The 57,671-nt window shown below is 52.3% G+C and carries 57 protein-coding genes (2 of these 57 cut by a window edge); 29 read left to right on the top strand and 28 right to left on the bottom strand.

Translation table 11 applies throughout. The features are described from left to right. The 8 genes from PCI15_RS06070 to PCI15_RS06035 all read right to left on the bottom strand — a co-directional run. Window positions 1-20, bottom strand: the beginning of a protein-coding gene (locus PCI15_RS06070) for a hypothetical protein (protein ID WP_271273452.1). The gene continues 544 nt to the left of window position 1, outside the view; 20 of the gene's 564 nt are visible here — the first part of the coding sequence; it begins with the start codon at window positions 18-20; its stop codon lies off the left edge, out of view. After that, window positions 13-219, bottom strand: a complete 207-nt coding sequence (locus PCI15_RS06065; RefSeq protein ID WP_271273451.1) for a hypothetical protein — start codon at window positions 217-219, stop codon at window positions 13-15. The genes PCI15_RS06070 and PCI15_RS06065 overlap by 8 nt, the downstream gene beginning before the upstream one ends. Window positions 220-249: 30 nt before the next feature. Next, window positions 250-813 (bottom strand): hypothetical protein, encoded by a 564-nt coding sequence (locus PCI15_RS06060; protein ID WP_271273450.1) that lies wholly within the window; start codon window positions 811-813, stop codon window positions 250-252. Window positions 814-816: 3 nt separating this feature from the next. Continuing rightward, a complete protein-coding gene (locus tag PCI15_RS06055) occupies window positions 817-1,131 on the bottom strand; it encodes a hypothetical protein (protein WP_271273449.1) in 315 nt (104 codons plus the stop codon). A 1,307-nt stretch (window positions 1,132-2,438) separates the two neighbouring features. Beyond that, the gene (locus PCI15_RS06050) at window positions 2,439-2,639 is read right to left on the bottom strand and encodes a hypothetical protein (RefSeq protein ID WP_271273448.1); all 201 of its coding nucleotides are present in this window, start codon (window positions 2,637-2,639) and stop codon (window positions 2,439-2,441) included. Between the two features lie 82 nt (window positions 2,640-2,721). Continuing rightward, entirely contained in the window at window positions 2,722-4,371 is a 1,650-nt protein-coding gene (gene groL, locus PCI15_RS06045; protein ID WP_271273447.1) for a chaperonin GroEL, read from the bottom strand. 60 nt (window positions 4,372-4,431) lie between these two features. Beyond that, window positions 4,432-4,725: a co-chaperone GroES gene (locus tag PCI15_RS06040; RefSeq protein WP_271273446.1), complete on the bottom strand. Its 294-nt coding sequence runs from the start codon at window positions 4,723-4,725 to the stop codon at window positions 4,432-4,434. A 240-nt stretch (window positions 4,726-4,965) separates the two neighbouring features. Then, a complete protein-coding gene (locus tag PCI15_RS06035; protein ID WP_271273445.1) occupies window positions 4,966-5,451 on the bottom strand; it encodes an FxsA family protein in 486 nt (161 codons plus the stop codon). Between the two features lie 396 nt (window positions 5,452-5,847). Between PCI15_RS06035 and PCI15_RS06030 the strand changes: the two genes are divergently transcribed. Then, window positions 5,848-6,609 (top strand): SDR family oxidoreductase, encoded by a 762-nt coding sequence (locus PCI15_RS06030; protein ID WP_271273444.1) that lies wholly within the window; start codon window positions 5,848-5,850, stop codon window positions 6,607-6,609. 63 nt (window positions 6,610-6,672) lie between these two features. On the opposite strand, the gene PCI15_RS06025 is transcribed toward PCI15_RS06030, so the two are convergent. The 10 genes from PCI15_RS06025 to mlaF form a co-directional block, all read right to left on the bottom strand. Beyond that, window positions 6,673-7,602, bottom strand: coding sequence for a 2-hydroxyacid dehydrogenase (locus PCI15_RS06025; RefSeq protein ID WP_271273443.1), 930 nt, complete (start codon window positions 7,600-7,602; stop codon window positions 6,673-6,675). Window positions 7,603-7,696: 94 nt separating this feature from the next. Beyond that, on the bottom strand, window positions 7,697-9,004 hold the full coding sequence (hisD, locus tag PCI15_RS06020) for a histidinol dehydrogenase (protein ID WP_271273442.1): 1,308 nt from the start codon (window positions 9,002-9,004) through the stop codon (window positions 7,697-7,699). Then, entirely contained in the window at window positions 9,004-9,654 is a 651-nt protein-coding gene (gene hisG, locus PCI15_RS06015; RefSeq protein WP_271273441.1) for an ATP phosphoribosyltransferase, read from the bottom strand. The genes hisD and hisG overlap by 1 nt, the downstream gene beginning before the upstream one ends. Before the next feature lie 81 nt (window positions 9,655-9,735). Further along, on the bottom strand, window positions 9,736-10,998 hold the full coding sequence (gene murA, locus PCI15_RS06010; RefSeq protein WP_271273440.1) for a UDP-N-acetylglucosamine 1-carboxyvinyltransferase: 1,263 nt from the start codon (window positions 10,996-10,998) through the stop codon (window positions 9,736-9,738). 20 nt (window positions 10,999-11,018) lie between these two features. After that, a complete protein-coding gene (locus PCI15_RS06005; protein ID WP_205659698.1) occupies window positions 11,019-11,261 on the bottom strand; it encodes a BolA family protein in 243 nt (80 codons plus the stop codon). A gap of 124 nt (window positions 11,262-11,385) precedes the next feature. After that, window positions 11,386-11,688: an STAS domain-containing protein gene (locus tag PCI15_RS06000; RefSeq protein ID WP_271273439.1), complete on the bottom strand. Its 303-nt coding sequence runs from the start codon at window positions 11,686-11,688 to the stop codon at window positions 11,386-11,388. Next, complete coding sequence (locus tag PCI15_RS05995) at window positions 11,689-12,312, bottom strand: MlaC/ttg2D family ABC transporter substrate-binding protein (RefSeq protein WP_271273438.1); 624 nt, start codon at window positions 12,310-12,312, stop codon at window positions 11,689-11,691. A gap of 11 nt (window positions 12,313-12,323) precedes the next feature. Then, a complete protein-coding gene (mlaD, locus tag PCI15_RS05990; protein ID WP_271273437.1) occupies window positions 12,324-12,782 on the bottom strand; it encodes an outer membrane lipid asymmetry maintenance protein MlaD in 459 nt (152 codons plus the stop codon). Between the two features lies 1 nt (window position 12,783). Then, entirely contained in the window at window positions 12,784-13,563 is a 780-nt protein-coding gene (mlaE, locus tag PCI15_RS05985; RefSeq protein ID WP_271273436.1) for a lipid asymmetry maintenance ABC transporter permease subunit MlaE, read from the bottom strand. Between the two features lie 5 nt (window positions 13,564-13,568). After that, entirely contained in the window at window positions 13,569-14,375 is an 807-nt protein-coding gene (mlaF, locus tag PCI15_RS05980) for a phospholipid ABC transporter ATP-binding protein MlaF (protein WP_271273435.1), read from the bottom strand. Between the two features lie 422 nt (window positions 14,376-14,797). Between mlaF and PCI15_RS05975 the strand changes: the two genes are divergently transcribed. The 13 genes from PCI15_RS05975 to yjgA all read left to right on the top strand — a co-directional run bounded on the left by PCI15_RS05975 (window position 14,798) and on the right by yjgA (window position 24,717). Continuing rightward, a complete protein-coding gene (locus tag PCI15_RS05975) occupies window positions 14,798-15,772 on the top strand; it encodes a calcium/sodium antiporter (protein ID WP_336296731.1) in 975 nt (324 codons plus the stop codon). A gap of 3 nt (window positions 15,773-15,775) precedes the next feature. Next, window positions 15,776-16,750 (top strand): KpsF/GutQ family sugar-phosphate isomerase, encoded by a 975-nt coding sequence (locus PCI15_RS05970; protein WP_271273434.1) that lies wholly within the window; start codon window positions 15,776-15,778, stop codon window positions 16,748-16,750. Then, window positions 16,750-17,286 carry a KdsC family phosphatase gene (locus tag PCI15_RS05965; RefSeq protein ID WP_271273433.1) on the top strand — a complete coding sequence of 179 codons (537 nt, stop codon included), beginning with the start codon at window positions 16,750-16,752 and terminating at the stop codon, window positions 17,284-17,286. The genes PCI15_RS05970 and PCI15_RS05965 overlap by 1 nt, the downstream gene beginning before the upstream one ends. Continuing rightward, complete coding sequence (gene lptC, locus PCI15_RS05960) at window positions 17,283-17,852, top strand: LPS export ABC transporter periplasmic protein LptC (RefSeq protein ID WP_271273432.1); 570 nt, start codon at window positions 17,283-17,285, stop codon at window positions 17,850-17,852. Before PCI15_RS05965 ends, lptC begins: the two co-directional genes overlap by 4 nt. Beyond that, complete coding sequence (gene lptA / locus PCI15_RS05955; RefSeq protein ID WP_271273431.1) at window positions 17,842-18,372, top strand: lipopolysaccharide transport periplasmic protein LptA; 531 nt, start codon at window positions 17,842-17,844, stop codon at window positions 18,370-18,372. Before lptC ends, lptA begins: the two co-directional genes overlap by 11 nt. Beyond that, a complete protein-coding gene (gene lptB, locus PCI15_RS05950; protein ID WP_205659707.1) occupies window positions 18,372-19,097 on the top strand; it encodes an LPS export ABC transporter ATP-binding protein in 726 nt (241 codons plus the stop codon). Before lptA ends, lptB begins: the two co-directional genes overlap by 1 nt. A gap of 40 nt (window positions 19,098-19,137) precedes the next feature. Next, window positions 19,138-20,643: an RNA polymerase factor sigma-54 gene (locus PCI15_RS05945; protein WP_271273430.1), complete on the top strand. Its 1,506-nt coding sequence runs from the start codon at window positions 19,138-19,140 to the stop codon at window positions 20,641-20,643. Between the two features lie 45 nt (window positions 20,644-20,688). Next, window positions 20,689-20,979 carry a ribosome hibernation-promoting factor, HPF/YfiA family gene (gene hpf / locus PCI15_RS05940; RefSeq protein WP_205659709.1) on the top strand — a complete coding sequence of 97 codons (291 nt, stop codon included), beginning with the start codon at window positions 20,689-20,691 and terminating at the stop codon, window positions 20,977-20,979. Window positions 20,980-20,997: 18 nt separating this feature from the next. Further along, window positions 20,998-21,459: a PTS IIA-like nitrogen regulatory protein PtsN gene (ptsN, locus tag PCI15_RS05935; RefSeq protein ID WP_271273429.1), complete on the top strand. Its 462-nt coding sequence runs from the start codon at window positions 20,998-21,000 to the stop codon at window positions 21,457-21,459. A 1-nt stretch (window position 21,460) separates the two neighbouring features. Next, on the top strand, window positions 21,461-22,327 hold the full coding sequence (gene rapZ, locus PCI15_RS05930; RefSeq protein WP_271273428.1) for an RNase adapter RapZ: 867 nt from the start codon (window positions 21,461-21,463) through the stop codon (window positions 22,325-22,327). A 60-nt stretch (window positions 22,328-22,387) separates the two neighbouring features. Further along, window positions 22,388-22,657 carry an HPr family phosphocarrier protein gene (locus tag PCI15_RS05925; RefSeq protein ID WP_205659712.1) on the top strand — a complete coding sequence of 90 codons (270 nt, stop codon included), beginning with the start codon at window positions 22,388-22,390 and terminating at the stop codon, window positions 22,655-22,657. Window positions 22,658-22,786: 129 nt separating this feature from the next. Then, on the top strand, window positions 22,787-24,136 hold the full coding sequence (mgtE, locus tag PCI15_RS05920) for a magnesium transporter (protein ID WP_271273427.1): 1,350 nt from the start codon (window positions 22,787-22,789) through the stop codon (window positions 24,134-24,136). Window positions 24,137-24,174: 38 nt separating this feature from the next. Beyond that, entirely contained in the window at window positions 24,175-24,717 is a 543-nt protein-coding gene (gene yjgA / locus PCI15_RS05915) for a ribosome biogenesis factor YjgA (RefSeq protein WP_271273426.1), read from the top strand. A gap of 23 nt (window positions 24,718-24,740) precedes the next feature. Here the strand turns inward: yjgA and PCI15_RS05910 are convergent, their stop codons facing one another. The 6 genes from PCI15_RS05910 to PCI15_RS05885 form a co-directional block, all read right to left on the bottom strand. Then, the gene (locus tag PCI15_RS05910; RefSeq protein WP_271273425.1) at window positions 24,741-28,661 is read right to left on the bottom strand and encodes a YhdP family protein; all 3,921 of its coding nucleotides are present in this window, start codon (window positions 28,659-28,661) and stop codon (window positions 24,741-24,743) included. 5 nt (window positions 28,662-28,666) lie between these two features. Beyond that, window positions 28,667-30,148 (bottom strand): ribonuclease G, encoded by a 1,482-nt coding sequence (rng, locus tag PCI15_RS05905; RefSeq protein ID WP_271273424.1) that lies wholly within the window; start codon window positions 30,146-30,148, stop codon window positions 28,667-28,669. Between the two features lie 67 nt (window positions 30,149-30,215). After that, window positions 30,216-30,803, bottom strand: a complete 588-nt coding sequence (locus PCI15_RS05900) for a Maf family protein (RefSeq protein ID WP_271273423.1) — start codon at window positions 30,801-30,803, stop codon at window positions 30,216-30,218. 17 nt (window positions 30,804-30,820) lie between these two features. Further along, window positions 30,821-31,309, bottom strand: a complete 489-nt coding sequence (mreD, locus tag PCI15_RS05895) for a rod shape-determining protein MreD (RefSeq protein ID WP_271273422.1) — start codon at window positions 31,307-31,309, stop codon at window positions 30,821-30,823. A gap of 2 nt (window positions 31,310-31,311) precedes the next feature. Further along, complete coding sequence (gene mreC, locus PCI15_RS05890; RefSeq protein WP_271274586.1) at window positions 31,312-32,196, bottom strand: rod shape-determining protein MreC; 885 nt, start codon at window positions 32,194-32,196, stop codon at window positions 31,312-31,314. 76 nt (window positions 32,197-32,272) lie between these two features. After that, window positions 32,273-33,316, bottom strand: a complete 1,044-nt coding sequence (locus PCI15_RS05885; RefSeq protein ID WP_205659720.1) for a rod shape-determining protein — start codon at window positions 33,314-33,316, stop codon at window positions 32,273-32,275. 433 nt (window positions 33,317-33,749) lie between these two features. Between PCI15_RS05885 and gatC the strand changes: the two genes are divergently transcribed. The 4 genes from gatC (at window position 33,750) to msrA (ending at window position 37,881) form a co-directional block, all read left to right on the top strand. Next, entirely contained in the window at window positions 33,750-34,037 is a 288-nt protein-coding gene (gene gatC, locus PCI15_RS05880) for an Asp-tRNA(Asn)/Glu-tRNA(Gln) amidotransferase subunit GatC (protein ID WP_205659721.1), read from the top strand. 78 nt (window positions 34,038-34,115) lie between these two features. Further along, window positions 34,116-35,570 carry an Asp-tRNA(Asn)/Glu-tRNA(Gln) amidotransferase subunit GatA gene (gene gatA / locus PCI15_RS05875; protein WP_271273421.1) on the top strand — a complete coding sequence of 485 codons (1,455 nt, stop codon included), beginning with the start codon at window positions 34,116-34,118 and terminating at the stop codon, window positions 35,568-35,570. A 96-nt stretch (window positions 35,571-35,666) separates the two neighbouring features. Then, window positions 35,667-37,118 (top strand): Asp-tRNA(Asn)/Glu-tRNA(Gln) amidotransferase subunit GatB, encoded by a 1,452-nt coding sequence (gatB, locus tag PCI15_RS05870; protein WP_271273420.1) that lies wholly within the window; start codon window positions 35,667-35,669, stop codon window positions 37,116-37,118. Between the two features lie 292 nt (window positions 37,119-37,410). After that, entirely contained in the window at window positions 37,411-37,881 is a 471-nt protein-coding gene (gene msrA / locus PCI15_RS05865; RefSeq protein ID WP_271273419.1) for a peptide-methionine (S)-S-oxide reductase MsrA, read from the top strand. A 71-nt stretch (window positions 37,882-37,952) separates the two neighbouring features. On the opposite strand, the gene PCI15_RS05860 is transcribed toward msrA, so the two are convergent. The 3 genes from PCI15_RS05860 to PCI15_RS05850 form a co-directional block, all read right to left on the bottom strand. Further along, window positions 37,953-39,257, bottom strand: coding sequence for a uracil-xanthine permease family protein (locus PCI15_RS05860; RefSeq protein ID WP_271273418.1), 1,305 nt, complete (start codon window positions 39,255-39,257; stop codon window positions 37,953-37,955). Window positions 39,258-39,451: 194 nt separating this feature from the next. Then, window positions 39,452-40,078 carry a uracil phosphoribosyltransferase gene (gene upp, locus PCI15_RS05855; RefSeq protein ID WP_271273417.1) on the bottom strand — a complete coding sequence of 209 codons (627 nt, stop codon included), beginning with the start codon at window positions 40,076-40,078 and terminating at the stop codon, window positions 39,452-39,454. 304 nt (window positions 40,079-40,382) lie between these two features. Continuing rightward, a complete protein-coding gene (locus PCI15_RS05850; RefSeq protein ID WP_271273416.1) occupies window positions 40,383-41,414 on the bottom strand; it encodes a DUF2333 family protein in 1,032 nt (343 codons plus the stop codon). Window positions 41,415-41,806: 392 nt separating this feature from the next. On the opposite strand from PCI15_RS05850, the gene aroQ reads away from it, so the two are divergent. From aroQ to PCI15_RS05800, 10 genes are all read left to right on the top strand, one after another. After that, window positions 41,807-42,250 carry a type II 3-dehydroquinate dehydratase gene (aroQ, locus tag PCI15_RS05845; RefSeq protein WP_271273415.1) on the top strand — a complete coding sequence of 148 codons (444 nt, stop codon included), beginning with the start codon at window positions 41,807-41,809 and terminating at the stop codon, window positions 42,248-42,250. A 35-nt stretch (window positions 42,251-42,285) separates the two neighbouring features. Continuing rightward, the gene (gene accB / locus PCI15_RS05840; protein WP_271273414.1) at window positions 42,286-42,738 is read left to right on the top strand and encodes an acetyl-CoA carboxylase biotin carboxyl carrier protein; all 453 of its coding nucleotides are present in this window, start codon (window positions 42,286-42,288) and stop codon (window positions 42,736-42,738) included. Between the two features lie 23 nt (window positions 42,739-42,761). Further along, window positions 42,762-44,105: an acetyl-CoA carboxylase biotin carboxylase subunit gene (gene accC, locus PCI15_RS05835; protein ID WP_271273413.1), complete on the top strand. Its 1,344-nt coding sequence runs from the start codon at window positions 42,762-42,764 to the stop codon at window positions 44,103-44,105. Between the two features lie 188 nt (window positions 44,106-44,293). After that, the gene (gene prmA, locus PCI15_RS05830; protein ID WP_271273412.1) at window positions 44,294-45,187 is read left to right on the top strand and encodes a 50S ribosomal protein L11 methyltransferase; all 894 of its coding nucleotides are present in this window, start codon (window positions 44,294-44,296) and stop codon (window positions 45,185-45,187) included. A 3-nt stretch (window positions 45,188-45,190) separates the two neighbouring features. After that, entirely contained in the window at window positions 45,191-46,672 is a 1,482-nt protein-coding gene (locus tag PCI15_RS05825) for a DUF3426 domain-containing protein (RefSeq protein ID WP_271273411.1), read from the top strand. Window positions 46,673-46,839: 167 nt separating this feature from the next. Further along, complete coding sequence (gene dusB / locus PCI15_RS05820; RefSeq protein WP_271273410.1) at window positions 46,840-47,826, top strand: tRNA dihydrouridine synthase DusB; 987 nt, start codon at window positions 46,840-46,842, stop codon at window positions 47,824-47,826. Window positions 47,827-47,855: 29 nt separating this feature from the next. After that, the gene (gene fis, locus PCI15_RS05815) at window positions 47,856-48,140 is read left to right on the top strand and encodes a DNA-binding transcriptional regulator Fis (protein WP_205659734.1); all 285 of its coding nucleotides are present in this window, start codon (window positions 47,856-47,858) and stop codon (window positions 48,138-48,140) included. A 38-nt stretch (window positions 48,141-48,178) separates the two neighbouring features. Next, entirely contained in the window at window positions 48,179-49,762 is a 1,584-nt protein-coding gene (purH, locus tag PCI15_RS05810) for a bifunctional phosphoribosylaminoimidazolecarboxamide formyltransferase/IMP cyclohydrolase (protein WP_271273409.1), read from the top strand. 59 nt (window positions 49,763-49,821) lie between these two features. Further along, complete coding sequence (gene purD, locus PCI15_RS05805) at window positions 49,822-51,105, top strand: phosphoribosylamine--glycine ligase (protein ID WP_271273408.1); 1,284 nt, start codon at window positions 49,822-49,824, stop codon at window positions 51,103-51,105. A 213-nt stretch (window positions 51,106-51,318) separates the two neighbouring features. Further along, window positions 51,319-52,737, top strand: a complete 1,419-nt coding sequence (locus PCI15_RS05800) for a tetratricopeptide repeat protein (RefSeq protein ID WP_271273407.1) — start codon at window positions 51,319-51,321, stop codon at window positions 52,735-52,737. 184 nt (window positions 52,738-52,921) lie between these two features. Here PCI15_RS05800 and purL read toward each other — a convergent pair whose 3' ends face one another. Continuing rightward, on the bottom strand, window positions 52,922-56,824 hold the full coding sequence (gene purL / locus PCI15_RS05795; protein ID WP_271273406.1) for a phosphoribosylformylglycinamidine synthase: 3,903 nt from the start codon (window positions 56,822-56,824) through the stop codon (window positions 52,922-52,924). Window positions 56,825-56,939: 115 nt separating this feature from the next. Between purL and mltF the strand changes: the two genes are divergently transcribed. Continuing rightward, window positions 56,940-57,671, top strand: partial view of a membrane-bound lytic murein transglycosylase MltF gene (gene mltF / locus PCI15_RS05790; RefSeq protein ID WP_271273405.1) — the 5' end (the start) only. The gene runs 783 nt beyond the window's last position; only the first 732 of its 1,515 coding nucleotides appear in the window; the start codon lies at window positions 56,940-56,942; its stop codon lies beyond the right edge, outside the window.

Raw genomic sequence — 57,671 nt, 5'->3', positions numbered from 1 at the left:
AGTTTTACCTGCTTAGCCATGGTTTATGCCCTGTTGACGATTGATATGGGCAAACGCTTTCACCACATGTACCAACGCAGACACTGCTAACTTACACGTGTCACCTTCAACATATGCCTCATCCGCAGCATTTGCTGACGCGACAAAACCCGCCTGATCCACCGATTCGCTTAGCAATTCACGTGATTGCTTCCCTGCTTTAATAACCTGTGTAAACATAAATCAAAACTCCCTTTCGATTCATTTCAGTTACATCAGCCCGTGCCTTCGTTTAAAGGCACGGTGCATAAAATACCCCATCACAATCACCAGCACAGCAAAGCCGTACCAGCCAAGGGCCGGGTACTCTTCCTCTAAATACGCTTCTTTATACCGTTCTAAGGACGATTTATAACGCACTCCAGGATAATCCAAAGTACCGTCATCTTTATATACATCCATATGTAATACATATTTCTGGTCATTTAACCGGGCCAGAAGATTAGCTGAGCGTTGCCAGTAAACATCTACCTTTCGGCCTTCTTTGCTCTCAGGGATCCAGCTTGTAACAACCCGAAAACAACAGGTTTTTCCATGTTCTGAACGAACACCGATCTGGGTTCCTCTGAACCCTCTTGAGCCTCTGGAACGCTTGGTTACATATAAATAACCGGATGTTTTTTCCAACTGGCTGAACGGCAATATTTCATCGTTCAGTGACCAATAGCGACGCCCCATGTCCGAAATAAGAACAAATATCAAAGGGAAAAGAAAAAATGACATTCTCATACAGTCAGCATATAGACCACGCTTAAGTTTTACCTGCTTAGCCATGGTTTATGCCCTGTTTATGATTAATGCTTGCAAGTACTCTTCGTGACAAAAACCAGTTTCATCCCGAGCTTTATAACCGTTGCCACCAACAATACTTTCGCCTGATGCAATAGGAACTTTATTAGCAATCTGCCCCAATGTTCCTGCTGCAACTAATAAATTTGCAGCAACTTTATCTGGCCGACCCTCTGAGTAAGAATCAACACTCCCCTTAACTGAGCCAGTGAATCCAACAACATTTGCAGACGTGTGTGCCTGTGCAGACAATGCCATCAATAACAGGCCTGCTAAAAAAGCGTTACCATGCTTAGCTTTCATATACTCACTCCCTTGGGTATATGCATAATCTGACGGTCATTTCTACTGACCTTGCGAAACCACAGCTTCCTATGCCGAACAACGCAGACAAAACACCTGGCAACCTCCGGCATAAACACCCGGCAGGTACACCAGCGCAGATCAGAACCTGCCTTACATTTCCGGATAGCCCCCCGGAAACAATGGATTGTGATGCGCGAATGCCGGTTAATACTCTGTGACGCACCATCCTGTCTGTTCAAACACGCAACAGCACTCCACTCAGCTTCAATTGCGCATTGTTCAAAACATAAACAGATTGCTGAATGAAGATATAGGAATAAATCCTAATTTACGCTGGTAGGAATATAAAACGGGCCACATAAAAAAGCCCGTAAAGCTAAGCTTTACGGGCTTCCTGAAACACTGTGTGCTTCGGTAGAACGGGGGCTCGATGATGTTAAGTAAGGAGCAGCCATTACTCCCCCCCCGCTCCCAAGAACCGTACGTGCGTGTTTTCCCCGTATACGGCTTCAAGTCTTTATAAACTCTTTGAATTAAGAGTCGGCGGTGAAAAGTACAACTTCCTACTCGATTAAAAGCGGCGGGGGTATCCCCCCGCCTATGGTCGTTACTTATTTCGAGACCACCACACCTGAAGAAAGACACTGAGTGCCATTAACGTTGGTGCAACTTCAAAAACTACCGTAACAGTCAGATCAAAATTCATCGGCCAATGCCTCAATTTATCGATCTGGGCGCCCAGATTAATAGAAACCTGGATTTATATACCGCTTAAGCCAGAGCGGTCGCATCAGGGTATTACTAGTATCCCCCTCAACATCGGACAATATCCATACACAACCCACTCCGTCCGGCCAACGTTGCTGGCGGGCCGTTGCTGCTGTTGCAGAAGTAAGCTGTATCTTTCCAAAGTCCTTTAGCCCCTCTCCCGAGAGACAATTCAGGGCTGGATGGGCCCTGAAAACCGAGTTTAATTTATTTGAGTTTATATATTGGGCAAGCAACCCAATTTTCAACCCTTTCTAGTAAAAACACTTAAAACCCATACTTAATTGTGTAACATTCAATGACAGCTGGGATGCTACAATACAAAGTTACCCAGCTTGTCACTACTGCCCATCTTTCGAAGCTTTATATGGTGGATGTTCTACCCAGTCTCAAACGTGATGTACTGATTGCACATCGGGCAGCGTTTCTACTGACGTTTCCAAAGCGCGTAGGTTTTCCGTTTGCTCTGTTCTGAATTTCTCCACTTATATTCAAGACGTTACTCAAAGTAAGTTTCAAAGCTCGGGTCAAACAGATTAGCTTCCGCTTTGATCTTGGTATGCCGCTTTATCGGCATGTCCATTGCGTATAGCAATGTAGCGTGTTTGCCGCTGGGATAAACTGCAGATAAAGAGCACTTTCGTTTTCCAACGGCAGGGAAATATTTCTTTTTTACCCAGCACTTTCGAGAGGTTATCTTTTCCTCTTATATTACGGCCTTCTTTTAAGGTATCCATAAAAAATCCCCGGGGTCCTTACAGACGCCGGGGATTCTTCAGCGAACCGGCTGATTAACAGCCGGCAGATGCCGGGGGATGATTACATCATGCCGCCCATGCCACCCATGCCGCCCATGCCGCCCATGTCAGGCATAGCAGGTGCGCCGCCTTCAGCAGGTGCATCAGCGATCATCGCTTCAGTGGTGATCATCAGACCCGCAACAGACGCTGCCGCCTGCAGTGCAGAACGGGTAACTTTAGCCGGATCCAGGATACCCATTTCCAGCATGTCGCCGTATTCACCGGAAGCCGCGTTGTAACCGAAGTTACCTTCACCCTTCTCACGGATGTTAGAAACGATAACAGAACCTTCTGCACCGGCGTTTCCAACGATCTGACGCAGTGGCGCTTCCAGTGCACGGAAAGCCAGTTCCACACCGACGCTCTGATCGTGGTTGTCACCTTTCAGTTCACCAACCTTGTCCATTGCACGGATCAGGGCAACACCACCACCAGGGATAACGCCTTCTTCTACCGCAGCGCGGGTTGCATGCAGAGCATCTTCAACGCGGGCTTTCTTTTCTTTCATTTCTACTTCAGTCGCAGCACCAACCTTGATGACAGCAACACCGCCAGCCAGCTTAGCAACACGCTCCTGCAGCTTTTCACGGTCGTAGTCAGAAGAGGTTTCTTCCATCTGCGCACGGATCTGCTGAACACGGCTTTCAATCGCAGCAGCCTGGCCAACACCGTCAACGATGGTAGTGTTTTCTTTAGTGATAGAAACACGCTTCGCCTGGCCCAGCTGCTCCAGAGAAGCACCTTCCAGGTTCAGACCCACTTCTTCTGAAATCACAGTACCACCGGTCAGGATAGCGATGTCTTCCAGCATTGCCTTACGACGGTCACCGAAACCAGGCGCCTTAACAGCAGCAACCTTAACGATACCGCGCATGTTGTTAACAACCAGAGTTGCCAGCGCTTCGCCTTCAACGTCTTCAGCAATGATCAGCAGCGGACGGGAAGACTTGGCAACCTGTTCCAGGATTGGCAGCAGATCACGGATGTTAGAGATCTTTTTGTCAACGATCAGCATGAACGGGTTTTCCAGATCAACACTCATGCTGTCCTGGTTGTTGATGAAGTAAGGAGACAGGTAGCCGCGGTCGAACTGCATACCTTCTACTACGTCCAGTTCGTTTTCCAGACCGGTACCTTCTTCAACGGTGATAACACCTTCTTTACCGACACGCTCCATTGCTTCAGCAATGATGTCACCAACCTGAGAGTCAGCGTTCGCAGAGATAGTACCTACCTGAGCGATAGACTTAGTATCTGCACATGGCACAGCCATCGCCTGCAGCTGTTCAACAACCGCAGCAGCTGCTTTATCGATACCGCGCTTCAGATCCATAGGGTTCATGCCGGCAGCAACAGACTTCAGGCCTTCGTTAACAATCGCCTGCGCCAGAACAGTTGCAGTTGTAGTACCGTCACCGGCTACGTCGTTGGCCTGGGAAGCAACTTCCTTAACCATCTGAGCACCCATGTTTTCGAACTTGTCGCTCAGTTCGATTTCTTTAGCAACAGATACACCGTCTTTAGTGACAGTTGGCGCACCGAATGCTTTATCCAGTACAACGTTACGGCCTTTAGGGCCCAGTGTAGTTTTAACTGCGTCTGCCAGAATGTTTACACCAGCCAGCATGCGCTGACGCGCGTCATTACCAAATAATACGTCTTTAGCCATTTTGAAAATCCTGTATTCAATTCAAATAGATTGAAAAATTCTTACCGGGGCTGGCAGCAATTACGCTTCCAGAACACCAAAAATTTCGCTTTCGCTCATTACCAGCAGTTCTTCACCGTCAACTTTAACAACGTTAGAACCGGCGTACTGACCGAAAATAACCTGATCACCAACCTGAACGGTTAAAGCCTGAACTTCACCGGAGTTAGTTACACGGCCGTTACCAACAGCAACTACTTCACCCTGGTTAGGCTTTTCAGTTGCAGAACCTGGCAGAACAATACCGGAAGCAGTAGTTGCTTCTTCTTCTTTACGGCGAACAACAACACGGTCGTGTAGTGGACGAATTTTCATTGAATATCTCTCCTGATCCTTGTGATCAAAAAAAGTCGTTTATAGTTATTAAACCGCTCTTTTAGCTCTGAAGCCTTTGAAAAATAATAACTTCAGACCGAAGCAGAGCATGTTTTACATGTTTACAAAGTGATCTTCTGTATCACCTAATAAATGATGATGTTTAGCTAGATGGGGCCGGCAAAACGGTTTTCAACACTTATCATTAAAAAAAGTGTGATTTTTTCAGTAAACCCGGATTCAGTCTTCCCGGCGGTACTCGCCGTCGATCACATCGCCCTTATGCAGAGTAGACGAATCACGGGGATCGCGGGGATCTGCCTGGTGAAAGTCTCCCGGGCCGGCATGATGATGAAACCCCTGCGCCGGATTAATCAGGGTGACTTTACTTAATACCAGATCGGCAAAACGCTGGCGGGTAAACGGAATCAGACACAGGAAACCGATAACATCTGTCACAAATCCGGGGGTCAGTAGCAGTGCGCCGCCGACGGCCAGCACAATCCCTTCAACCATTTCACGACCCGGCATCTCACCGGTAGCCATTCTGCCCTGAGCGCGGCGCAGGGTTGAGAACCCCTGGTAGCGCAGCATGTTCACGCCAATAAACGCAGACAAGAGCACCAGACCAACTGTATTCCAGGCACCGATCGCCTGCCCGACATTGATCAGCAGGGTAATTTCAATAATCGGTACTATGATGAACAACAAAAATAAAAAGCGCATAACAAAAACCTGTCAGAAAACTCAATGTTGAGACTGCCTGTAGTTTACACCGGCAAACCCGGTTTAGTCCCGTGATTCAGGCTACTATGATTGTTCATATTTCGCGACCATTCCGTCCTGAACGGGTTACCCTGCCTGCACCTGAACAAAACCGACAAACCTGCAGCATAAAATATGCTGTCAGTACGTTATATTTTTTGCGCCGCGCAACAAACCCGACAAAAAGCACTATCAACAAACAACAACAATAATCATAACTAATTGATATAAAATAGATTTATAAATTTAATCAAGGAAGGCATGGACTTTTACGCATTTGCGGTATAACTTTTAGAAAACTTTGTTGCACTGCACATATAAAAACAAAAACACAACATCATTTAAGGTAGTCCGCAGATGGAATTAAAAGATAAAGTCATTGTTATCACCGGAGGCGGCCGAGGCCTTGGCCGCGCCATGGCACTTCAGGTTGCAGCAAAAGGTGCCAGACTTGCACTGGTTGACCTTGATCAGCAAGGTCTGGATGAAACCATCGGCCTGTGCATGGAACTGGGTACTGAAGCCCGGGGTTACATTGCTAATATCGCCGAAGAAGACGCCGTTACCGAACTGTTTGATGACATTGCGCAGGATTTTGGCGCCATTCACGGTCTGGTCAACAATGCCGGTATCACCCGCGACGGGCTGTTCATTAAAGTGAAAGACGGTAAAGTCGTCAGCAAAATGAGCCTGGATAACTGGAATCTGGTCATGGATGTCAACCTGACCGGTACCTTCCTGTGTGGCCGTGAAGCGGCTGTTAAGATGATCGAACTTGGCTGTGAAGGCTGCATCATCAACATTTCTTCCATTTCCCGCAATGGCAACATGGGCCAGACCAACTACACGGCGACGAAAGCCGGCGTACAGGCAATGGCGGTTACCTGGGCGAAAGAGCTTGCCCGCTACAACATCCGGGCAGCGTCAATTGCACCCGGTTATATCGGTACCGAGATGGTAATGAGCATGAAACCGGAAGCACTGGAAAAAATTGCTGCCGGCATTCCTGCCAAACGCCTGGGTAAGCCGGAAGAAATCGCCAGCACTGTCGCCTTTATTCTGGAAAACGATTACATCAACGGCCGCTGCATTGAGGTCGATGGCGCACTGCGCATCTGATCCGCTCTTCTGCTCAGACAAAAAAGCCAGCTATACGCTGGCTTTTTCTGTAAGAAATCCGGGTTAATACCCCAGCGTACGGTCAACGGCTTTCACCGGCAGCCCCAGCCCGATGGCATGGATATACTCTTTTGCCTGCTCAATCGCATCCCTGATGGATGTCGGCGCCGCGATGTGTGGCGTGATAATGACATTATCCATCGACCACAGTGGAGAATCCTGTGACAGAGGTTCGTACTCAAAGACATCCAGCATTGCCCCCCGCAGACGCTGCTTACGCAGCGAATCTATCAGGGCCGGGGAATCAACCACTTCTCCCCTGCCGACGTTAATCACAACCGCCTCCGGTAACAACTGTTCCAGCACCGGGCCGTTTACCAGCCCCTGAGTATGGGGGCTTGAAGGCAACAGGTTTACGAGTACCCGGGTGCCCCGTAAAAATGCAGACAAAGCATCCTGCCCGGTAAAACTTTCCACCCCGGCAACCACTTTTTCTGTGCGGCTCCAGCCCCGCACGATATAGCCATCATCGGACAGTCGCCGGGCAACCTGAGAACCAATCGCTCCCATGCCCAGAATGCCCACAGGCCAGTTACTGCGGGCATCAATTTTTTCCGGCTGCCAGACACTGCGGCGCTGCTGGCGCTGATAGGCATCAAAGTCCCGGCTGAAATGCAGTAAGCCGTACCGCACGTAATCGGTCATCCAGGTGGCCATACCGGCGTCCCGTAATTTCAGCACCGGCACACCTTCCGGCAGCCCCGGTAACGCCAGTAACTTATCCACACCGGCACCGAGATTAATGATGGCTTTAAGCTGGGTATGACGTTCAAACAGCGCCTGCGGTGGCTGCCAGACCAGCGCATAGTCTGCCTGCCAGTCCGGCATTTCTGTCTCCGACCATAACCGGCAGTCTGCACCGGGTAACAATTCTGTTACAGAGGGCAACCAGTCTGAAAAATCTTCACCACGGGCATAAAATACTACCTTCATAATGTCCTGCCGTCTGAGCCTTGTGAAAGGCCACTGTAAAACAAAAAAAAGCCCGGTAACAGTACCGGGCTTTTTTATAAACGATAGGGCGGGATCAGTCTTTGATCCGATACTCTGCCGACCGGGCGTGTGCCGTCAGGCTTTCACCACGGGCGAGCACAGATGCGACCTTACCCATTTCTGACGCCCCCTCTTCAGAGAACATAATCAGAGATGAACGTTTCTGGAAGTCATACACCCCCAGTGGCGATGAGAAGCGCGCGGTACCGGAGGTCGGCAACACGTGGTTGGGGCCTGCACAATAGTCACCCAGTGCTTCTGCAGTATAACGTCCCATGAAGATCGCACCGGCGTGCTTAATTTCAGGTAACAGGGCTTCAGGCTCAGCGATTGATAACTCCAGGTGCTCCGGCGCTACCCGGTTGCTGACAACGGCAGCAGCAGACAGATCAGGTACTTTAATCAGAGCAGCACGATCAGTCATAGATACACGGATAATGGCTTCACGCTCCATAGTCGGCAACAGCTTGTTAATGCTCGCTTCTACCTTGTCCAGGAACGCTGCATCCGGCGAAACCAGAATAGGCTGTGCATCTTCATCGTGTTCAGCCTGAGAGAACAGATCCATGGCAATCCAGTCAGGATCAGTCTGACCATCACAGATCACCAGAATCTCAGAAGGTCCGGCAATCATATCAATGCCCACCGCACCGAATACTGCCCGTTTCGCCGTGGCAACAAAAATGTTACCCGGGCCAACAATTTTATCGACCTTAGGCACCGTTTCGGTTCCGTACGCCAGTGCGGCTACCGCCTGCGCACCGCCTACGGAAAACGCCCGGTCTACACCGGATAACGCCGCTGCCGCCAGTACCAGTTGATTGACCTCACCGTCCGGCGTCGGCACAACCATGATCAGTTCTTCAACACCGGCAACCTTTGCAGGAATCGCGTTCATTAACACAGAAGACGGATAAGATGCCTTGCCACCCGGCACGTAAAGACCCACTTTATCCATTGGCGTGACTTTCTGGCCCAGCAAAGTGCCGTCAGCCTCACGGTACTGCCAGGATTCACCCAGCTGCTTCTCGTGATAGTCGCGAACCCGGTCAGCGGCAGTTTGCAACGCTTCTTTCTGATCCGCCGGCAAGGTAGCCAGCGCTTCCTGCAGCTGTTCTTTAGAGAACTCAAGCTCAGCCATTGAAGAAACATTAAGGCGGTCAAAACGGTTGCTGAACTCAACAACTGCTGCGTCTCCACGCTGTTTTACCTGCAGGAGAATATCATCAACAATGGCATTAACTTCTTTGTTAGAAACCGCTTCCCAGGCCAGCAGACTGTCCATCTGCGTGGCGAAATCTTCCTGCTGGCTGTCCAGCCGTAATACATTTAACTCAGCCATTACTTACCTTCACTCTTTCTTGCTTCTACTGCGGCGGCTAACTGCTCAATAATCGGTTGAATCTGACGATGCTTCATTTTCATCGCAGCCTTACCGACGACCAGCCGGGAACTGACATAAGCAATTTCTTCCAGCGGTACCAGACCGTTGGCACGCATGGTGTTACCGGTATCCACAATGTCCACGATCCGGTCAGCCAGCCCCATAATCGGCGCCAGCTCCATCGCACCGTACAGCTTGATGATGTCTACCTGATGCCCCTGACGGGCATAGTATTCTTTGGTGACATTGACAAACTTGGTGGCAACTTTAATCCGCCCGGATACCGGCGGCGCGTCCTTCAGAGATGCAGTCATCAGCTTACAGCGGGCAATGTCCAGATCCAGCGGTTCATAGACACCTTTGGCGCCGTACTCCATCAGCACGTCTTTACCTGCCACACCCATGTCTGCGCCACCATGTTCAACATACGTTGGCACGTCAGTGGCTCTGATCACAACCAGTTTAATGTTGTCATGGTTGGTATCAAAGATCAGTTTACGGCTGCTGAAGATATCTTCTGCAGGCAGGATATTCGCCGCTTCGAGCAACGGTAACGTGTCTTTCAGAATACGCCCTTTCGACAGGGCTATAGTCAATTGCTGTTTCATGTTCGCTGTTTGACAATCCGTAAAGAGGGCAGCGCCACAGCGCTGCTGAAAATAAATAAAAAGTCTGCTGGCAGAAAATGCTTAACCCGGCACCCGCTTAATCTTAGCGCCCAATAATTGCAGTTTTTCTTCAATGCACTCATAACCACGGTCAATGTGGTAAATCCGCTCAATGATGGTCTCACCTTCGGCAAGAATTGCAGCAATAACCAGACTTGCAGATGCCCGCAGGTCAGTCGCCATAACCGGCGCTGCTGTCAGCTTATCCACACCTTCCATGATTGCCGTATTACCTTCGATGGTGATCTTGGCACCCATGCGGGTCATTTCCTGCATATGCATGAAACGGTTTTCAAATACCGTTTCCTTAATGCGGCTGACACCTTCGGCCACAACATTCATGGCTGCAAACTGCGCCTGCATATCGGTTGGAAAAGCCGGATAAGGAGCCGTCACCAGGTTAACCGCCTTCGGCCGTTTACCGTGCATATCGAGTTCAATCCAGTCTTTGCCGGTTTTAATTTCGGCGCCGGCTTCTTCCAGCTTCTGGATAACCGCATCCAGAATATCAGGACGGGTATTCTTAACCCGGATAGAACCGCGGGTCGCTGCAGCGGCGACCAGATAGGTACCGGTTTCAATACGGTCAGCAACCACCGGGAAATGACAGGACTTCAGCGACGGTACACCGTTTACTGTAATTGTGTCCGTTCCGTGACCGGAAATATCAGCACCCATGGCAATCAGGAACTCAGCCAGATCCACCACTTCAGGTTCCCGTGCCGCGTTCTCGATAACACTCTGGCCTTCAGCCAGCGCTGCCGCCATCAGAATATTTTCGGTACCGGTTACTGTCACAGTATCGAAGAATACCCGGCCGCCTTTCAGACGTCCGTCACAGGTAGCACGGATAAAACCTTCTTCCAGTACAATGGTTGCACCCAGGGCTTCAAGGCCTTTAATGTGCAGGTCCACCGGACGGCTACCGATTGCACAGCCACCGGGCAGAGACACTTCCGCATGACCATAGTGAGCCAGCAGCGGTCCCAGTACCAGAATGGACGCCCGCATGGTTTTCACCAGCTCATATGGCGCAACAGTTGAATTGATGGTGCGGGTGTCAATTTCAACACTCAGCTTTTCGTCGACTGTCAGATCCACCCCCATCTGGCGTAACAGCTCCAGCATGGTCGTGATATCGTGCAGGTGAGGAAGGTTGCTGATAGTAACAGGTTCATCGGCCAGCAGACTTGCCGCCAGAATAGGCAACGCAGAGTTCTTTGCCCCGGAGATTTTTACATCGCCTTTCAGCCGGCTTCCACCGGTAATAATTAGTTTATCCATCGACGCTTTGCCTTATCAAATTAGTTCTGTAACTCAGCCCACTGTGCAGGCGTATAGGTTTTGATAGTCAGCGCATGAATACTGCCATTAGCGATTTCTTCAGCCAGACACTGGGAAACCATCTGCTGTTTTTTAACCGGACGTAAGCCTTCAAAAACCTCACCGACAACGGTTACCTGGAAATTACAGCCTTCACCTTCAGGATAGACAACACAACCTTCCAGTTTGCTCTCCAGTAACTGCTTAACTTGTTCGATTTGCATGCAAAATACCGCTTAAATTTGGGAGGAAAAATAACAGATGAAATGATAGCCGATTACGATATAAAAGGCGACGGAAGGATACACCGAAGCGGGGAATTCCTGAGACAAAGCAATCTCAGGAAGGTTATTTCCAGATCCGGCTGGACGACAGCCCGACCAGCTCCGCCATTTGCACCATTTCATCCGGGAAATGCAGAGCTTCGAGCGACAGATCATTTCGTTCAGCCAGACGCTGACAGCTTAGCCAGAATGCCAGCGCGGAGCTGTCGACACGGGAAATTTCAGAAAAATCCATCACGACCCGGCCAGTGCGTTCAGCCAGACGGGCTTCTGTCACCTGCCGGGCATGTTCGGCTGTCGCGAAAATCAGATCACCGCTTAACACCAGGGTATCCGGGGCGTGCGGTTTACAACTGAACGGTGCCATTTATTTGCTTACATCCGTTTCTACCTGGGCTTTCCAGTTGGCAATTACACCGCCAACATCACCGCGGTTTTTCTTCACCAGCGAAGCAAACTGATTCTTAAAGTTAAGACGCAGGTTAATACCGTCCAGATGAACGTTTACCAGCTTCCAGCCTTCGGGCTGTTCCAGCATGTAGTAATCCAGCTTGTATGTAGCACTGCCTCCGGAACGCACCTTAACACTGACGATCTGTTTGTTCGGCTTAGGGCTCGGACGGCCTTCAGGCAACAGTTCATAACCGGTAATTTCAAAGCCCACCAGCGCTTTGGCATAGGTTCTGATCAGGGTATTTTTGAAAACACCTGTAAACTCTGCCCGCTGTTCAGTGGTTGCCTTGCGGTAATATTTACCCATCACCCGCTTGGCGATGTAGTCAAAATCCACGACCGGCACCAGCAGCCGCTCAATTTCTGCCATCAGTGGCGTCACATCATCGCCGGCAGACAACCCTCCGTCACCCAGAACACTGATCATTTCAGCACTGGCTTTATCAACCGGCTCACTGGCAGCCTGCCATGACGCCAGGCTCACCGGGCTAAGAGCAACCAGTACCGCCAGACTAAAAACAGATAATAATTTACGCATAATTTTTCTCTTTATTCGGTCGCTTCATTAAACAGAAACTTACCAATCAGTTCTTCTAATACCAGCGCGGACTGAGTATCTTCAATAAAATCTCCGTCCTGTAGCATTTCTTCATCAGCACCGGTCGTAATCCCGATATATTTTTCACCCAGCAGGCCGGACGTCAGGATAGACGCAGAGCTGTCCAGACTCAGGTAATTTACATTCGAATCAATGGCCATCTCCACCCGGGCCATCAACTGATCCTCATCCAGAACAATTGCCGTTACCTGACCAATTTTAACCCCGGACATGGTTACCTTGGAGCGGGAGGTTAAACCGCCAATGTTTTCAAACAATGCATAGACTTTATAGCTGCGGTTACTCTCAGACAGAGTAAGTCCGCTTACGTTCAATGCCAGCACCAGCAGCGCCAGCGCACTGGCCAGCATAAAAAAGCCTACTGCTAATTCCAGTCCCCGGATTCGCATCTTATAAATCTCCAAACATCAAAGCAGTCAAAATAAAGTCCAGCCCAAGTACCGCCAGCGACGCATACACCACCGTGCGGGTCGTTGCCTGGCTGATACCTTCAGACGTCGGCACAGAGTCGTAGCCCTGATAAACCGCGATCCAGGTGACCGCCACACCGAAAACCAGTGCTTTGATCAACCCGTTTACAACGTCTTCAAAAAAGTCCACAGAGTTCTGCATATTAGACCAGAAAGAGCCTTCATAAATGCCCAGCCAGTCGACCCCCACCAGCATACCGCCCCAGATTCCAACAACGCTGAATATCATGGACAGCAGCGGCAGGCTGAGCATACCGGCCCAGAAGCGCGGCGCAATAATCCGGCGTAACGGATCAACCCCGATCATCTCGAGGCTGGACAGCTGCTCGGTGGCCTTCATCAGCCCTATTTCAGCGGTCAGTGCAGACCCGGCCCGTCCGGCAAACAACAGTGCGGTCACCACCGGCGACAATTCACGTACCAGGCTAAGGGCCACCATCTGCCCCACCGCCTGCTCAGAGCCGTAATCAACCAGAATGGTATACCCCTGCAGACTCAGCACCATGCCGATAAACAAGCCGGATACAATGATAATGATCAGCGACAGTACACCCACTGAATACAGTTGCTGAATGAATAACGGCCACGCCTGACGGCCCGGAATCGCAAAGACCGCCTGTGAAAGAATGATGCCGGAACGGCCAAATGCTTCCACCCTGTTCAGCCCGGCAGCCCCCAGCGCCTGAATTTTTGCAAACATTTTAGTTAACCCTGCATCAGCTGATCGAGATAATCATCAGCCGGAAAATGAAATGGGACCGGCCCGTCCGGCAGACCATCCAGAAACTGACGTACCTGGGGAGAATCGTTTTCGCGTAACTCAGCTGCCGTGCCATGCGCCAACACCTTAGCGTCGGCAATCAGGTAAATATAATCAGCAATGGCCAGTGTCTCGTTGATATCATGGGAAACAATGATACTGGTGTGCCCCAGCGCTTTGTTCAGGCGGGCAATCAGATTCACCAGCACCCCCATTGCAATCGGGTCCTGTCCGGTAAACGGCTCGTCATACATCACCAGATCCGGATCGAGCGCGATCGCCCGGGCCAGCGCAACCCGCCGCGCCATACCACCCGACAGTTCACTGGGCATCATATCCGCAGCGCCGCGCAATCCGACTGCATGAAGCTTCATCAGCACCACGTCACGGATCATCTGTTCGCTCAGGTCGGTATGTACACGGATTGGAAAAGCAACATTCTCGAACACTGTCATATCGGTAAAAAGTGCACCGCTCTGAAAAAGCATGCCCATTTTTTCCCGTACCCGGAACAGGTCTTTGCGGGAGAGCGCCGGGATATTGTCTTTCTCAAGAAGAATCTCGCCATTATCCGGTTTCAGCTGACCGCCGATCAGACGAAGCAAGGTCGTTTTACCCGTGCCGCTTGGCCCCATGACTGCAGTCACTTTCCCCCGGGGAATGCGAATATCAACGCCATCAAAGATTGCCCGGTCTCCCCGCGCAAAACTTAACTGTTTAATATCGATAATACTGTCGTCAAGATAACTCATCTTAAACTCTCGAACTCCCCACAGAGTTACTTCGGCAATATATTGAGAATGTGCAGCCTGACGCTAACGTCAGCCAGGTAAAAAAAGGGTTAATACACCGGCAAGCTGTGCAGTGGGTGTATTGACTGCAATTCCCCGTCAAAGTTTGGCTAACGGTTCAGTTATTTCGGTATATAGAAAGAACAGATACAGGATCTGGCGCCTGTCATAAGAAATACACGCAAACCGTCCGATATTCCCTGATCTCTGACTCAGTCAGCCAAAATCACATCAGCATAGCAACGAATAGCGCGCACTATACCAGAGCACCAACCCCGCCACCAAAAAAATCCCGCAGAAAAAGCCAATAAAATCAGCCTGCCGTTACACAGGCCTTGCACATCCGTCCGATTCTTCATTAAATATGCGGCTCATTCTTTTTCATGTTCGAGTCCCAAAAACTGATGCTTTACCCTATTCTTGCTTTGCTCACCGGTTTTGTTGTCCTGGTCTGGAGTGCTGACCGGTTTGTTGACGGTGCCGCCGCCACTGCCAAAAACTTTGGTATGTCGCCGATGCTGATTGGTTTAACCATTGTCTCATTCGGTACTTCAGCACCGGAAATTCTGGTATCAGCAATGGCTTCAACCAGTGGCGCCGGCGGTCTGGCAATCGGTAATGCCCTGGGCTCAAACATCGCCAATATCGGGCTCGTTCTGGGGGTTACAGCCCTGATTACCCAGCTGCCTGTAAAGTCCGGCGTACTCAAACGGGAAATCCCTCTGTTACTCGGTGTGACCCTGCTGGCAGGGCTGGTTCTTTTCGATCAGTATCTGGGGCTGACAGATGCCCTGATGCTTGCTGCTGCGCTGATTTTCAGCCTGTTCATGTTTGCCCGCTTCCAGAAGTCGGCCGAAAATGATGAGCTGGCCAGCGAAGAGGAAGAACTGCCGGATATGACAACGGCTAAAGCAGTGTTCTGGCTGATACTGGGCCTGGCGCTGCTGGCCGCGAGTTCACGGGCTCTGGTGTGGGGTGCCACCGAAATTGCGCTGGAACTGGGCGTCAGCGATCTGGTGATTGGCCTGACAATTGTTGCCATCGGCACCAGCCTGCCGGAACTGGCGGCCTCCGTTGCAAGCGCGCTTAAAGGCCACACGGATATCGCGATCGGTAACATTGTCGGCTCAAACATCTTTAATATTGCCGCGGTGATGGCAGTACCAGGTTTTCTGGCACCAATTGCGTTTGATGCGGTCGTAGTATGGCGTGACTATGGAGTTACCCTTGGCCTTACCGCGTTACTGCTGGTACTGGCACTGTGGCAAAAGCCACCCCGCATCAGCCGCCCGGAGGGCGCATTGCTGCTAATCGGCTATGCTGCGTATCTGGGTGTGCTATATAAGATGAGCGTTTAAGTAATGCAAGACACATTTAATTTTCTGGCTTCAGCGCGGCGCACTATCCAGATTGAACAGGCCGCAATTGCCGATCTGGAAGCACATTTAAACGGTGACTTCGATACCGCCTGCCAACTGGCACTCAACTGCAAAGGGCGGCTGATCGTCACCGGCATGGGAAAATCCGGTCATATCGGTAAGAAAATCGCTGCGACCCTGGCATCCACCGGCACGCCAGCATTCTTTGTCCACCCGGGGGAAGCCAGCCACGGCGACCTGGGCATGATGACACCGGAAGACCTGATCATTGCATTGTCTAACTCCGGTGAAACCAGTGAAGTAACCGCACTCCTGCCGTTAATCAAGCGCATGAATGCGCCTTTGATCAGTATTACAGGAAATCCGGATTCAACCCTGTCACGGTTTGCCAGTGCAAACCTGAATGTACAGGTCACAGAAGAAGCCTGCCCTCTCGGACTGGCACCCACATCAAGCACCACCGCTGCACTGGTAATCGGCGATGCTCTGGCCATTGCGTTACTGGAAGCCCGCGGATTCAGCGCTGAAGACTTTGCGTTTTCTCACCCCGGTGGCAGCCTGGGACGGCGGCTGTTGCTGAAAGTAGCTGACATCATGCACAGTGGCGATGAAATCCCGCTGGTCAGCCCTGATACGTCACTGGATAACGCCTTACTGGAAGTTACCCGTAAACGTCTGGGTATGACCGGTATTCAGGATGCAACCGGTAAACTCATCGGCATTTTCACCGACGGTGATTTGCGACGTACCCTTGACCAGAATGTCGACCTTAAACACACCCCGATCAGCCAGGTGATGACCCGCGAATGCACCACGGCCGAGGCAGAAATGCTCGCAGCTGAAGCCCTGCAAATCATGCAGAGCCATAAAATTAATGCCCTGATCGTACTGAACGAAGCAGGCACACCTGTCGGCGCACTGAACATGCATGACCTGCTACAGGCCGGAGTAATCTGATGCTGACCAATATCTCTGAAGCACTTATCCGGCAGATGCAAAACATACAGCTCGCGGTTTTCGATGTCGACGGTGTACTGACCGACGGCAAACTGAACTTTCTGCCCGACGGCAGCGAAATTAAAAACTTCAACACGCTGGATGGCCTTGGCATCAAAATGCTGCAAAAAGCAGGCATTCAAACGGCAATCATCACTGGCCGAAGCTCTCCTCAGGTTGAAAAAAGAGCAAAATCACTGGGCATTTCCTACCTGTATCAGGGACGGGAAGATAAGCTCACCGCACTTCAGGACCTGTGGGCAGATACCGGCTTTAACGCAGAAAATACCGCTTACATCGGCGATGACCTGCCAGATCTGGCTGCTATCCGGGCGGTTACTTTTGGTGCAACCGTCAACGGCGGCCATCAGTTTGTCCGCCAGCATGCCGACTGGTGCACCAGCCGTCAGGCCGGTCAGGGCGCCGGCAGAGAATTTTGTGAAACCATTCTGGCCGCGCAGAATAAACTTGATGCAATCTGGGCTGAATACCTGTGAGCATCCGTTCCCGCCTGCGTATATTCAGCGCCGTCATCATTGTCAGCATCAGCGTCTTCTATCTGGGCTGGCAGGACAGCACTAAGAAATCAGCGGAAAAATCCGATAAGCCGGCACACCCGCAGGCGGACTACTTCATCAAGCAAAGTCACGTCAAAGACTTTGCTACCGACGGGTTACAAACCCAGTCCCTGACCGCCGAATTCACCGAGCACTTGCCGACAAAGCAGCGCCTTGAACTGCAGAACCCTCATCTGCAATTTTACACAGACGGCAACATCACGCAGTCAGTCACCAGTAATCAGGCCGAAATGCCGGATAAAAACAAACACGTAGAGTTTATCGGCAATGTTATTGTCCGGGATCTTCAGCAACCTCAGCAGCAACAGACACTGAAGACGGAAACCCTGACGGTTTATACCGAGAAAAAGCTTGCGCAAACCGCCGCAAAAGTCACAATATCTGATCAGTCAGGCCGCACAACAGGTGTTGGCATGGAAGCTGATTTCAACGCCAACACTGTCGAATTGCAATCCCAAGTAAAAGGGCTTCACTATGTCAATTAGCCGTATTGCAACACCACTCATCCTGTTGTCAGCATTGTTTTCCGGGCTGGCAAACGCTCTGCCTGAAGACAAATCACAACCCATCCATATTGCCGCAGACAGCGCCAATATGAATGAGCTGACCGGGATTACGGTATACAAGGGTGCCGTCAATGTTCAGCAGGGCACCCTGAAGATCGAGGGCAGCACTGTCGAGTTACAACAAAAAAACGGCGGCGTCACGAACATCAAAGCATTGGGCAGCCCGGCTCACTATGAACAAAAGCCCAATAAGCAGGAACCGCTTACCCATGCGTATGGTAACAAGCTGGATTACGATACCAGCGCTGAAATACTGGTCATTACCGGGAAAGCTAAAGTCACGCAGGGCGGAGATGTCTTCACCGGTGACCGGATTGTGTACAACATGAAAAAAAGTACCATTGAAGCATTCAGCGACGACAAAGCTTCAAATGAACGGGTGATTATGGTTATTCAGCCAAAAGCAGCTCAAAGCAATGATAAGAGCGGCAACAATTAATGAGCAGTCTCAAAGCATTAAATCTGGCTAAAAGCTACAAAGGCAGATCCGTTGTAAAAGATGTCTCCATGCATATCGAGCGTGGACAGATTGTCGGCCTGCTGGGCCCTAACGGCGCAGGCAAAACCACCTGTTTTTATATGATTGTCGGACTGGTAGACGCTGATAAGGGCACGATCTTGCTCGATGATCAGGACCTCACCAAACAGGCCATGCATAACCGTGCCCGCAAAGGCATCGGCTACCTGCCACAGGAAGCGTCCATCTTCCGTAAGCTCAGCGTACGGAATAACATTATGGCGATCCTTGAAACCCGTCCGGAACTGAACAAACAGCAGCGCGAAGAAAAACTGGCCGAACTGCTGGAAGAATTTCATGTAACCCATCTGGCTGACAGTCTGGGGATGGCTTTATCCGGAGGCGAACGCCGCAGGGTTGAAATTGCCCGCGCCCTGGCAACAGAACCCAGCTTCATTCTTCTGGATGAACCCTTCGCAGGCGTGGACCCTATTTCGGTCACCGATATAAAAGCCACCATTAAACACCTGCAAAGCAAAAACATCGGCATCCTGATTACTGACCATAATGTGCGTGAAACATTAGATATTTGTGAACAGGCGTATATAGTCAGTGAAGGATATATTCTTGCCGCTGGCGCACCAGAAGATATACTGAGTAATCAGCAAGTGAAGCAGGCATATCTGGGCGAGCAGTTCCGCCTGTAGTTTTCTCCCTTTCCATTCTCTGACAGGTACAAGCAGTTATATGAAACAGGCGTTACAACTGAAGATTGGCCAGCACCTTACGATGACCCCGCAATTGCAGCAGGCGATTCGGCTGTTACAACTGTCAACGCTTGACCTGCAACAGGAAATCCAGGAAGCCCTCGACTCCAACCCTATGTTAGAAGTGGGTGAAGAAGAAGCAGCCGAAAACACTGAAGCGAAAGTCGAGCATGACGCCGACGCACCAGCCAGGCAGGAAACCACTGAAACAGTCAGTGCTGAACCGGAAGACACCCATGTAGCAGACAGTGACTGGAATGAAGACATTCCGGATGAGCTGTCAACGGACAGCCAGTGGGAAGATACCTTTCAGACGGCCACGCCGGCATCGACCAGCAATAATGACTTCAGCGACAGCAACTTTGAAGCCAATGATACGGCGGTAGAAACCCTGCAGGATCACCTGAACTGGCAGCTGAACCTGACGCCAATGAGCGAGCTGGATCAGTTAATTGCCACCAATATCATTGATGGAATTACCCCGGACGGCTACCTGAGCATTGAACTGGAAGCCATTCACGAGCACTTCACCAGCCAGGACGATTCACGCCTGCAGGAAACCGAACTCGACGAGATTGAAGCGGTGCTGCGCCGGGTGCAGCAATTTGACCCGCCGGGTGTTGCTGCCCGCGACCTGAGTGAATGCCTGTTACTGCAACTGGATCAGTTACCGGCTGACACCCCGTACCTCAAAGAAGCCCGTAAGATCGCCAGCCAGTACCTGCCGATTCTTGGCAGCCATGACTACAAACTGCTGATGCGTAAAACCCGGCTCAAAGAACCACAGTTACAGGCCGTGGTCGCCCTGATTCAGTCGCTGAATCCGAAGCCCGGTGCCACGATCACCACCAGCCATTCTGAATACGTCATACCTGACGTATTTGTCAGCCAGGACAAAGGTATCTGGCAGGTAAAACTCAGCCCTGAAGCCTCTCCCCGGTTACGCATCAATGACAGCTATGCAGACCTGATTAAACGGGCTGACAACAGCCCTGACAACACCTATCTCAAAAGCCATCTGCAGGAAGCGCGCTGGTTCATTAAAAGCATTCTCAGCCGTAATGAAACCCTCCTGAAGGTCACCCGTGAGATCGTCGCCCGCCAGCAGGACTTCCTGGAAGAAGGCGAAGAAGCCATGCGGCCAATGGTGCTGCATGATATTGCCGAAGCTGTCGACATGCATGAATCAACCATATCCCGGGTAACCACCCAAAAGTATATGCATACCCCGAGAGGTATCTTCGAACTTAAATATTTCTTCTCCAGCCACGTCAGCACGGACGGAGGCGGAACCTGTTCCTCCACCGCAATCCGTGCGCTGATAAAGAAACTGGTTGCTGCTGAAAACCCTGCCAAGCCGCTGAGTGATAATAAAATTACCCAGTTGCTGGATGAGCAGGGAATCAAAGTCGCCCGCCGAACCATCGCAAAATATCGTGAGTCTTTGAATATTCCACCTTCAAATGAACGAAAGCGTCTGGTTTAATGAAATTACGGATAACATCCGTAATGCACTAACAAGGAGATTGCCATGCAAATCAATATTTCTGGTCACCACGTCGAACTGACAGAATCACTGAGCAACTATGTGCACAGCAAATTCAGCAAACTGGAACGTCACTTCGACAACATCACCAACGCCCAGGTCACACTGAGCATTGAAAAAACCCGGCAAAAAGCCGAAGGTGATGTTCATGTAGCCGGTGGCCAACTGTTCGCCACACACGAACACGATGACATGTATGCCGCAATTGATGGCCTGATCGACAAGCTCGACCGCCAGGTTATCAAACATAAAGAAAAACTAAAGAATCACAAATAGCAACGTTTCTGAAACCTTATGTTAATCAAAGATCTACTTACCCCCTCAAGAGTGCTCCACGCTCTTGAGGGCGGCAGCAAAAAACGCACCCTGGAACTCATCAGTAAAACCATCGCCCAACAGTCAGACGACCTTGAAGAAGAAGACATCTTTTCAGGCCTGATCGGCCGGGAACGCCTGGGAAGTACCGGTATCGGAGAAGGCGTCGCTATTCCCCATTGCAGACTGGACCACTACAATCAGGTGGTTGGATGCCTCGTTCAGCTGGCCAATCCCATTGATTTTGACGCCATCGACGGCGCGCCTGTTGATCTGTTGTTTGTCTTGCTTGTACCCACTGACGCCTGTGATAAACACCTGCAAACGCTGGGCAACCTGGCAGAACTGTTCAGTCAGACCGAATTTCGTCAACAGCTGCGCAGTGCTTCCTCCGGCGAAGAATTACTGCAGGCAGCGACCCATTACAAGGTGAATAACTGACATGAAACTGGTAGTGATCAGCGGCCGTTCCGGCTCGGGTAAAAGTACCGCTCTGCAGGCGCTGGAAGACATTGGCTTCTACTGCATCGACAATCTGCCTGCCCACCTGTTACCCCAACTGATCACCCGCCCCCCGGAAAAAACCAGTAACGATGCACCGCAAACCCTGCTGGCGGTCAGTATTGACGCCCGTAACCCGCTCAGTAATCTGGAAGAGTTTCCGGCAATTCTGAAAAAACTGCGGGAAAAACAGAACATCAGCTGTGAGCTCTTATATCTGGACAGCAACGAAGAAGTGCTGCTTAAACGTTACAGTGCCACCCGGCGCAAGCACCCGCTTTCTAACGAACAGCGCAGCCTGAAAGACGCTATCGAGTATGAGCGCGAGCTGCTTGGCCCGTTGGCGGAACTGGCAGATCTGCGTCTGGACACCACCCGCCTGTCACTGTATCAGCTGCGCGACAGCATCAAACTGCGCATCATGCAGAAACAGGAACAGGGGCTGTCTATCCAGTTTGAATCTTTCGGTTTCAAATACGGTCTGCCGCTGGATCTGGACTTTACCTACGACGTCCGCTGCCTGCCGAACCCATACTGGCTGCCCCCCCTGCGCGAGTATACCGGCCTGCAACAACCGGTTATCGATTTCCTCAGCCAGGAAACAGAAGTCAGTGAAATGCTGGCGGACATCACCGGTTATCTGGAAAAATGGCTGCCGGTATTCGAAAAAAATAACCGCAGCTATGTCACAATCGGCATCGGCTGTACCGGCGGCCACCACCGCTCAGTGTTTATCGCCGAGCAGTTAGCTAGCCATTTCAGACGAACTATGGATAATGTTCATGTCAGGCACAGGGAACTTCCCTGAAGCGGCAAACAGCTTTGCCCCCACCCTGACACTGTAAACAACGGAGGCGTATCAGGACTTATGCAGGAACAACAGTTAACCATCATCAACAAACTCGGCCTGCACGCCCGGGCCGCCGCTAAGCTGATTAACCTCACCAGCAAGTTCAGCTGTGATATTCAGCTGGCAAAAGATGGCCGTCAGGTTGATGGCAAAAGCATTATGTCGGTCATGATGCTGGCAGCCAGCAAAGGCACCGAACTGACGATCAGTACCGACGGTGAAGATGAACAGGAAGCACTGAACGCAATCGTTGAGCTGATAAATAACCGTTTTGACGAAGCAGAATAAGCCTGCCACACCCGCTCCTGCCGCAATCATCCCTTATCCCTTGAAAAACAATCCGCTATAATAGCCTTTCACCGGTGATAAGCCGGTTATGCCTGCCCGTCACTTTTTCCGGAATTGCTGAGGCCCTGAATGATCGAAACCACTGAAAGAACAGATCTAGATAAACTCTCAGAAGCTGTGGAAAGTGGTGAGTTCAAACAGATTCGTTATACCCTCAACAATACCCTGCGCCCCTCTGAGGTCGCTCACCTGCTGGAAAAATCGCCACCGAAAGAACGGCGCCTGCTCTGGAGTCTGATTCACCAGGAACTGGAAGCCGATGTACTGCAGGATCTGGGGGATGATGTACGGACCGAAATCCTCAGCCAGATGGACGCGCAGGAAGTTCTGGCCATCACCGAAGCCCTTGAAACCGATGACATGGCCGACGTCATCCAGCAACTGCCGGAAACCCTGACCCGGGAAATTCTGCGCTCAATGGGCAGCCAGAACCGGGAACGTCTGGAAGCGGTATTGTCTTACCCGGAAGATACCGCCGGCGGCCTGATGAACACAGACACCATCACGGTGCGCCCGGATATCAGCGTGGAAACAGCGTTACGCTTCCTGCGCCGGCACGACGAGCTGCCGGATATGACCGACAGCCTGTTCGTGGTTAACCGGAAAGATGAATACATCGGCAACCTGCCGCTGACCCGGATGCTGGTCAGCGACCCGAGCATCACTGTCCGGGAAATCATGTCCACCGACGCGGAACCCATTGAAGCAGAAATGCCGGATGACAAGGTCGCACAACTGTTCGAACAGGAAGATCTGGTATCCGCACCTGTGGTAGACGAAAATAACAAGCTGCTGGGCCGTATCACCATCGATGACGTGGTCGACGTCATCCGTGAAGACGCCGACCACTCGCTGATGAGTATGGCGGGTCTGGACGACGACGAAGATACTTTCGCCCCGGTTATGAAAACCACCCGCCGCAGAGCGGTATGGCTGGGGGTTAACCTGATTACGGCCTTCATTGCCTCAGCGGTCATTGGCATATTTGAAGACACCATCGATAAGGTGGTTGCCCTGGCGGTACTGATGCCCATTGTCGCCAGTATGGGCGGCATTGCCGGCAGCCAGGCATTAACGCTGGTGATCCGGGGTCAGGCTCTGGGCCACGTTGAACGGTCTAACGCCGGCTGGTTGCTGAACCGTGAACTGGTGGTCGGCACTGCCAACGGTATCCTCTGGGCCATTGTGGTTGCAGTGATTGCGGTACTCTGGTTTCAGGACACCACCATCGGCCTTATTATCGGCTGTGCCATTGTCATCAACCTGATAGCTGCTGCGCTGGCCGGCACGCTGTTACCGATTATTCTTAAAGCCTGGGGAATCGACCCGGCACTGGCCGGCAGCGTATTACTGACAACCATCACCGATGTAGTAGGCTTCTTTGCCTTTCTCGGTCTGGCAACCTTCTTCTATAGTTAGTGGCATACCCGCTAACCCCCTTAAGTTAAGTGGACATTATGAGTAACCAATATTTCCCGGACGCCGACGAACAGTTTAACGATGATGAAGAATGGGTTTCAAAAACCCAGCGTAAGCGCGAAATGGAAGCCTTACAGGATCTGGGCGCCAAAATCACCGCGCTGAACAAAGAGCAGGCTGAACAGGTACCAATGAGTGAGGAGCTGCGTGCTGCCATCGTTGAAGCAGGCCGCCTTCAGCCCCGTTCAGAGGCGATTCGCCGCCACCTGCAATACATCGGCCGGTTGATGCGCAGCGAAGACACAGAAGCCATTGAAGCCGCCCTGGACCGCTTTGAAGCGGGCAAACAGGCACATGCACAGATGTTCCATAAACTGGAACGCTGGCGTGACCGCCTGATTGAGGGTGACAATGCTGACCTGCAGGCCTATCTGAATGAAGATGACGGTGCCGATATTCAGCACCTGCGCCAGTTGCTGCGCAATGCTAAAAAAGAGCTGTCTCAGAATAAACCGCCGGTTGCCGCCCGGAAGCTGTTTAAGTACCTCCGGGAACGGGCTGAGTCCCGCTTCCAGCTTTAAATCTTTCCGGCTAAGGACGCGGGTCAGTTTTCAACCACACCCTGCGTCCGGTCTTTTCCGGAAGTAATCAGTTCGAACTGCGGATCGCCCCAGTCGCCCTGCATCCGGTAGCGCACCGCGGCCACCTTTTCTTTAATTTCATCGCCGAACAGTTTATCGATGATAAACGCTGCGCCGGCAATCTGAGGCGCGCCTAACAGAGCAGCCGCAATCGGCAGGTTATCGGTCACCGGCAAGGTGACCTGCATTTCCGTATTGAGCGTTTCCGTCACCAGATCGATATCACCGGTGAGCTGAACATCGGCCGAAGGGCCATCCAGTGTCAGAGGCTCCACACTCGACGCGATACCGTTTTCAATCCGGTAGCGGCCTTTAAGTACATCGAAACTGACGCCCTTGGCAAACAGATCCTTGAAATCCAGCCGCAACCGCCGGCCAAGGGTATTCAGGTTCAGAATGCCAAAAATACGCAAAAAGTTACTGGAAGTTCCGCTTTCAATCAGTCGCCCTTCTTCCGCAACAAAGTCTGCGCCCCCTCTGACACGTCCCAGACTGAACTGCCAGGGCGCACCGGACCAGAACATTTTGGTATCCGCACGAAACTCTCTGGTTTCCAGCACCTTTTGATAGCCTGCAGTCATCAGACTTTGTCCGACATTATCGCCCCGTAAGCTCAGGCGCAGTTCTGACTGCGAAGGCGTACCGGAAGACCAGCGTATATCACCTTTAATATTCAACTGATCCATACGCCCGTACAGGTCACTGAATACGCTGTCGCCATCCTGGGTTCGCAGACTAAAGCCCCACTCTCCCCAGCGCTTACCGTGGTACACCAACTGACCAACTTTTACATTCGCAGCCGGCAACTGACCAGGCCTGATGGCTGAATCCACAAACGGCGCTTCTGCTGCATTATCACCGGCATCTTCAGGCAACAGGGCATCAAGGTCGATATAGGCCAGATCCAGCAAATATGGACGGTTATCACTAATCGTGAGCGACCCCTGCACTGCGGAACTGTGAAGGCTGATCCGGCGCTGCTCACCAAGGTCCTGCAATTCTAAGCGGACATCTTTAAGCCGGGTGGTTCCAAAAGACACTTCAGACAGCGTCATATCAATTTCTGCAATTGCCTCAAGCGCCGCCGGCGATGCCGATGCCGTACCGCCCGGGGCCGGCGAAGTCTCATTCACCAGACCGTTAGCCGATAAAAACTGCTGTAATTCGTCGATATTTAAACGGTCAAGGTAACCAGACAGACTGTACCCCGGTTGCGCAGGTAAAGAGGTTTTCTGCGTGCCAAAATCAAACTTAGCACGTTCAATGTCCTCCCCTCTCAACACCATCGCCGCCGCCAGCCGCTGACCTAAGTTAAACGTCAGCGTCGGCGTAGCCGCAAAATTCATAGAGAATCGCGAAGGCAATCTTTCACCTTTTGGCTTATTAAGCGGTGCAAAAAAACTCAGTTCAGTGTCCTTCAGATCACTCTCAATCTGCAACTTAGAACAACTGGCCGTTGCACAGATATCCAGCGTAGCGGTATACGCCTGCCTGCCCTGCATACCGCTGAGCACGGTTTCTCCGGTCCATTGCTGAATTTTCTTCAGCTCGACCCGGGAGTTTAACGTCGTCGAAGTAACGGTGCCCTGCCGGGTATTCCGGCTGAGAATGGTAGCGCTAAACGGCTCTCCGAATATCTGCCCTTTCAGTGACGGTGATGACAGGCCCTTGCGCTGATTATAATTCAAGCGCCCGACCAGCCCGGACAAACTTAACTGACGCGCGTCTGAGCTGAGCTGCCCTGCAGATAAATCCACAGCCACATCCACATCAGGTACCGCTTCAGGATCGTCCAGCGGTAAATTCAGGTTCACGGCAGTCTTTGCCTGCCCGGTTACCCGCCATTGCTGCAACTCTTCAACCGGTTCAGAAAAGATATTGCTGCCCAGCAGCACATCCTGAATATTACCAGCATCCCCCTGAGCCCATCCCAATACCCGTAATGTTTCGGTTCCCGGTGGTAAATATACCCACGCCTGCTCCAGAGCACTGCCCTTTAACTGACCGCCGGTGGCATAAATTTCCAGCCCTTCTTCACGCATCAGCATGGTGGCATCCGTGCCAGTAACGGCAGGCCAGTTCGGATCATAGTCAATGGTGCCGCCCTTCACATCCAGGAACAGCTGAACAACCTGCGGTTCATCACTGAAAGCCGAACGGGTATTGGTATGAAGCAACAGACTTCCTTCAGTCACCTGCCCCTGCTTCACGGCAGCAGTTACCCAGTTATTCAGTTCGTCAGAAAGTTCTTTATGGGGAATCAGGGTCGGCGCTAACCGGCCATCGGCATCTTTAATGCCAATCAGCAATGTCAGCTCGCTGCGAATCTCAGGATCAAGCGGCAGATAAAGGCTCCAGCGGCCACTGGCGTTTATCCCTTCTTTGCGGAGGCGCACAAGGTCACTGCTGAGCGTCAGCACCTGCTCCTTCAGGTGGAAAAAGGTTGTGCCGCGGGCATAGTCAAAACGCCAGCCAGCATTAAACTCTTCCGGAAAGAACAGACCAAGATCATCGCTGGCCAGATCAATCCGGCCATTCAGCTCATCATCCTGATACGCCAGCTCAAGACGGCCATCCACACCCTGCATCGCCGGTGCACCTTCATAGCCGTTAAATCCAACCCGGTCCAGATCGGCAACAGCGGCAAAATCCAGAGGGCTGAAAGCAGGTAATCCGACAGCGGCCAGATCAACGCCTCCCTCCGGGTCAGCGTCAGACAGAACAGGCCAGTCCACCTGAATATTCCGAACATTCCCCTGCAAAGCCAGCAAAGCGATTTCATCACGCACTGCCTGCGGAATAAAAGACTGCTGTAACAGCCAGGCCTCCAGACGACCAAGATTCTGCTCAGGCATGGTAAAACGCAGGCTGTCATGACGCTGCTGCAGCACCGCCTCGTTAATTCTTAACCGGGCCGAGTCCAGCACACCTTCCAGATGACTGGCCCGCAAACGCTTCAGGCCGGCCTCTTCAGAAAACACCAGATCCGCAGTAAAGTCTTCCAGATGAACAGGCTGAGGCTGTTCAAGTAGCAACGATCTGATATCCATCCGGGTACGCAAGCGGCTGATCGCGCCATTGCTCCAGCGCCCCCAAAGGCTGATACCGGCATCAAGCTGCTCAACATCCACCTCATTCAGCCCACCAACGCCCGGCAGCAACCGCCTGACGGTATCAAGCAGGCCAGTGGATAACGCATTGGCCTGCACATAAAAATCCACTGCCGGTGTCTGCTTAAGGCCATTGCTTTCCAGAACCAGCCGCAGGGTATTCGCAGGTTCACCGGCAACCGCCAGTTCCAGCCCCACTGACAGCTGATGCTGTTCTGAGGTATTTTCTAACTGCGCAGACTGCAGCTGTACAGCCACCGCGTCCCCCTGGGACGGCTGCAGTAAAATCTGGCTGTCTGATACATAAATACGCGGCTGATTCAGCAACAGAGTGAGCCATTGCGGCACTTCCGTTTGCAAACCGGAACCAGGAGCAACAGGCACCTCAGCACCAAGGTCTGCCGGCAGAATGACACGGGTCTGAACACCGCGCACATCTATACGCTGAAAAAGAGGTTCACCCCGTAACAGGCTGGCAACAAAATTGAAGCTCAGATCCAGACTTTGCACCTGAACATCCAGATTTTCATCCGGTAAACGGGCCTGCAGATCACTGACATACAGTCGCGGATAGCGTCCGTCCCAGTCAGCACTGATCTGCTGCATGCTGATCTCAGCATTCAGCTGCCGGCTCAGATAACTGCTGATATCTTCACGATAATCGCTCACCAGCGGCATCATCTGCCGGATTGCCAGCATCGCAATGACCAGCAACAGCAAAACAGCCAGCACCAGCCAGTTTAGCCAGCGAACGCCTGTTTTAAGCAACCACATGGTTTTTACCGCAGCACCACATCATAGTGCTCAGGGCTATACATTGCTTCCGCCTGAAAACGGATTGATTTACCAATGAAGGCCTCCAGTTCAGCAACATGATCCGAAGCATCATCCTGCAGCATATCCACCACAGACTCCGAGGCAAGCACCAGATAGCTATCGGTATCATAGGCCCGGTGCTGACGCAGAATTTCCCGAAAAATCTCGTAACACACGGTTTCCGGTGTTTTGATCGAGCCACGCCCCTGACAGTGATTACAGGGCTGACACAGCACATGCTCGAGACTTTCCCGGGTCCGTTTGCGGGTCATTTCCACCAGCCCCAGTTCAGATACACCGGTCAGTTTGCACTTTACATGATCCCTTTCCAATACCCGTTCCAGCGTCCGCAATACCTGACGCTGATGGTCTTCATCCACCATATCAATAAAGTCGATAATGATGATGCCGCCCAGATTTCTTAAACGCAGCTGTCGGCCTATCGCGGTAGCGGCTTCAAGATTGGTCTTAAATATCGTTTCTTCAAGGTTACGGTGGCCCACATAAGCACCGGTGTTAATATCCACCGTGGTCATCGCTTCGGTCTGATCAAAAATCAGATACCCACCGGATTTCAGTTCAACTTTACGGCCCAGGGCTTTCTGAATTTCTTCCTCAATATTATAAAGATCAAAGATCGGCCGTTCGCCGGGGTAATACTCCAGAATATCGCCAATCTGCGGCACCAGTGCCGCAGCAAAATCCACCGACTTCTGGAACGTCTCTTTAGAATCAATCCGGATACGCTCAACACCGGCATGAGCCATATCACGCAGGGCACGCATATTCAGTGGCAGATCTTCATAAATAATCGATGCCACCGGAGACTCTTTAATCTTACGTTCAACGGCACGCCATAAACGGCAAAGGAACTGAATATCCAGCGTCAGTTCCTGCTCGCAGGCACCTTCTGACACTGTTCGTAAGATAAAACCACCGATATTGGTATCGCCGTCCTGACCAAGATCAGCAACGGCTTTTTCAACCAGATTACGTAACCGGTCACGCTCATCGCTGTCTTCAATACGCTGGGAGATACCAATATGCTCATTACCCGGCATATACACCAGATAACGGGAAGGAATAGACAAATTAGTGGTCAGGCGGGCACCCTTGGTGCCCAGAGGATCTTTAGTCACCTGCACGACCAGTGGCTGGCCTTCGCGTAACAGGTGGTTAATGGCAATGTTGGCTTTGCCTGAATCATCAGCGGAATCAGGTCTCTGTAACTCATCAACGTGGATAAACGCCGCCCGCTCCAGACCGATATCAACAAACGCCGCCTGCATACCGGGCAACACCCGGACAACCTTACCTTTATAAATATTACCGACAATGCCGCGACGCTCTGCCCGTTCTATGTAAATCTCCTGCGGCATTCCGTTCTCAATGACTGCTACCCGGGTTTCCATCGGGGTAAAGTTAATCAGTATCTCTTCGCTCATCATCTATCCTTACGTGTTTGCCGCTATACAGAAACTATCAGCCGGAGTTATTACATTGTCATGACATTCATTCTGCTGCGCATTGCCAAAACGGCACCTTAAATACATTCAACAGATCTGCAGTTTCGGCCAGCGGCAAACCGACTACAGACGAATAACTTCCGCTCATACTGGCAACAAACACCGCACCCAGCCCCTGAATCCCGTAACCACCGGCTTTGTCTGCCGGCTCACCGGTTTCCCAGTACCTCAGGCATAACTCGTCAGACAGTTCTTTAAACTGCACACGGGTTGAGACTGCACGTACCTGTGTTTGTTCATTATTAACTATAGCCAAGGCCGTCATAACCTGGTGCTCACGCCCGGAAAGCGCCTGCAACATTGCAATGCCATGCTCACGGTTACGGGGCTTACCCATGACCTGATCATCCAGCACGACGACAGTATCCGACCCCAGTACGGGCAAATTCCGTCCGCTGCGCTCCCAACCCGCCGTGGCTTTCTCCACAGCCAGCCGTTTTACAAAATCATCGGCGCTTTCATCCGGCCGTTTTACTTCCGGGATATCTACAGGCTGTACATCAAAACGCACCCCTATCTGCTGCAATAATTCGCGGCGACGGGGTGAAGCAGATGCAAGAATAAGATCGGACATTGAAAAAACCTGTCTGGTTAACTGACCCTGAAAGTACGCCGCAGGCCACGCAGGATCACAAACATCCAGGGCCATAAAATGGCGCTGATCAGCGCCGGCAGCAAAAAGATCAGGCTGTCACTGCGGGTACCTATCAGACCATGGAACCAGTTAAACAGTAACTGATTAATGCCCACCAGAATCATGACCACGAAAGCTTGCTGCCATAAAGGGAACATCCGTAAACGCCGGTGCAGCATCAGTGTCAGATAGGCAACCACCAGCAGCGCGATCACATTCAGTCCCAGCGGGATACCTTTAATAATATCCAGCGCCAGCCCTAATAAAACAGCACTGCCCAGACCGACCCGCTCCGGTAATGCCATTACCCAGTAAATCAGAATAATGACAACCCATTCCGGGCGAAACCACTCAACCGATGTAGGTAAAGGCACCTGGCTGAGCATCAGCCCCAGCAGAAAGGTACCGAAAATAATCGCGCCGCCACCCGGCTCCTGCTGACTCACCTTCAGGACTCCGGCTGAGCAGCGGCGTCAGCCTCCTCAGCAACAAGTTCTCCGGCGAGCGGTAAAGGCTCAGGCTGCTGTTCGGACAAATCCACCAGCAGAATATGCCGGCTCTTATTCAGCCGTGCAGTGGGCTTAGCTTTAACCGTTGCAAAGGTTTGTCCCGGATCTCTTGTTACGCTGGTAATACGCGCCACCGGATAGCCCCGGGGGAAACGTCCACCCAGACCTGAAGACACCAGCAAATCCCCTTCCCGGACATCAGCGGTATCCGGCACATGCCCCAGCTCCAGCTCATCAACAGAACCGTTACCCAGGGCAATCGAACGAAAACCGTTACGGTTTACTTCCACAGGAATCGCATGCCGTGAATCGGTAATAAGCATTGCCCGGCTGGTATAATGAGACAATTCAATAATCTGCCCCATGATGCCACCTGCATCCAGCACTGCCTGCCCCACATAGACTTCATCTTCTGAACCTTTATTCAGAATAACCTGATGCTGGAACGGGTCCGGATTAATGCCAATCAGCTCGGTCAGCGTGACATCATTGGCCAGACGCTGACTGCCATTCAGCAGTTCACGAAGACGCACGTTTTCCGCCGTCAGCGCCGACACCTGAAGCACTTTACGCTTCAGCAACAAAGCCTCCTGACGTAACTGACGGTTCTCTTCGATCAGCTGCGTCCGGGTAATCAGCACGTCACTGAGTTCATCCGCCACCTGCGCTGGGGTATCCACCAGCCACTGTAAGGGTGTAATCGCCAGAGAAAGGTATGCGCGCGTCTGATTCATCTTGGCCCATTTCAGGTCAAGCACCACCAACGCAATTGCAAGGACTAATAAAATAATAAAGCGGGCCTTTAAGGACCCGCTTCTGAAGATACTGCTAATGCCACACCTCCTGAAAATCGTCAGTCAGGCAGGCACTGTTCCTGAAGCTCATTTTCAGCATAGCAATTTATTCGTATGTCAGTAACTCAAAGGCATGCTTGTCAAGCAACTCAAGAGCACGTCCGCCACCCCGGGCAACACAGGTCAGCGGATCCTCAGCTACGATCACCGGCAGGCCGGTTTCTTCACTGATCAGCTTATCCAGGTTACGCAACAATGCACCACCACCGGTCAGCACAATGCCGCGCTCAGCGATATCGGACGCCAGTTCCGGCGGACACTGTTCCAGCGCACTTTTCACCGACTGTACAATGGCAGACAGTGGCTCCTGTAACGCTTCCATGATTTCATTGCTGTTCAGCGTAAAGCTGCGGGGAATACCTTCCGCCAGGTTACGGCCACGGACATCAATTTCACGGGTTTCAGCAGCCGGATACGCGGTACCGATTTCCTGCTTGATCCGTTCAGCAGTTGCATCACCGATCAGGCTGCCGTAGTTACGGCGAATATAGGTCACGATGCCTTCATCAAAACGGTCACCACCCACACGGACAGATTCCGCATAGACAATACCGTTCAGGGAAATGATCGCGATTTCAGTGGTACCACCACCGATATCTACCACCATTGAACCGTTGGCTTCCTCAACCGGCAGACCGGCACCGATTGCTGCCGCCATCGGCTCTTCAATCAGGTACACCTCACGGGCGCCTGCGCCCATGGCCGATTCTTTAATTGCCCGCCGCTCAACCTGTGTTGACTGACAGGGCACACATACCAGAACCCGCGGGCTCGGTGTCAGGAAATTATTATCATGAACCTTGCTGATAAAGTGCTGCAGCATTTTCTCAGTCACATGGAAGTCGGCAATGACGCCGTCTTTCATCGGACGGATAGCGGTAATGTTACCCGGGGTACGTCCCAGCATGCGCTTGGCATCGGTACCGACGGCCGCAACAGCTTTTTGCGCACCGTTACCGCTCTGGCGAATCGCCACCACAGAAGGTTCATTGAGTACGATATCTTTATCGCGAACATAGATAAGGGTGTTTGCCGTCCCTAAATCGATAGATAGATCACTGGAAAAAATCCCGCGAATTTTTTTAAACATTGACTGTCCGCCTTACCTGAATATCTTACTCTAGCGGCGCAAAAAAAAGACTGCGCTATGACTATGAAACCTGCGAAATAGTTTGAAGATTTACTCTAATTATCAGAGGTGTTCCGGAGCTGTTCGCAGCTTCCTCTTAAAAATGTCCCACTGTAGCAATGGCGGGGATTTTGGGCAAGCAACAAATGTGTTAACGTAGCGCTTTATTTTCAATAAGCTATAGATAATCTGCCGAATACACACTGAGGCGCATCCAAGCCTCCGGCTTCGCTGCTATCAGCCATGCTGGAGACAGCAGATAATGCATTCAGTTCAGGTTATTTAAGCAAGACTGAAATCAACGCAAACGGCATATTTTGCCCATGGCTTTCACCGCGATGGTCAGGCAAAATTCCCGGGCTAATCTTTTAATCAGTTTTATGAGTATCCAACCATGGCACTAGATCGCTCAGACGTGGAAAAAATCGCCCACCTGGCGCGCCTGCAAATCAACGAGCAGGACATCCCGGAATACACCACGACCCTCTCCAGCATTCTGGACTTAGTTAATCAGATGCAGGCTGTGGATACCGCTGATGTGGCACCGATGTCACACCCGCTGGATGCCGTTCAGCGCCTGCGCACTGACGAAGTGAGTGAACCGAACAAGCGCGACCACCTGCAAACCGTTGCACCCGCTGTTGAAAACGGCCTGTTCCAGGTTCCGAAGGTTATCGAATAACCTCTGCTCAGACTCTCTGAAACGAGAAGCTCCACTGAGCCCGTTACCCGAATTTCGATTTAAGGATCACCCATTACCATGTTTGAAAAAACACTTGCCGAACTGGCACAGGGACTAGACAGCGGCGAATTCAGCAGCGTCGAACTCACCCAGGCCTACCTGCAGCGCATTAACGAACAGGACAGCCGGTATAACAGCTACATCAGCGTTACCGAAGAACAGGCCATCGCACAGGCCAAAGCCGCTGATGCTCAGCGCGCCAACGGTGAAGCCGGCGCATTTACCGGCTTGCCAATTGCCCATAAAGACCTGTTCTGCACCGAGGGCGTACGCACCAGCTGCGGCTCGAAAATGCTGGACAACTTCATTTCACCATACAACGCCACGGTTGTAGAAAAATTCAATCAGGCCGGCGCAGTGACACTGGGCAAGACCAACATGGACGAATTCGCCATGGGCTCGTCCAACGAATCCAGCTTCTACGGCCCGTCCCGTAACCCGTGGGATACCGAGCGGGTACCCGGCGGCTCTTCCGGCGGTTCTGCAGCGGCCGTTGCAGCCCGTCTGGCACCGGCAGCGACCGGCACCGATACCGGCGGTTCCATTCGCCAGCCTGCCGCACTGACCGGCATCACCGGCATTAAGCCGACCTATGGCCGGGTTTCACGGTTCGGCATGGTCGCGTTTGCCTCCTCTCTGGATCAGGGTGGTCCGATGACCCGCACCGCAGAAGATGCTGCGATGATGCTGAACGTAATGGCCGGTTTCGATCCGAAAGACTCCACCAGCCTGGATAAAGCGGTACCGGACTTTACTGCCGACCTGAATCAGCCATTAAAAGGCCTGAAAATCGGCCTGCCAAAAGAGTACTTCGGTGAAGGCATCGACGCAGGCATCGCAGAACAGGTTCAGGCAGCCATTAAAGAATACGAAGCCATGGGCGCTGAAGTTAAAGAAATCAGCCTGCCTAACACCCACCTGGCCATCCCGGCTTACTACATTGTGGCACCGGCAGAGGCCTCGTCTAACCTGTCCCGCTTCGACGGCGTTCGCTACGGCTACCGCTGCGAAGACCCGGCTGATCTGGAAGACCTGTACAAACGTAGCCGCGGTGAGGGCTTCGGCCCGGAAGTACAGCGTCGTATCATGGTCGGTACCTATGCGCTTTCAGAAGGTTTCTACGATGCTTATTACAAAAAAGCGCTGCAGATCCGCCGCCTGATCCAGCAGGACTTTGCCAACGCACTGGCTGAAGTTGATGTCATCATGGGGCCGACCACACCGCACCCGTCCTGGAAGCTGGGTGAAAAGAGCGCTGATCCGGTTGCCATGTACATGGAAGATATCTTCACGATCTCCCTGAACCTTGCCGGCCTGCCGGGCATGTCTGTGCCATGCGGCTTCAGCAACGGCTTACCGGTTGGCCTGCAGATTATCGGCAACTATCTGGCGGAAAGCCGCCTGCTGAATGTTGCCCACATGTTCCAGCAAGCAACTGACTGGCACAAAAAAGCACCGGAAGGCATCGCGTAACACTCGCGACAATGAATAATTTCCGCGCTGATGCGCACCCTGAATTCCCGTGTTTGAGATTACTCACCGGGCATTCAAACAAAGAGGTTTATAAAAATGGAATGGGAAGCAGTCATCGGGCTTGAGATTCACGCCCAACTGGCCACCAAGTCAAAAATCTTTTCCGGCGCCAGCACCGCTTTCGGTGCTGAGCCAAACACCCAGGCCTGTGCCGTAGATCTGGCACTGCCGGGCACGTTGCCGGTTTTCAATGCTGAAGCCCTGCGCATGGCGACCATGTTTGGTCTGGCTATCGACGCTGAAATCGGCCGCACCTCCGTGTTCGACCGTAAGAACTACTTTTACCCGGATCTGCCAAAGGGCTATCAGACAAGCCAGCTGTTCCACCCGATCGTTGGCGTTGGCCATGTGGACATTCAGCTGGATGACGGCACCATTAAGCGCGTTGGCGTCACCCGCGCTCACCTGGAAGAAGATGCGGGCAAGTCCCTGCACGAAGAATTCCCGGATATGACCGGCATCGACCTGAACCGTGCCGGCACCCCGCTGCTGGAGATCGTCTCTGAGCCGGATATGCGCAGCGCTGCAGAAGCTGTCGCATACGTACGTAAAATCCACGCCATTGTTACCAACCTGGGCATTTGTGACGGCAACATGGCTGAAGGCTCTTTCCGCTGTGACTGTAACGTATCCGTACGCATCAAGGGCGAAGAAAAACTCGGCAACCGCACCGAAACCAAGAACATCAACTCTTTCCGTTTCATCGAAAAAGCCATCTTAGGCGAAATTGAAAGACAGATTGATATCCTGGAAGACGGCGGCCGGATCACCCAGGAAACCCGTCTGTATGACGCCAACAAAGACGAAACGCGTTCTATGCGCAGCAAGGAAGAAGCCAACGATTACCGCTACTTCCCCTGCCCGGATCTGTTACCGATCGTCATCGATGAAGAATACATCGAGCAATTGCGCGCCACTCTGCCTGAACTGCCAGATGCCCGCCGCGAGCGTTTCGTCAGCGAATACAGCCTGAGCGACTACGACGCCATGGTCCTGTCTGCAGACCGCAAACTGAGCGAATACTTTGAAACTGCAGCCGCAGCCGCGAAAGACGCCAAACTGACGGCCAACTGGGTCATGGGTGAAGTATCCAAGCACCTGAACCAGACCGATACTGCGATTACCGATGCACCGGTAACCGCAGAGATGCTCGGCGGCCTGTTACTGCGGATCAGCGACAACACCATTTCCGGCAAGATTGCCAAGCAGGTATTTGAATCCATGTGGGCCGGTGAAGGTGATGCCGATCAGGTCATCGAAGCCAAAGGTCTGAAGCAGGTTACCGATACCGGCGCCATCGAAACCATGGTTGATGAAGTAATCGCCGCCAACCAGCCTCAGGTTGATCAGTACGTCAGCGCGGAACCTGAAAAACGCGGTAAAATGATTGGCTTCTTTATGGGCAAGGTCATGCAGGCCTCACAAGGCAAAGCAAACCCAGGACAAGTGCAGGGGCTGCTGAAACAAAAACTGGATCAGCTCGTGTAATCCGGTAAGCCATCAGAAAACCGCTGTCGGCCTGGCTGACCGCGGTTTTTTTTCGCTTCTCAAAAATTCCTCAACCACATCGCCCGTGGCCGGGCTAAAATACTAACTGCACATAAATACATACGCGCAGACAGTCAGGCCAACGAACTTTAGCCACGGCACCGGCTCAAAACGGTATATTAAGTTTTAACAATCGTGTATACCGCTAACTGGCACGAAGAAAACAGACGAGGCCGGGATACAGGCGACAACTGCCCGTCACCCGGCGCTCACATTACAGGAGTATCAATTTATGCCAACTGCCACTTTTGCTGCAGGCTGTTTCTGGGGCGTCGAGGCCCGCTTCAGCCAACATCCCGGAGTCACCGGCACAGCCGTTGGCTATATGGGCGGGCACACTGAAAACCCAACCTACGAAGAAATCTGCCGCAAAGGTACCGGCCACGCCGAAGTGATTCAGGTAGAGTTTGATGACCAGATAACGGACTATGACACCCTGCTTGACCTGTTCTGGCAGATGCATGATCCAACCACTCTGAACCGGCAGGGTCCTGATGTCGGTGACCAGTACCGTTCAGCGATTTTCTATCATGACGACACCCAGCGAATCATGGCCGAGCAAAGCCTTGCTGTACTGGATAAAAGCGGTATTTTCGGTAACCCTATAGTCACCTTAATCGAACCGGCGCAGCAGTTCTGGCGGGCCGAAGAATATCACCAGCAATATCTGGCGAAAAAAGGCATGAGCGGCTGTAGCATCTGACACCCCCTCCCGGGCAAAGAACATAAAAAAAGCGCGGCGGTTACCCGGCGCGCTTTTTTCTTTAGCGACAGTTACTTGGCGTGATCAACCAGATCATCAACCACGGCTTTTTCTTCGCTCAGATCATTAGCTACCTGACCCATTGGCAAAATCAAGTTCAGCACAATCGCTACCAGACCACACAGGCTTACACCCTGCATGCTGAATTCACCCTTGCCGACAACCATGCCGCCGATACCGAAAACCAGCGTCGTCGCCACAATCACCAGATTACGCTGTTGTGCCAGATCCACTTTAGCCTTGATCAGGGTATTCATACCCACCGCCGCAATAGAGCCGAACAGCAGAATCAGAATACCGCCCATGACCGGTGCCGGGATGGTCTGCAGCAGGATGCCAAACTTGGCAACAAACGCCAGCGCAATCGCAAAGATCGCCGCCCACACCATAATCATCGGGTTAAATGAACGGGTCAGCATCACCGCACCGGTCACTTCTGAATAGGTTGTATTTGGCGGTCCGCCAAACAGCGCAGCGGCAGACGTCGCAATACCGTCACCAAACAGTGTCCGGTGTAAACCCGGCTTTTTAATGTAATCTTTACCGGTCACATTACCAATCGCCAGTACATCCCCTACGTGCTCGATGGCCGGGGCAATCGCGACCGGAATCATGAACAGGATAGCCTGCCACTGAAACTCCGGCATCACAAAAGCCGGCACGGCGATGAACGGCGCTGCCGCAACGATGTCGTAATTAACCATGCCCATAAAGTGCGCCACGGTATAACCGACAACAACCCCTGACAGGATGGGTAACAGACGGAAGATCCCCTGACCCAGAGTGGCCACAAGCAAGGTAGTTACCAGCGCAGACATTGAAACAATCATCGCGTCAGCATACGGGAACAGCTCGATGCTGCCATCGCCCGCTTTACCCATCGCCATGTTCACCGCAATCGGTGCCAGCCCAAGGCCGATTACCATGATCACAGGCCCGACAACAACCGGCGGAAGCAGACGGTGCAGGAAACCTGCGCCACGCACCTTAACAATCAGTGCCAGCAGCATGTATACCAGACCCGCACAGAACAGAGCGCCCAGTGTGGCGGCCATACCCCAGGTTTTAGTGCTGTAAATTATCGGTGCGATAAATACGAAAGATGATGCCAGAAACACCGGCACCTGACGCTTAGTCACAAACTGAAACATCAGGGTTCCGAGACCCGCCGTAAACAGCGCAACGCTTGGGTCCATCCCCGTCAGCAACGGCATCAACACCAGTGCACCGAACGCAACAAACAACATCTGCGATCCGGCCAGCACTGTCCGCCAAAGCGGTTCAGGCGCCAGATTCACGGTATTAGAATCACTCATTCTTCAGACCTTACTCATCCTGTGGGGCAATACTGCCAAAGCACAGTTTGCCACGGTTATTATTCTCTGCCTCCGAAGATGCAGAACTTATAAAAACCCGGGATCAGCAGAACTGTCCCGGGTTCAGATGCAGCGGCCCGGAGCCCCGCACCAAATTCATTCAGCAAGCCGGCCACTGCCGGCTCACAGAAAACTTACTTTGTACCGAAAATCTTATCGCCGGCATCACCCAGACCAGGAATAATGTATCCCTGCTCGTTGAGATGGCTGTCCAGCGCTGCGGTGAAGATTTCCACATCAGGATGCTCCTCCTGAACAGCTTTCACCCCTTCAGGCGCAGCCACCAGCACCAGTGCACGGATACTGGTACAGCCTGATTTTTTCAGCATATCAATGGTGGCATTCATTGAGCCGCCCGTTGCCAGCATAGGATCAATGATCAGCGCCATACGTTCATCAATGTCATGGGCCAGCTTTTCAAAATACGCCACAGGCTGAAGAGTTTCTTCATCCCGGTACAGACCGACCACACTGATCTTTGCGCTTGGCACCAGATCAAGTACGCCGTCCAGCATACCAATGCCGGCACGCAGAATTGGCACAACAGTAATCTTCTTACCCTTGATACGCTCTGCAGTAATTTCGCCGCACCAGCCTTCCAGCTGATACGTTTCAGTAGCCAGATCTTTGGTCGCTTCATAGGTCAGCAAACAGCCTACCTCTGCCGCCAGCTGACGGAAGCTACGGGTGCTAACGCTTGCTGCCCGCATCAGGCCCAATTTGGGTTTTACCAGAGGATGGTTTATCTCATTAACACGCATGTTGTTCTCACCAGAAATCATAAAAATTAAACGACACAGCCGTTACCTGTTCCGCCCGGATACAAACAGGCAAGCGCACTGACACCCGAAAGCAGGGCAAAAACTGGCGCGCTTTATCAGTCAGCAAACAGGTAACATTAATTAGCCGGGCATGATACTGACAAATGCAGCAAATGTCTTACCAATTAGTCAGAATTTTACCGTCAGATCAAAACAAAAAAGCCGGCTGTTAAATAAGCCGGCTTTAAGGATAGTCGATTCTGCAGCACATCACCGTGACACAGAACAGAGTACAGAAGTTATGTTATCCCTGAGATAACAAATCACGTAAATCAATGATCGCCGCATTCGCCCGGGAAATATAAGACGCCATGACCAGTGAGTGATTCGACAGGAAACCGAACTCTGTACCGTTCAGGATAACCGGACTCCAGATTGTTGACTGGGTTGCCTCCAGTTCACGGATAATCTGGCGCAGACTGATCAGTGCATTTTTCTTTTCAAGCGCCGGCGCAAAGTCCTGCTCCACAGCTTTCAGCAAATGAATCAGCGCCCAGGACGTACCGCGGGCCTCATAAAAGACATCATCGATTTCCATCCACGGCGTTTTGATTTCCAGTTCGCCTGCTGCTGCAGTCGACTGACGTGCCTCATTATCTCCGGCCAGATCCGTGTTCACACGCTTCTGCCCGACACTGGCACTTAAACGCTGTGACAGGCTGCCCAGCCGGGTAGATACATCCGCAAGCCAGCCCCGCAGGTTATCCGCACGGGCATAGAACTGTGCAGCATCATCGTTACGTGCCAGACGCGCCTCGTACCCTAACAGTGCTTTTACGGCTTTACGGTATTCAGATTCCGTCGCAGGCAGCAACCAGCTGTTATTGTCAAAATGTAGCAGCGGCTCAGCTTCAATCAGATCAGGATCTTCTGTGGACTGGGACTGAGAACGGCTGAAATCCTTACGTAATGCCCGGGCCATATCCCGCGCCTGAACCAGCACACCGAACTCCCAGTTGGGAATGTTATCCAGCCAGAGTCCCGGCGGCATACGGTCGTTGTATAAGTATCCGCCCGGCTTATCGAGCAACACTTCGGTAATTCCCACCAGCGCATTCAGGGTAGCTGTGCCCACAACCGGTGCCTGACCATCTTCTGTCACTTCGGAGCGCACATCGAACGGGGCAGGCTCAAGGCTCCAGTACATTCCTACACCGGTCGCGACAACCAGATACACTACCAGAGCCGCTATAACGACCCCAACGCCTTTGATACCCAGTGTAACTGCGGTCATATTATCCCACAGACGTAACCACGTCCGCTGTAACCATTCCATCCTGAAGCCCTCTTAATAAGTCGCGTTATCGCGCGCAATATCTATGATATCCGACACCGGGTCAATGTTCCTTAACATTTATTAACGTTAACCGGCAGGCACCTCTAAACGCTGTCGGCAGCATAAATTGTCCACCCGGTCAGAAATTTACAGCATGAGGCTTAACTCTATCTGTATAAACAGGGCCTTAACTGCCCGCCGGAACCAGTCAACTAGTCAAATAATGTACAGAAAGCACTGACAACTTCTGCAAACTGGCAGACAAAACACAATAAATACAGGAACTGTTTACAGCCCCATTCTTTTCCGGCACACTAGCCAGTCTTAAGGGGTCCGGAACCCCAACCCTGAACGCTTTTGAAGTCTGAATAACGCGTCACTAAGGCAATTTAATGGCTAAAATCCTTGTTCTGAACGGTCCCAACCTTAACCTTCTCGGCACCCGGGAACCTGAGGTATACGGTACCACCACACTCCAGGACATCAACGTGCGTTTACAGTCACTTGCCCTGCAGAGCGGCCACCAGCTGGAATCTCTGCAAAGCAATGCTGAACACGTTCTGATTGACCAGATTCACCAGGCCCGCGACGAACAGACAGACTTCATTATTATTAACCCGGCGGCTTTCACCCACACCAGTGTGGCTTTACGTGATGCGCTGCTGGGGGTCGCAATTCCCTTCATCGAAATTCACATTTCGAATGTACACGCCAGAGAAACTTTTCGCAGCCACTCGTATCTATCTGATGTAGCTGTTGGCGTTATCTGCGGTCTGGGCACCCAGGGATACGAATTAGCACTGCAGTCGGCCATCAGCCGTCTGGAAAAACCCTAATCATCTGAATTTACTAAATAGAGCACTGCATTAGCATGGATATTCGCAAAGTAAAAAAACTGATCGAGTTGCTGGAAGAATCAAACATCAACGAAATTGAAATCAAAGAAGGTGAAGAATCCGTACGCATCAGCCGCGGTTCTAACCTGGTTGCTGCCCCGGTTGCTGCTGCACCTGTTGCTGTTGCACCTGCCGCACCTGTTGCTGCTGCACCTGCCGCCGCGCCTGCGCCGGTTGCTGCCGCACCAAGCAACGACAATGCACTTAAATCGCCAATGGTAGGTACTTTTTACCGCTCTCCGTCTCCAACGTCTCCTGCATTCGTTGAAGTAGGCTCTACCGTTAAGGCTGGCGACCCTGTCTGCATCGTAGAAGCAATGAAAATGATGAACCAGATCGAAGCAGACAAGTCCGGTGTTGTTGAAGCCATTCTGGTTGAAGACGGCCAGCCTGTTGAATTCGATCAGCCTCTGGTGACCATCGTATAAATCAGCCACAGGATCTTAACAATATGTTAGAAAAAGTAGTCATTGCCAACCGTGGCGAGATCGCTTTGCGTATCCTGCGGGCCTGCAAGGAACTGGGCATCAAAACTGTTGCTATCCATTCCACCGCAGACCGTGACCTGATGCATGTTCGCCTGGCGGACGAAGCCGTTTGTATCGGCCCTGCTCCGTCACCGCAAAGCTATCTGAATATTCCGGCTATCATTGCCGCTGCTGAAGTCACCGACTCTACCGGTATTCACCCGGGTTACGGCTTCCTGGCAGAAAACGCTGATTTCGCAGAACGTGCTGAACAGAGCGGTTTTGCATTCATCGGCCCCAAAGCTGAAACTATTCGCCTGATGGGTGACAAGGTATCAGCTATCGAAGCCATGCAGAAAGCCGGCGTACCGACTGTACCGGGTTCTGACGGCGAACTGCCGGAAGACAGCGAAGAAGTGCTGGCGATCGGACGCCGTATCGGTTATCCGGTAATCATCAAGGCTGCTGCCGGTGGTGGCGGTCGCGGTATGCGTGTTGTTCACAACGAAGCGCACCTGCTGAATGCTATTTACGTCACTAAAGCTGAAGCCAAAGCCGCCTTCGGTGATGATACGGTTTACATGGAGAAATTCCTTGAAAACCCACGTCACGTTGAAGTTCAGGTTCTGTCTGATGGCCAGGGCAATGCAATTCATCTGTACGATCGCGACTGCTCCTTGCAGCGCCGTCACCAGAAAGTAGTTGAAGAAGCACCTGCTCCGCACCTGGATCCGGAAGCCCGCGCTCAGGTACTGCAGAGCTGTGTCGACGCCTGTCTGGAAATCAACTACCGCGGCGCCGGTACGTTCGAATTCCTGTACGAGAACGGCGGTTTCTACTTCATTGAAATGAACACCCGTGTTCAGGTAGAACACCCGGTATCAGAGATGGTAACCGGTGTGGATATCGTAAAAGAACAGCTGCGCATTGCTTCTGGCCTGCCACTGACCATTAAGCAGGAAGATATCGAGCTGAAAGGTCACTCAGTGGAATGCCGTATCAACGCAGAAGATCCGGTCACCTTTATGCCAAGCCCTGGTAAGATCACCCACTTCCATGCCCCGGGCGGCATTGGTGTGCGCGTAGACTCTCACCTGTACAGCGGTTACAGCGTACCACCACATTACGACTCTCTGATCGCTAAACTGATCACCTATGGAGATTCCCGTGAAGTGGCCCTGCGCCGTATGGAAATCGCGCTGGATGAAATGCTGATCGACGGTATCAGGAGCAACATTCCGCTGCACCAGGATATTGTCCGCGATGCGAACTTCGCTGAAGGCGGGGTTAACATCCACTATCTGGAAAAGAAACTGGGACTCGACTGATCCCGGTATATGCAGGCAGCGGACACCCGCTGCCTGCAGTTTTACGCATTAACCCGGTTACCTCCCCAGGCGATATCCGCCGAATGACGGTCAGCGCACCGCATCACCCCAGGTAACTGAGCTGTAACGGTTAAAGCCCATACTATATGCTTACCGGTACCGCTTACCCGAATACAGGAAGACCCGTCATGCCATGGTTGCAGATCAAACTGGATGTTTCCCCTGAGAACGCCGAACCTTACGAAGATCTTTTACTGGCAGCCGGCTGCGCTGCGGTTACCTTTACTGATCAGGCCGACCAGCCAATCTTCGAACCTGATCTGGGCACTACACCCCTGTGGAGCAACACAGTACTGACCGGTTTGTTTTCAGCCGATCATGATCTGGACGCAACCCTGAACTTTCTGCAGCAGGCACATAAGGATCAGTTTCCTGACCGCGAATTTCCAACCTGCAAGACAGAAATTCTGGAAGACAAGGACTGGGAACGGGAATGGATGGACAACTACCAGCCAATGCAGTTTGGCAAACGCTTATGGGTCTGCCCGAGCTGGAAAGACGTGCCTGACCCACAGGCAGTCAACCTGATGCTCGATCCGGGCCTGGCATTTGGCACCGGTACCCACCCAACAACCGCGCTGTGCCTGGAATTCCTTGACGGCCTGGAACTGAATGACAAACAGGTCACCGATTACGGCTGCGGCTCCGGCATTCTGGGAATTGCAACTCTGCTGCTGGGTGCTACCCGTGTTACCGCTGTCGATATCGACGTACAGGCGCTTACAGCCAGCAAGGATAACCTGAACCGTAACGGCCTGACCGAAGACCGTATGCAGGTTTATTTACCGGAACAAACCCCGGAACACGAAGCAGACGTACTGGTTGCCAATATTCTGGCTGGTCCGCTGGTCGAACTCGCGCCAACACTCAGCAAACACACCCGCAGCGGCGGACAACTGGTTTTATCCGGCTTACTGGCCCATCAGGAAGAAGAAATCCGGGCAGCCTACGGCAACGACTTTATTCTGGACCCGGTCAGCGAACGCGAAGGCTGGATCCGCATTACCGGAATTAAGCGATAAACCGTGAAGCAGCAGCGCCTGATTACAGCATGTCCGGCCTGTAAAGCTCGCTTTCAGGTTACCGCCGGACAATTAAAAATAGCCCACGGCAAGGTACGGTGCGGTACCTGTCTGGAAGTATTTAATGCTGAACTGTGCAAAGTACCTGAGCCCAAACCGGCAAAAACACCGGAACCGGCCACCCAGTCCTCCGTTGTAGCACCGGCTCAGGAAAAACCGTCGTCGCGTCCGGCAATTCCCAAAGCCTTTATTCCGGCCCGCAAACCTGTACAGCCGGAAACACCACAGCCTCTAGACCTTGACCAGCCGGTGCAGGCACTGTTTAACAGCAGCCCCAAAAAAGTCACAACCGACTCATCCGGACAAAAGGAAGCCGCAACGCCAGAACAACCTTTGGCGACAGCAACAACGCCTGTTTCAGAACTGCCGGTCAGCCTGCATATAAGGCAAGCCAAATCCGTCCAGCCGCAGCCAGACACGCCGGCAAACAACGATCGGGCAAGCCCTGCCGAACAAAACCATTCTCAGCCCCCGGGCCCAGAGCGCAAACAACAATCTGCCAGTACACAACAAGAGGGCAAACAGCCTTCACAACCTGAGCCGTCCGGAAAAACAGCGACCGCCGGTGTTCAGGATAGCCCGCAGCAGACACACGCCGCGCCCTTAAAAGACACCCGTTCGGCAGATGAAAGCGCGCAGACCGAGAAAATCCGGCAGGCGCTGCACCGCCACCAAACCAGCTATCAGGCCAGAGACCAGGAACACGGCTACCTGAACCCGGCTGAAAAAAAACTGCAGGAGCTGTTACGCAATGCCAGCAACCCCCTGACGGCGACGGACCCGGCACCTGCACCACAGCCCGTTACCGCTTCAGCACCCGTTGAGCACAGCAGCATTCTGGCACTTCACCCCGACACCGAAGATAAAGACAGCGACTTCGTCCCTCAACAGACAGAACCGGTCATGATCCGGGCGACACATCAGCCACCGGGCAAAACCCTTTCACAGGCACTGATTATCTTCCTGGCACTGAGCTGCCTGCTGCTACAGTTCATGTGGTTCGAACGTAACGACCTGATTCGCCAGCCAGCGCTGACCAAACTCTACAAACCTGTCTGCGAACAGATCGACTGCCGGTTAGCCGTGCCGGAGAATGTACCGGACATCATAACCGAGCAGTTAATTGTGCAGGAGCACAAGGACTATCAGGGTGTGATAACAATCAGTATGTTGCTGAGAAATAAGGCGGCATTTGAACAGGCCTTCCCGGCCATCAGACTGGCATTTTCCGACCGTAACGGCAGCATCATCAACCGACGGACATTCCAGCCGGCTGAATACCTGAATTCAGTGTCTCTGGACGCCTCAGGAATGCCGCTCGAACACAGCATCCAGGTCCACCTGGATGTTCTCAATCCCGGACGTGCTGCAGTGGGCTATGAAGTCAGCCTGCACCCCTCCAGCCTGACAAACCGTCGGCTGTAAGCGTATTTTTTGCTGCTTTGCAACACCATAAACGGTTAAAAAAGCATCAAAAACTGCTTGGCCCGCCTGCCACATAAAGGTATTATTGTCCGCCTTCCAGACAGCACGAAACCCGCGACTGCACGCAGTCAGGGTAATGCTATTTCTTTCAGGTTCAGGGTTGGCAGATGTTTCAGATCGGAAACCATACCATTGACAGTCAGGTCATCCTGGCACCAATGGCAGGCGTCACTGACCTACCGTTCCGGCAACTGTGTAAACAGTTAGGAGCGGGGATGGCGGCTTCCGAAATGGTCACCTCCGATACCCGGCTGTGGAATACCCGCAAATCAAGCCTTCGTCTGCAGTACGATAAAAATGACCCCCTCCGGGTTGTACAGATTGCCGGCGGTGATCCGCAAATGATGGCAGATGCTGCCCGGCTTAATGTTGCCAACGGTGCTCATATCATTGACATCAATATGGGTTGCCCGGCAAAAAAGGTCTGTAACAAAGCTGCCGGATCAGCGCTGCTGAAAGACGAACAACTGGTGCGCGATATTCTTGAAACCACAGTCGCCGCCGTTGATGTGCCGGTGACACTTAAAATCCGCACCGGATGGTCGTCGGACAACCGCAACGGCACAACCATTGCACGGATTGCAGAGGACGCAGGCATTCAGGCACTGGCCGTACACGGCCGTACCCGCAGCTGCGGCTATAAAGGTGAGGTTGAATACAACACCATTGCAGCCATCCGTCAGAGCATTGATATTCCCCTGTTTGCCAACGGTGACATTACCACCCCGCAACGGGCCGGCGAAGTGCTTAACTTTACCGGTGCCGATGCCGTCATGGTTGGCCGTGCCGCACAGGGAAATCCGTGGATTTTTCGGGAAATAAATCACTACCTTGCGACTGGAAATGAATTACCCCCTCCGGAAGGGAATGAAGTCAGAGACACCCTGTTAGAGCACCTGAGTGCGCTTTACGCTTTCTATGAAGAATATCTGGGTATTCGCATAGCACGTAAACACGTAGGCTGGTACCTCAAAGACAAACCCGGTGGCGCTGACTTCCGTAAAGCTTTTAACTCACTAGAAACATGTTCGCAGCAGCGTGATGCGATTAAGGCCTACTTTGCTGAACTTGCCAGTGCAAGTGCAGCGGCCTGACCTGTTGCAGATTTGGATACCGACATACCGTGGAAAACAATACACATACTCAGCCGTTTACCTCAGAACTGCCCACTGAAAGTTCACACCGCACCCTGCGTGACAGTGTGGAAACATCTTTATCGGACTACTTCCATCAACTCGATGGTCAGCCGGTAACAGATGTCTATCAGATGGTTCTGTCGGAAATCGAAGCGCCACTGTTTGAAGCAGTGATGACTTACACCAAGGATAACCAGACCAAAGCATCAGAAGTACTCGGCCTCAACCGTGGTACCCTGCGTAAGAAGCTGAAACAATACGGTCTTCTGTAAATCCCCCGTCTAACCTTAACCATCGAAGATAAACAACCATGGCAGAGCAAAAAAATACCCCGGTTCGTCGCGCGCTGATCAGCGTATCTGACAAAACCGGTATCGTTGAATTCGCCCAGGCTTTGAGTCAGCGCGGCGTTGAAATCCTTTCTACCGGCGGCACCTACAAGCTACTGCAAGACAACCAGATCCCTGCGGTTGAAGTATCTGACTACACCGGTTTTCCTGAAATGATGGACGGTCGGGTAAAGACTCTGCACCCGAAAGTACACGGGGGCATCCTTGGCCGCCGCGGTACCGACGACGGTATTATGGAAGAGCACGGCATTAACCCGATCGACATGGTTGTTGTTAATCTGTATCCGTTCGAGCAAACCATCGCCCGTCCGGACTGTGATCTGCCACTGGCGATTGAAAATATCGACATTGGCGGCCCGACAATGGTTCGCTCTGCCGCTAAAAACCATAAAGATGTGGCAATTGTTGTCAGCGCGGATAACTACCAGCGCATCATTGCTGAACTGGATGAGAATCAGGGGCTGAGCCATGCAACCCGTTTCGATCTGGCAGTACAGGCATTTGAACATACCGCAGCTTACGACGGCATGATTGCTAACTACCTGGGCGCAATTACCGATGGTAGCGAAGACGCACCAGCGGCTTTCCCACGTACCTTTAACACCCAGTTTGTTAAGGCCCAGGAAATGCGTTACGGCGAGAACCCACACCAGCGCGCCGCCTTCTATGTTGAGCCAAACCCGACGGAAGCCAGCGTCGCCACTGCACGCCAGCTGCAGGGTAAAGAACTCTCCTTTAACAATGTGGCCGACACTGACGCGGCACTGGAATGCGTGAAGCCTTTCGCCGAAGCAGCCTGTGTTATCGTCAAGCATGCTAACCCTTGCGGTGTAGCAATCGGCGCTGACTTGCTGGAAGCTTACAACAAAGCCTACCTGACGGACCCGACCTCTGCATTTGGCGGCATCATCGCATTCAACCGCGAACTGGATGCAACCACCGCCAAGGCCATCATCGACCGTCAGTTCGTTGAAGTCATCATTGCACCGTCTGTGACTCAGGAAGCGTCTGACATCGTTGCCGGTAAACCAAACGTACGCCTGCTGGCCTGCGGCGAATGGACCACGGAACGTGCGCAGCGCTTTGATTACAAGCGTGTTAACGGCGGTCTGCTGGTTCAGGATCAGGATCTGGGCATGGTCAGCGCTGCTGATCTTAAAATCGTCACCCAGAAACAGCCGGACGAACAGCAAATGCGCGACCTTCTGTTCTGCTGGGAAGTGGCAAAATTTGTTAAATCCAACGCCATTGTCTACGCCAAAGACGGCCAGACAATCGGCATTGGCGCCGGCCAGATGAGCCGCGTATACAGTGCTAAGATCGCCGGCATTAAAGCGGCGGATGAAGGCCTGGTTGTACCGGGCTCAGTAATGGCCTCTGATGCCTTCTTTCCATTCCGCGACGGCATTGATGCCGCGGCTGCTGCAGGTATCTCTGCAATCATTCAGCCCGGCGGTTCAATGCGCGACCAGGAAATCATCGCCGCCGCCGATGAGCATGGCATCGCCATGGTCTTCACAGGCATGCGCCATTTCCGTCACTAATCAGTTATACCTTCAGCCGGCCTGCGCCGGCTGAACCGTTTTTATAGGCAGAAAAAATTATGCAAATCTTAGTCATTGGTTCCGGTGGTCGGGAACATGCTCTTGCCTGGCAGGCCGCTCAGGATGACAACGTCAGCAAAGTATTTGTTGCGCCGGGCAACGCTGGCTGCGCTCTGGAAGCCAAACTGGAAAACGTCGCAATTGACGTTATGGATCAGGATGCTCTGATCGACTTTGCCAAAAACAATCAGATTGCCCTGACCATTGTTGGCCCTGAAGCCCCGCTGGTTGAAGGCATCGTTGACCGGTTTGAAAGCGAAGGTCTGCGCTGCTTTGGCCCGAGCAAAGGCGCTGCCCAGCTGGAAGGCTCAAAAGCTTTCACCAAGGACTTTCTGGAACGCCATAAGATTCCTACCGGCGCTTACAAAAACTTCACTGAAATTGACCCGGCAATCACGTATGTGCGCGAACAGGGTGCACCGATCGTCATCAAGGCGGACGGCCTGGCTGCGGGTAAAGGCGTCATTGTCGCAATGACCCTGGAAGAAGCCGAAGCAGCCATCCGCGACATGCTGGCAGGTAATGCCTTCGGCGAAGCCGGCCACCGCGTTGTCATCGAAGAATTCCTGGAAGGCGAAGAAGCCAGCTTCATCGTCATGGTCGACGGCAAAAACGTTTTACCAATGGCCACCAGCCAGGACCATAAGCGCGCTGCCAACGGTGATACCGGCCCGAATACCGGCGGAATGGGTGCTTACTCCCCGGCACCGGTCGTCACCGCTGATATTCACAACCGGATTATGGATGAAGTCATCACGCCAACCGTTAACGGCATGGCTGAAGAAGGCAATACCTATGTTGGCTTCCTCTATGCAGGCCTGATGATTGCCGCCGACGGCACACCGAAGGTAATTGAATATAATTGCCGCTTCGGTGATCCTGAAACCCAGCCAATTATGATGCGCCTTAAATCCAGCATTGTTGAACTGGCTAACGCCGCGCTGGACGGCAAACTGGACAGCACAACCGCTGACTGGGACCCGCGCTGCGCAGTGGGTGTGGTACTGGCAGCCGACGGCTACCCTGGCAGCTATCCGAAAGGCGATGCCATCAGCCTGCCTGCAGAGGCTCCTGCTGACAGCAAAGTATTCCACGCCGGCACCAGCGAAAAGGACGGTGAGATCGTCACCAGCGGAGGCCGTGTACTGTGCGCAGCAGCACTGGGGAACAGCGTAACCGAAGCCCAGCAGTTAGCGTATACACTGACTAAAATGATCGACTGGAAAGGTGTTTACTACCGTGATGACATTGCCTACCGGGCAATTGCCAGAGAAAACGGCTAACCCAGCATGATCATTACAATGGCGCACATCCCCCGGGATCTGCGCCATTTTTTATGACCGCTCAGCGCAAAGAATATTTTTTACCCTTCTGATGACTTACAGGGCTTACCCTTGCAAAGATTCAAGCTATAATCGTCGGACCCGTTCGCCGGGTACCTGGAATTAATTTACAGCAGCTCTTCTGCTGTTCGGGCAATCTTCGGATCATAACTTATGGCAACACAGTCTGGCACGCTTCTGAAACCTCTGACACTGGCAATATCCCTTGGCATGGCATGCGCGACCTCTGCATTAGCAGCGCAGGAATCAGATGCATTCTGCTTGAATTCAGGCGCACAAAATGAATTTGACTGTTCCAAGCCCGGCCAGCAAAACACCAACAGCGCAGACATTAACGCTAAGCTGGATCAGCTTCAGCGCTGGCTGGACAACGAGTCCGCTGGCAAAACAGCCTCCGCAAACAACGCGGTGTCAGCCGCCAGCCAAAACGCTGAACTGCAAACCAAGCTGGAATACAATTCACAGCTACTGGCTACCGAGCTGCAGCGTGCCCGTGATTTGCAGGATGCCGGTAAAAATACCCAGGCATTTAACCAGATCAATGCTTATCTGAACGATAACCCTAAAGATGCTAACGCCTGGCTGCTCTATGGCACCGCACTGATCAAGCGCAACAAACTTCAGGCGGCTGAAGACGTTTTCAATAAGCTGATCGGCATTTATCCGGACGCCCCTGAAGCCTATAACAACCTGGCCACTATCTATGCCCTGCGCGGTAACAACGACAAAGCTGTTGCTACTCTGTTGCAGGCATTCAATACCCATCCAAGTTATGCCCAGGTACAGCAAAATCTGAAAGCCATTTATGCCAACCTGGCTAATCAGGCATATAACCGCGCCCTGGACCTGGACAGTAAAGAGAAAATCGCCCCGCCACAGCTGGCCACCCTTGATCAGGTATATCTGGCACGCCCTGTCGGTGGCAACATCTTCTCACCCACCAACAATGTTGACCCGACCCTGCTGGCATCGGTAAGCCCTGTCACCGCACAGGCAGAGCCGGCGCCTGCACCAGCACCGGCACCCGCAGCAGATAAACCGCTCGAGATAGAAGAACGGCTTCCTGAAGATGCCGCCCCGCGTCCGGTTATTGAAGCGCCTGTCACAGCCACTGCTTCACAGCAGACTGATACACTGACAGCGCCGGCAACCCCGCTGCCGGAACCGACAGCAGCCACGACCGTTGCGCTGGCCAAAAGTGCTGCGCAGAACAATACCGAGCTGAGCCCGGCTATCCAGCAGGAACTGAATCAGGCACTGAACGGCTGGGCCAGAGCCTGGTCTGATCAGAACGTTCAGGACTACCTGAGCCATTATGTGTCTGACTATCGGCCGAACAGCAAAACCAGCAACCGCACATGGCGTAATACCCGTAATATTCGCCTCAGCAAACCCACCTTCATTCGGGTCGGCGTTTCAGATGTCACCATGAGCGCCCTGCCCGACGGTCGTGTCCGGGTTGTGTTCCTGCAGGACTACACTTCCAACAGCTTCCAGGACAATATCTACAAGTCTCTGATCTTCTCCCGGGACAACCGCAGCTGGAAAATCAGCGCTGAGAAAACCCTCTGATCAGCCTTTTAGAAAAAGCCCTGTAGCCGCGAGGTTACAGGGCTTTTTTAATGCTGAAAAAAACACTTCCACCCCCTTTGTACTGACTCCTGAGAAAAAACTGACATCCCACCTCAAAAAGACATAAAAAAACCCCGTACCGGTTAAGGTACGGGGCTTTTAATATCAGCCGCTAAAATTTAGCTTAACCGACCCAGACACGGGCGTTACGGAACATCCGCATCCAGGCACCGTCTTCCTGCCACTCATCCGGCGCCCAGCTGTTGGTTACGCTACGGAAAACCCGTTCAGGGTGTGGCATCATAATGGTTACACGGCCATCCTTGCTGGTCACACCGCCGATACCGGCCGGAGAACCGTTCGGGTTTGCCGGGTATTGCTCAGTTACCTGACCATAGTTATCCACATACCGCAGCGCAACCGCCGCAGAACCGTTCAGATTGTCAAAGTGTGTCTGATCAGCAAACTCAGCACGGCCTTCACCGTGGGCAATTGCGATCGGCATCTGAGATCCTTCCATACCTTTCAGGAATACAGACGGCGTGTCCTGCACCTCAACCATGGCAACACGGGCTTCAAACTGCTCGGACATGTTACGTACAAAGTGTGGCCAGTGATCTGTACCCGGGATCAGCTCATGAAGATTAGACAGCATCTGGCAACCGTTACAGATACCCAGTGCAAATGTATCTTCACGTTCAAAGAAGGTCTTAAACTCCTCGCGGGCACGGGTGTTAAACAGGATTGACTTAGCCCAACCCTCACCGGCACCTAATACGTCACCGTATGAGAAGCCACCACAGGCAACCAGACCTTTAAAGTCTGCCAGCGTGACCCGGCCCTCCAGAATATCGCTCATGTGAACATCCACAGAAGCAAAGCCGGCACGGTCGAATGCCGCCGCCATTTCGATATGACCGTTAACGCCCTGTTCGCGGACAATCGCTACACGGGGGCTTTCACCGGATGCATTCACTTGCGCAGCAACATCTTCATTCTGATCAAAGCTGAGCTTGGCATTCAGGCCCGGGTTTTCAGCATCCAGCAGCACATCATATTCCTGCTGGGCACATTCTGAGTTATCCCGCAGGGACTGCATCTGGTAGGAGGTTTCAGCCCACCAGCGCTGTAGCTGAATACGGGAAGCAGAGTAAACCGCCTCATCATCAAAGCTGAACTGCAGCATGTTATCCGGATTCAGGGAACCGATAACCTTGGCACAGTCACCCAGACCGGCAGCATTCAGCTCAGTCAGAACGGTTTGCAGATCATCACGTTTAACCTGAATAACCGCACCCAGCTCTTCAGCATACAGGGCAGCAGCAAACTCAGAGCTGTCGGCAGCCAGCAGATCCAGATTGATATCCACACCGGTACGACCGGCAAATGCCATTTCAGCCACGGTGGTGAATAAACCGCCGTCGGCACGATCATGATAGGCCAGCAGCAGACCTTGCTTGTTCAGCTCTTGAACGGCGCTGAAGAAAGCAACCAACTGCTGAGCATCGTCTACATCCGGTACATCCTGACCCACTTCGTTATATACCTGCGCCAGTGCAGACAAGCCCAGACGGTTCTGACCGTTACCCAGATCCAGCAGGATCAGATCGGTTTCACCCTGATCAGTTTTCAGCTGTGGCGTCAGCGTCTTACGTACATCCGTTACCGGCGCAAAACCGGTAATGATCAGAGACGTAGGCGCTGTCATTGACTTGGCTTCACCCTCATCTTCCCAGACCGTGCGCATGGACATAGAGTCCTTACCCACTGGAATGGTAATGCCCAGTTCAGGACACAGCTCCATGCCCACCGCACGCACGGTGTCATAGAGTTTTTCATCTTCACCCGGGTGACCGGCAGCACACATCCAGTTTGCTGACAGCTTGATATCAATAATATCGCCGATCTGTGCAGCCGCCAGGTTAGTTACGGTTTCACCCACCGCCATACGGCCGGACGCCGGAGAATCAACCAGTGCCAGTGGAGTACGTTCACCCATCGCCATTGCTTCACCAGCATAGGTGTCGTAAGCAGACGTTGTAACCGCACAGTCAGCCACCGGTACCTGCCACGGGCCAACCATCTGATCACGGACAACCTGACCGGTAATCGAGCGGTCACCAATGGTGATCAGGAAAGACTTGGACGCTACCGCCGGCAGTTTCATTACCCGCTCAGCCGCATCTTCCAGATTAATCTCGGCGCTGTTGAATGCCGGAACACTGTACGCAACACGTTCTACGCTGCGGTGCATTTTTGGTGGCTTGCCGAACAGCACAGACATTGGCAGATCAACCGGCTTATTTTCGAAGTGGGTATCACCCAGGGTCAGGTGCTTTTCTTCGATTGCAGTACCGACCACCGCATACGGACAACGCTCACGGGCACAGATTGCTTCAAAACGTGCCATGTCCTGTGGCTCAACCGCCATGACATAACGTTCCTGCGCTTCGTTACACCAGATAGCCAGTGGCGACATACCCGGCTCATCATTATTGACGTTACGCAATTCAAAATCACCACCGCGGCCACCGTCTTTCACCAGTTCAGGGAAAGCGTTTGACAGACCACCGGCACCCACATCGTGGATAAAGGCTACCGGGTTAGCATCACCCAGCTGCCAGCACTGATCGATAACTTCCTGACAACGGCGCTCCAGTTCCGGGTTATCACGCTGTACCGATGCAAAATCCAGATCTTCTGAGGAACTGCCGGACGACATTGAAGAAGCCGCACCGCCACCCAGACCGATCTGCATGGCAGGCCCACCCAGACAAATCAGTTTTGCGCCAACAGGAATTTCACCCTTATCAACATGCTCACCACGAATGTTACCGTAACCGCCGGCAATCATAATTGGCTTGTGGTAACCGCGCATTTCTTCGCCGGCCGCACCGTTTACCTTCTGTTCGAAAGTACGGAAATAACCGTTCAGCGCCGGACGACCGAATTCATTGTTAAACGCAGCGCCACCGATCGGGCCTTCCAGCATAATATCCAGTGCGCTAACGATACGCTCCGGCTTGCCGTAATCCGATTCCCAAGGCTGCTCGAAGCCGGGAATTTTAAGATCAGAAACAGTGAACCCCGTCAGGCCCGCTTTTGGCTTGGAGCCCTTACCGGTCGCCCCTTCATCACGGATCTCACCACCGGAACCAGTTGCAGCCCCTGCGTGCGGCGCTATCGCCGTTGGGTGGTTATGGGTTTCCACCTTCATCAGGATGTGAATATCTTCCTGATTGGCCTGGTACTGTTTAGTCTCAGGATTCGGGAAGAAACGGCCCGCTTTACTGCCGACCATCACCGCCGCATTATCGGAGTAAGCAGACAGGATATTCTCGCCACCCAGCTCATTGGTATTGCGAATCATCGCAAACAGCGACTTATCCTGCGCTTCACCATCGATATCCCATGAGGCATTAAAGATCTTGTGGCGGCAGTGCTCAGAGTTCGCCTGGGCAAACATCATCAGCTCAACGTCGCTCGGGTTACGCTTCAGCTCAACAAAGCTGGCAACCAGATAATCAATCTCATCTTCAGCAAGTGCCAGACCCAACTGAGTATTCGCAACAACCAGTGCTTCGCGGCCACCGTCAATAATATCAACAACGGTCAGCGGGGCAGGTTCTTCACTGCGGAACAGTACATCCGCAGCAGAAACATCAGCCAGTACGGCTTCAACCATACGGTCGTGCAATGCAACTTCAACCGCTGCCAGTTGCTCTGCCGTTAAGGGAGCCTCAGACTGAACGTAGTAGGCAATGCCCCGTTCCAGACGCTTAATCGCCGCCAGGCCGCAGTTTTTAGCAATATCCGTCGCCTTACTGGACCACGGCGATATCGTGCCGGGCCGTGGCACAACCAAAACCAATTGACCTGAAGGCTCTTCCACTTTAGCTTTAGGGCCATAGCGCAGAATTCGCTCCAAAATTGTATGCTCTTGTGCAGACAAGTCTTGGTGCAGATCAGCAAAATGCATGAACTCACCGTAAATCGCCGTTACCTGGCTGATTTGGGATTGCAGGACGGACAGCAGCTTATCATGACGAAAAGCAGAAAGAGCAGGCGCTCCACGCAGTACTAGCATGTTAGTATCGAGCCTCTTGAGTATGCCTAACAGGTATGTATGAAGTAGGAGAAATCTAAGGCCGCATTTTACTGAAATCGCCACTCCGGCGCCATCAATAAGGGCCATTATTATTATGCGAACGCGAATTTTTTTCCTCAGAGAAGTGTTCTTTATTGCTGCCATACTGGCCGTCACCGGCTGGCTGTTCCTGGCAAACCTCACAACAGACAACCAGTTGGAAGCAATTCAGAAAACAGGTGTCCTGAAAATCGTCACCCGCAACACCCCAACTACCTATATTTCCGATAAAGATGGCAAACCCGCTGGCTTCGAATATGACCTGGCCAAAGCATTTGCTGATGAAATCGGCGTAGAAATTGAACTGGTCATTCCCGACAGCTTTGGCGACATTTTCCCGGTTATTAAGGATCATAAGGCCCATATTGCTGCCGCCGGCCTGACCATCACCGAATCCAGAGAAGCCGAATTCAGTTTTGCACAACCTTACGCCTACAGCACGCCCACACTCATTTACCGGGTTACCCAGGGACAGAAAAAGCCGATCTCCCTGAAAGACCTTGAAGGTAAATCCATTGAAGTACTGGCTGACAGCAGCCACTCGGAAATCATGCACAAACTAAAAACCGAATTTCCGGATATTACCTGGCAGGAAAACAGTACCGGCAGCATCACTGAATTACTGGATGGCGTGTATAACAAGAAATATCGCTACACGATTTCAGACGATATTGTATTTAATGCCCAGAAATCATTTTTTCCCGGGCTGAAAAAAGCCTTCTCCATGGGGAAATCCGAACCCATTGCCTGGATGGTTGCAAAACAGAATGATCAGAGCCTTCTCAGC

The organism is Aliamphritea hakodatensis (genome assembly GCF_024347195.1).
In the GTDB taxonomy this organism is placed as follows: Bacteria; Pseudomonadota; Gammaproteobacteria; order Pseudomonadales; family Balneatricaceae; genus Amphritea; species Amphritea hakodatensis.
The sequence above is the reverse complement of the archived record's forward strand: the minus strand, read 5'-3'. Positions and strand labels throughout refer to the sequence as shown.

What these genes read in the sequence shown, in the direction of transcription:
- PCI15_RS06065 (WP_271273451.1), bottom strand. Translation starts at nt 219, where the DNA reads ATGTTTACACAGGTTATTAAAGCAGGGAAGCAATCACGTGAATTGCTA.
- PCI15_RS06060 (WP_271273450.1), bottom strand. Translation starts at nt 813, where the DNA reads ATGGCTAAGCAGGTAAAACTTAAGCGTGGTCTATATGCTGACTGTATG.
- PCI15_RS06055 (WP_271273449.1), bottom strand. Translation starts at nt 1,131, where the DNA reads ATGAAAGCTAAGCATGGTAACGCTTTTTTAGCAGGCCTGTTATTGATG.
- PCI15_RS06050 (WP_271273448.1), bottom strand. Translation starts at nt 2,639, where the DNA reads ATGGATACCTTAAAAGAAGGCCGTAATATAAGAGGAAAAGATAACCTC.
- groL (WP_271273447.1), bottom strand. Translation starts at nt 4,371, where the DNA reads ATGGCTAAAGACGTATTATTTGGTAATGACGCGCGTCAGCGCATGCTG.
- PCI15_RS06040 (WP_271273446.1), bottom strand. Translation starts at nt 4,725, where the DNA reads ATGAAAATTCGTCCACTACACGACCGTGTTGTTGTTCGCCGTAAAGAA.
- PCI15_RS06035 (WP_271273445.1), bottom strand. Translation starts at nt 5,451, where the DNA reads ATGCGCTTTTTATTTTTGTTGTTCATCATAGTACCGATTATTGAAATT.
- PCI15_RS06030 (WP_271273444.1), top strand. Translation starts at nt 5,848, where the DNA reads ATGGAATTAAAAGATAAAGTCATTGTTATCACCGGAGGCGGCCGAGGC.
- PCI15_RS06025 (WP_271273443.1), bottom strand. Translation starts at nt 7,602, where the DNA reads ATGAAGGTAGTATTTTATGCCCGTGGTGAAGATTTTTCAGACTGGTTG.
- hisD (WP_271273442.1), bottom strand. Translation starts at nt 9,004, where the DNA reads ATGGCTGAGTTAAATGTATTACGGCTGGACAGCCAGCAGGAAGATTTC.
- hisG (WP_271273441.1), bottom strand. Translation starts at nt 9,654, where the DNA reads ATGAAACAGCAATTGACTATAGCCCTGTCGAAAGGGCGTATTCTGAAA.
- murA (WP_271273440.1), bottom strand. Translation starts at nt 10,998, where the DNA reads ATGGATAAACTAATTATTACCGGTGGAAGCCGGCTGAAAGGCGATGTA.
- PCI15_RS06005 (WP_205659698.1), bottom strand. Translation starts at nt 11,261, where the DNA reads ATGCAAATCGAACAAGTTAAGCAGTTACTGGAGAGCAAACTGGAAGGT.
- PCI15_RS06000 (WP_271273439.1), bottom strand. Translation starts at nt 11,688, where the DNA reads ATGGCACCGTTCAGTTGTAAACCGCACGCCCCGGATACCCTGGTGTTA.
- PCI15_RS05995 (WP_271273438.1), bottom strand. Translation starts at nt 12,312, where the DNA reads ATGCGTAAATTATTATCTGTTTTTAGTCTGGCGGTACTGGTTGCTCTT.
- mlaD (WP_271273437.1), bottom strand. Translation starts at nt 12,782, where the DNA reads ATGCGAATCCGGGGACTGGAATTAGCAGTAGGCTTTTTTATGCTGGCC.
- mlaE (WP_271273436.1), bottom strand. Translation starts at nt 13,563, where the DNA reads ATGTTTGCAAAAATTCAGGCGCTGGGGGCTGCCGGGCTGAACAGGGTG.
- mlaF (WP_271273435.1), bottom strand. Translation starts at nt 14,375, where the DNA reads ATGAGTTATCTTGACGACAGTATTATCGATATTAAACAGTTAAGTTTT.
- PCI15_RS05975 (WP_336296731.1), top strand. Translation starts at nt 14,798, where the DNA reads ATGTTCGAGTCCCAAAAACTGATGCTTTACCCTATTCTTGCTTTGCTC.
- PCI15_RS05970 (WP_271273434.1), top strand. Translation starts at nt 15,776, where the DNA reads ATGCAAGACACATTTAATTTTCTGGCTTCAGCGCGGCGCACTATCCAG.
- PCI15_RS05965 (WP_271273433.1), top strand. Translation starts at nt 16,750, where the DNA reads ATGCTGACCAATATCTCTGAAGCACTTATCCGGCAGATGCAAAACATA.
- lptA (WP_271273431.1), top strand. Translation starts at nt 17,842, where the DNA reads ATGTCAATTAGCCGTATTGCAACACCACTCATCCTGTTGTCAGCATTG.
- lptB (WP_205659707.1), top strand. Translation starts at nt 18,372, where the DNA reads ATGAGCAGTCTCAAAGCATTAAATCTGGCTAAAAGCTACAAAGGCAGA.
- PCI15_RS05945 (WP_271273430.1), top strand. Translation starts at nt 19,138, where the DNA reads ATGAAACAGGCGTTACAACTGAAGATTGGCCAGCACCTTACGATGACC.
- hpf (WP_205659709.1), top strand. Translation starts at nt 20,689, where the DNA reads ATGCAAATCAATATTTCTGGTCACCACGTCGAACTGACAGAATCACTG.
- ptsN (WP_271273429.1), top strand. Translation starts at nt 20,998, where the DNA reads ATGTTAATCAAAGATCTACTTACCCCCTCAAGAGTGCTCCACGCTCTT.
- rapZ (WP_271273428.1), top strand. Translation starts at nt 21,461, where the DNA reads ATGAAACTGGTAGTGATCAGCGGCCGTTCCGGCTCGGGTAAAAGTACC.
- PCI15_RS05925 (WP_205659712.1), top strand. Translation starts at nt 22,388, where the DNA reads ATGCAGGAACAACAGTTAACCATCATCAACAAACTCGGCCTGCACGCC.
- mgtE (WP_271273427.1), top strand. Translation starts at nt 22,787, where the DNA reads ATGATCGAAACCACTGAAAGAACAGATCTAGATAAACTCTCAGAAGCT.
- yjgA (WP_271273426.1), top strand. Translation starts at nt 24,175, where the DNA reads ATGAGTAACCAATATTTCCCGGACGCCGACGAACAGTTTAACGATGAT.
- PCI15_RS05910 (WP_271273425.1), bottom strand. Translation starts at nt 28,661, where the DNA reads ATGTGGTTGCTTAAAACAGGCGTTCGCTGGCTAAACTGGCTGGTGCTG.
- rng (WP_271273424.1), bottom strand. Translation starts at nt 30,148, where the DNA reads ATGAGCGAAGAGATACTGATTAACTTTACCCCGATGGAAACCCGGGTA.
- PCI15_RS05900 (WP_271273423.1), bottom strand. Translation starts at nt 30,803, where the DNA reads ATGTCCGATCTTATTCTTGCATCTGCTTCACCCCGTCGCCGCGAATTA.
- PCI15_RS05885 (WP_205659720.1), bottom strand. Translation starts at nt 33,316, where the DNA reads ATGTTTAAAAAAATTCGCGGGATTTTTTCCAGTGATCTATCTATCGAT.
- gatC (WP_205659721.1), top strand. Translation starts at nt 33,750, where the DNA reads ATGGCACTAGATCGCTCAGACGTGGAAAAAATCGCCCACCTGGCGCGC.
- gatA (WP_271273421.1), top strand. Translation starts at nt 34,116, where the DNA reads ATGTTTGAAAAAACACTTGCCGAACTGGCACAGGGACTAGACAGCGGC.
- gatB (WP_271273420.1), top strand. Translation starts at nt 35,667, where the DNA reads ATGGAATGGGAAGCAGTCATCGGGCTTGAGATTCACGCCCAACTGGCC.
- msrA (WP_271273419.1), top strand. Translation starts at nt 37,411, where the DNA reads ATGCCAACTGCCACTTTTGCTGCAGGCTGTTTCTGGGGCGTCGAGGCC.
- PCI15_RS05860 (WP_271273418.1), bottom strand. Translation starts at nt 39,257, where the DNA reads ATGAGTGATTCTAATACCGTGAATCTGGCGCCTGAACCGCTTTGGCGG.
- upp (WP_271273417.1), bottom strand. Translation starts at nt 40,078, where the DNA reads ATGCGTGTTAATGAGATAAACCATCCTCTGGTAAAACCCAAATTGGGC.
- PCI15_RS05850 (WP_271273416.1), bottom strand. Translation starts at nt 41,414, where the DNA reads ATGGAATGGTTACAGCGGACGTGGTTACGTCTGTGGGATAATATGACC.
- aroQ (WP_271273415.1), top strand. Translation starts at nt 41,807, where the DNA reads ATGGCTAAAATCCTTGTTCTGAACGGTCCCAACCTTAACCTTCTCGGC.
- accB (WP_271273414.1), top strand. Translation starts at nt 42,286, where the DNA reads ATGGATATTCGCAAAGTAAAAAAACTGATCGAGTTGCTGGAAGAATCA.
- accC (WP_271273413.1), top strand. Translation starts at nt 42,762, where the DNA reads ATGTTAGAAAAAGTAGTCATTGCCAACCGTGGCGAGATCGCTTTGCGT.
- prmA (WP_271273412.1), top strand. Translation starts at nt 44,294, where the DNA reads ATGCCATGGTTGCAGATCAAACTGGATGTTTCCCCTGAGAACGCCGAA.
- dusB (WP_271273410.1), top strand. Translation starts at nt 46,840, where the DNA reads ATGTTTCAGATCGGAAACCATACCATTGACAGTCAGGTCATCCTGGCA.
- purH (WP_271273409.1), top strand. Translation starts at nt 48,179, where the DNA reads ATGGCAGAGCAAAAAAATACCCCGGTTCGTCGCGCGCTGATCAGCGTA.
- purD (WP_271273408.1), top strand. Translation starts at nt 49,822, where the DNA reads ATGCAAATCTTAGTCATTGGTTCCGGTGGTCGGGAACATGCTCTTGCC.
- PCI15_RS05800 (WP_271273407.1), top strand. Translation starts at nt 51,319, where the DNA reads ATGGCAACACAGTCTGGCACGCTTCTGAAACCTCTGACACTGGCAATA.
- purL (WP_271273406.1), bottom strand. Translation starts at nt 56,824, where the DNA reads ATGCTAGTACTGCGTGGAGCGCCTGCTCTTTCTGCTTTTCGTCATGAT.